The organism is Caulobacter sp. 1776, assembly GCF_040545685.1.
In the GTDB taxonomy this organism is placed as follows: domain Bacteria; phylum Pseudomonadota; class Alphaproteobacteria; order Caulobacterales; family Caulobacteraceae; genus Caulobacter.
In genome coordinates this window covers 1-57,671 of sequence record NZ_JBEPMI010000001.1, presented here as the reverse complement: position 1 = coordinate 57,671, position 57,671 = coordinate 1, and the positions used below count along the sequence as shown (strand labels likewise).

Annotated in this window: 39 protein-coding genes, 1 tRNA gene and 2 pseudogenes (1 of these 42 running past the window's edge); 23 read left to right on the top strand and 19 right to left on the bottom strand. The window is 68.8% G+C overall.

Going from position 1 to position 57,671, the window contains the following annotated elements; all coding sequences use genetic code 11:
• The 5 genes in view from ABIC66_RS00210 to ABIC66_RS00190 are tightly spaced (at most 47 nt apart) and all read left to right on the top strand, a layout consistent with a single transcriptional unit that may run on beyond the window.
• Positions 1-138: the 3' end of a YeeE/YedE thiosulfate transporter family protein gene (locus ABIC66_RS00210; protein WP_354067211.1), read on the top strand. 354 nt of this gene lie to the left of the window's left edge; 138 of the gene's 492 nt are visible here — the last part of the coding sequence; its start codon lies beyond the left edge, outside the window; it ends in the stop codon at positions 136-138.
• Complete coding sequence (locus ABIC66_RS00205) at positions 135-674, top strand: DUF6691 family protein (RefSeq protein WP_354067210.1); 540 nt, start codon at positions 135-137, stop codon at positions 672-674. The genes ABIC66_RS00210 and ABIC66_RS00205 overlap by 4 nt, the downstream gene beginning before the upstream one ends.
• Positions 671-1,237 carry a rhodanese-like domain-containing protein gene (locus ABIC66_RS00200; protein WP_354067209.1) on the top strand — a complete coding sequence of 189 codons (567 nt, stop codon included), beginning with the start codon at positions 671-673 and terminating at the stop codon, positions 1,235-1,237. The genes ABIC66_RS00205 and ABIC66_RS00200 overlap by 4 nt, the downstream gene beginning before the upstream one ends.
• A 2-nt stretch (positions 1,238-1,239) precedes the next feature.
• Complete coding sequence (locus ABIC66_RS00195; protein WP_354067208.1) at positions 1,240-2,598, top strand: aminotransferase class V-fold PLP-dependent enzyme; 1,359 nt, start codon at positions 1,240-1,242, stop codon at positions 2,596-2,598.
• A gap of 47 nt (positions 2,599-2,645) precedes the next feature.
• Positions 2,646-3,857, top strand: a complete 1,212-nt coding sequence (locus tag ABIC66_RS00190) for an MFS transporter (RefSeq protein ID WP_354067207.1) — start codon at positions 2,646-2,648, stop codon at positions 3,855-3,857.
• Positions 3,858-4,006: 149 nt separating this feature from the next.
• Here ABIC66_RS00190 and ccrA read toward each other — a convergent pair whose 3' ends face one another.
• Positions 4,007-5,281 (bottom strand): crotonyl-CoA carboxylase/reductase, encoded by a 1,275-nt coding sequence (ccrA, locus tag ABIC66_RS00185; protein ID WP_354067205.1) that lies wholly within the window; start codon positions 5,279-5,281, stop codon positions 4,007-4,009.
• Positions 5,282-5,546: 265 nt separating this feature from the next.
• On the opposite strand from ccrA, the gene ABIC66_RS00180 reads away from it, so the two are divergent.
• Together ABIC66_RS00180 and ABIC66_RS00175 are read left to right on the top strand one after the other, a co-directional pair.
• Positions 5,547-6,278 (top strand): enoyl-CoA hydratase/isomerase family protein, encoded by a 732-nt coding sequence (locus ABIC66_RS00180; protein WP_354068337.1) that lies wholly within the window; start codon positions 5,547-5,549, stop codon positions 6,276-6,278.
• A 150-nt stretch (positions 6,279-6,428) separates the two neighbouring features.
• A complete protein-coding gene (locus tag ABIC66_RS00175; protein WP_354067204.1) occupies positions 6,429-8,426 on the top strand; it encodes a methylmalonyl-CoA mutase family protein in 1,998 nt (665 codons plus the stop codon).
• A 128-nt stretch (positions 8,427-8,554) separates the two neighbouring features.
• Here ABIC66_RS00175 and ABIC66_RS00170 read toward each other — a convergent pair whose 3' ends face one another.
• Positions 8,555-9,934 carry an MFS transporter gene (locus ABIC66_RS00170; RefSeq protein ID WP_354067203.1) on the bottom strand — a complete coding sequence of 460 codons (1,380 nt, stop codon included), beginning with the start codon at positions 9,932-9,934 and terminating at the stop codon, positions 8,555-8,557.
• Between the two features lie 127 nt (positions 9,935-10,061).
• Here ABIC66_RS00170 and ABIC66_RS00165 point away from each other — a divergent pair, with 127 nt between their 5' ends.
• On the top strand, positions 10,062-10,814 hold the full coding sequence (locus tag ABIC66_RS00165; protein WP_354067202.1) for an extensin-like domain-containing protein: 753 nt from the start codon (positions 10,062-10,064) through the stop codon (positions 10,812-10,814).
• Between the two features lie 115 nt (positions 10,815-10,929).
• Here ABIC66_RS00165 and ABIC66_RS00160 read toward each other — a convergent pair whose 3' ends face one another.
• A complete protein-coding gene (locus tag ABIC66_RS00160; RefSeq protein WP_354067201.1) occupies positions 10,930-11,412 on the bottom strand; it encodes an SRPBCC family protein in 483 nt (160 codons plus the stop codon).
• Between the two features lie 176 nt (positions 11,413-11,588).
• Here ABIC66_RS00160 and ABIC66_RS00155 point away from each other — a divergent pair, with 176 nt between their 5' ends.
• Both ABIC66_RS00155 and ABIC66_RS00150 read left to right on the top strand, forming a co-directional pair.
• Positions 11,589-12,353, top strand: a complete 765-nt coding sequence (locus ABIC66_RS00155; RefSeq protein ID WP_354067200.1) for an SDR family oxidoreductase — start codon at positions 11,589-11,591, stop codon at positions 12,351-12,353.
• A gap of 78 nt (positions 12,354-12,431) precedes the next feature.
• Positions 12,432-15,002, top strand: coding sequence for a hybrid sensor histidine kinase/response regulator (locus ABIC66_RS00150; protein WP_354067199.1), 2,571 nt, complete (start codon positions 12,432-12,434; stop codon positions 15,000-15,002).
• 143 nt (positions 15,003-15,145) lie between these two features.
• Here ABIC66_RS00150 and ABIC66_RS00145 read toward each other — a convergent pair whose 3' ends face one another.
• Positions 15,146-16,306, bottom strand: coding sequence for an aminotransferase (locus ABIC66_RS00145; protein WP_354067198.1), 1,161 nt, complete (start codon positions 16,304-16,306; stop codon positions 15,146-15,148).
• Positions 16,307-16,395: 89 nt separating this feature from the next.
• Between ABIC66_RS00145 and ABIC66_RS00140 the strand changes: the two genes are divergently transcribed.
• Complete coding sequence (locus ABIC66_RS00140; protein WP_354067197.1) at positions 16,396-16,641, top strand: GlsB/YeaQ/YmgE family stress response membrane protein; 246 nt, start codon at positions 16,396-16,398, stop codon at positions 16,639-16,641.
• A 20-nt stretch (positions 16,642-16,661) separates the two neighbouring features.
• A pseudogene (locus tag ABIC66_RS00135) lies at positions 16,662-16,797 on the top strand (hypothetical protein); the annotation flags it as partial.
• Here ABIC66_RS00135 and ABIC66_RS00130 read toward each other — a convergent pair.
• On the bottom strand, positions 16,794-19,238 hold the full coding sequence (locus ABIC66_RS00130) for a putative bifunctional diguanylate cyclase/phosphodiesterase (RefSeq protein ID WP_354067196.1): 2,445 nt from the start codon (positions 19,236-19,238) through the stop codon (positions 16,794-16,796). The pseudogene ABIC66_RS00135 and the gene ABIC66_RS00130 overlap by 4 nt on opposite strands.
• A 383-nt stretch (positions 19,239-19,621) precedes the next feature.
• On the bottom strand, positions 19,622-21,457 hold the full coding sequence (gene typA / locus ABIC66_RS00125; protein WP_354067195.1) for a translational GTPase TypA: 1,836 nt from the start codon (positions 21,455-21,457) through the stop codon (positions 19,622-19,624).
• A gap of 607 nt (positions 21,458-22,064) precedes the next feature.
• On the opposite strand from typA, the gene ABIC66_RS00120 reads away from it, so the two are divergent.
• The gene (locus ABIC66_RS00120) at positions 22,065-22,421 is read left to right on the top strand and encodes an energy transducer TonB (protein ID WP_502910272.1); all 357 of its coding nucleotides are present in this window, start codon (positions 22,065-22,067) and stop codon (positions 22,419-22,421) included.
• Positions 22,422-22,482: 61 nt separating this feature from the next.
• Here ABIC66_RS00120 and ABIC66_RS00115 read toward each other — a convergent pair.
• Both ABIC66_RS00115 and ABIC66_RS00110 read right to left on the bottom strand, forming a co-directional pair.
• Positions 22,483-22,824, bottom strand: a pseudogene (locus ABIC66_RS00115) (endonuclease domain-containing protein).
• A 138-nt stretch (positions 22,825-22,962) separates the two neighbouring features.
• Entirely contained in the window at positions 22,963-23,901 is a 939-nt protein-coding gene (locus ABIC66_RS00110; RefSeq protein WP_354067194.1) for an N-formylglutamate amidohydrolase, read from the bottom strand.
• 168 nt (positions 23,902-24,069) lie between these two features.
• Here ABIC66_RS00110 and cpdR point away from each other — a divergent pair, with 168 nt between their 5' ends.
• Positions 24,070-24,426: a cell cycle two-component system response regulator CpdR gene (cpdR, locus tag ABIC66_RS00105; protein ID WP_004616083.1), complete on the top strand. Its 357-nt coding sequence runs from the start codon at positions 24,070-24,072 to the stop codon at positions 24,424-24,426.
• A gap of 100 nt (positions 24,427-24,526) precedes the next feature.
• Positions 24,527-24,601, top strand: a tRNA-Val gene (locus ABIC66_RS00100).
• A gap of 138 nt (positions 24,602-24,739) precedes the next feature.
• Here the strand turns inward: ABIC66_RS00100 and ABIC66_RS00095 are convergent.
• Together ABIC66_RS00095 and ABIC66_RS00090 are read right to left on the bottom strand one after the other, a co-directional pair.
• Positions 24,740-27,643 carry a TIM-barrel domain-containing protein gene (locus ABIC66_RS00095; RefSeq protein WP_354067193.1) on the bottom strand — a complete coding sequence of 968 codons (2,904 nt, stop codon included), beginning with the start codon at positions 27,641-27,643 and terminating at the stop codon, positions 24,740-24,742.
• Positions 27,644-27,671: 28 nt separating this feature from the next.
• Entirely contained in the window at positions 27,672-29,060 is a 1,389-nt protein-coding gene (locus ABIC66_RS00090; protein ID WP_354067191.1) for a glycoside hydrolase family 43 protein, read from the bottom strand.
• A gap of 237 nt (positions 29,061-29,297) precedes the next feature.
• On the opposite strand from ABIC66_RS00090, the gene ABIC66_RS00085 reads away from it, so the two are divergent.
• On the top strand, positions 29,298-30,293 hold the full coding sequence (locus tag ABIC66_RS00085) for a glycoside hydrolase family 43 protein (protein WP_354067190.1): 996 nt from the start codon (positions 29,298-29,300) through the stop codon (positions 30,291-30,293).
• A gap of 86 nt (positions 30,294-30,379) precedes the next feature.
• Positions 30,380-32,278, top strand: a complete 1,899-nt coding sequence (locus ABIC66_RS00080; protein WP_354067189.1) for an NPCBM/NEW2 domain-containing protein — start codon at positions 30,380-30,382, stop codon at positions 32,276-32,278.
• A 179-nt stretch (positions 32,279-32,457) separates the two neighbouring features.
• Here the strand turns inward: ABIC66_RS00080 and ABIC66_RS00075 are convergent, their stop codons facing one another.
• Positions 32,458-35,373, bottom strand: coding sequence for a TonB-dependent receptor domain-containing protein (locus ABIC66_RS00075; RefSeq protein ID WP_354067188.1), 2,916 nt, complete (start codon positions 35,371-35,373; stop codon positions 32,458-32,460).
• A gap of 329 nt (positions 35,374-35,702) precedes the next feature.
• On the opposite strand from ABIC66_RS00075, the gene ABIC66_RS00070 reads away from it, so the two are divergent.
• Positions 35,703-36,974, top strand: a complete 1,272-nt coding sequence (locus tag ABIC66_RS00070) for an MFS transporter (protein ID WP_354067187.1) — start codon at positions 35,703-35,705, stop codon at positions 36,972-36,974.
• Entirely contained in the window at positions 36,971-38,602 is a 1,632-nt protein-coding gene (locus ABIC66_RS00065; RefSeq protein WP_354067186.1) for a glycoside hydrolase family 43 protein, read from the top strand. Before ABIC66_RS00070 ends, ABIC66_RS00065 begins: the two co-directional genes overlap by 4 nt.
• Before the next feature lie 170 nt (positions 38,603-38,772).
• Here the strand turns inward: ABIC66_RS00065 and ABIC66_RS00060 are convergent, their stop codons facing one another.
• From ABIC66_RS00060 to ABIC66_RS00035, 6 genes are all read right to left on the bottom strand, one after another.
• Positions 38,773-39,765: a LacI family DNA-binding transcriptional regulator gene (locus ABIC66_RS00060; RefSeq protein ID WP_354068336.1), complete on the bottom strand. Its 993-nt coding sequence runs from the start codon at positions 39,763-39,765 to the stop codon at positions 38,773-38,775.
• A gap of 792 nt (positions 39,766-40,557) precedes the next feature.
• Positions 40,558-41,517 (bottom strand): alpha/beta hydrolase, encoded by a 960-nt coding sequence (locus tag ABIC66_RS00055; protein ID WP_354067185.1) that lies wholly within the window; start codon positions 41,515-41,517, stop codon positions 40,558-40,560.
• A gap of 41 nt (positions 41,518-41,558) precedes the next feature.
• Positions 41,559-44,225 carry a glycoside hydrolase family 3 C-terminal domain-containing protein gene (locus ABIC66_RS00050; protein WP_354067184.1) on the bottom strand — a complete coding sequence of 889 codons (2,667 nt, stop codon included), beginning with the start codon at positions 44,223-44,225 and terminating at the stop codon, positions 41,559-41,561.
• Positions 44,226-44,267: 42 nt separating this feature from the next.
• Positions 44,268-46,343 (bottom strand): right-handed parallel beta-helix repeat-containing protein, encoded by a 2,076-nt coding sequence (locus tag ABIC66_RS00045; RefSeq protein ID WP_354067182.1) that lies wholly within the window; start codon positions 46,341-46,343, stop codon positions 44,268-44,270.
• 26 nt (positions 46,344-46,369) lie between these two features.
• A complete protein-coding gene (locus ABIC66_RS00040) occupies positions 46,370-47,914 on the bottom strand; it encodes a tryptophan halogenase family protein (protein ID WP_354067181.1) in 1,545 nt (514 codons plus the stop codon).
• A 68-nt stretch (positions 47,915-47,982) separates the two neighbouring features.
• Positions 47,983-50,868, bottom strand: coding sequence for a TonB-dependent receptor (locus tag ABIC66_RS00035; protein ID WP_354067180.1), 2,886 nt, complete (start codon positions 50,866-50,868; stop codon positions 47,983-47,985).
• A gap of 374 nt (positions 50,869-51,242) precedes the next feature.
• Between ABIC66_RS00035 and ABIC66_RS00030 the strand changes: the two genes are divergently transcribed.
• Positions 51,243-51,929, top strand: coding sequence for a SapC family protein (locus tag ABIC66_RS00030; RefSeq protein WP_354067179.1), 687 nt, complete (start codon positions 51,243-51,245; stop codon positions 51,927-51,929).
• Positions 51,926-52,933, top strand: coding sequence for a cupin-like domain-containing protein (locus ABIC66_RS00025; RefSeq protein ID WP_354067178.1), 1,008 nt, complete (start codon positions 51,926-51,928; stop codon positions 52,931-52,933). Before ABIC66_RS00030 ends, ABIC66_RS00025 begins: the two co-directional genes overlap by 4 nt.
• Before the next feature lie 38 nt (positions 52,934-52,971).
• Here the strand turns inward: ABIC66_RS00025 and ABIC66_RS00020 are convergent, their stop codons facing one another.
• A complete protein-coding gene (locus ABIC66_RS00020) occupies positions 52,972-55,044 on the bottom strand; it encodes an alpha-L-arabinofuranosidase family protein (protein WP_354067177.1) in 2,073 nt (690 codons plus the stop codon).
• A gap of 207 nt (positions 55,045-55,251) precedes the next feature.
• Here ABIC66_RS00020 and ABIC66_RS00015 point away from each other — a divergent pair, with 207 nt between their 5' ends.
• Entirely contained in the window at positions 55,252-56,352 is a 1,101-nt protein-coding gene (locus tag ABIC66_RS00015) for an alpha/beta hydrolase (protein ID WP_354067176.1), read from the top strand.
• A gap of 11 nt (positions 56,353-56,363) precedes the next feature.
• Here ABIC66_RS00015 and ABIC66_RS00010 read toward each other — a convergent pair whose 3' ends face one another.
• Positions 56,364-57,152, bottom strand: a complete 789-nt coding sequence (locus tag ABIC66_RS00010; protein ID WP_354067175.1) for a FadR/GntR family transcriptional regulator — start codon at positions 57,150-57,152, stop codon at positions 56,364-56,366.
• 394 nt (positions 57,153-57,546) lie between these two features.
• Between ABIC66_RS00010 and ABIC66_RS00005 the strand changes: the two genes are divergently transcribed.
• On the top strand, positions 57,547-57,671 hold a 125-nt coding region (locus ABIC66_RS00005), incomplete at its 3' end, for a hypothetical protein (protein ID WP_354068335.1).

The following is a 57,671-nucleotide window of genomic DNA, read 5'->3' as shown; positions in this document are numbered from 1 at the left end:
GCGCTGGCGCGGGGCTGCACCAGCGGCCTGGCGCTCAGCGGCGGGGCCCTGCTCAGCGTCGGCGCCTGGCTGTTCATGGCCGCGCTGTTCATCGGCGGCTTCCTGGCCGCGCCGTTGGCCCGGAGGCTGTGGCCGTGAGCGGTCTCCTGCTCGCCGGCTTGGTCGGCCTGGCGTTCGGGGCGGCGCTGGAGCGCGCCGGCCTGGGCGATCCGCCGAAACTGGCCGGCCAGTTCTACCTGCGCGACTTCACGGTGCTGAAGGTGATGCTGAGCGCGGTGCTGACCGCCATGCTCGGGGCCTTCTGGCTGGGACGGCTGGGCGTCATCGACCTGGGGAGCCTCTACTTGCCCGAGACCTTCCTGCTGCCGCAGTGGGTCGGCGGGCTGGTGTTCGGCCTGGGCTTCGTGCTCAGCGGCCTGTGCCCCGGTACCGCGTGCGTGGCCTTGGCCAGCGGCCGCCTCGAGGGCGGGGCGACCATGCTGGGCCTGCTGGCGGGGATGCTGCTGACCGGCCTGGCCTTTCCGCTGCTGGCGCCGCTCTACGACGCCACGCCGAAGGGGCCCCTGACGCTGCCGGGCCTGACGGGCCTGCCATACGGCGTGGCGGTGGCGCTGGTCACCGTCGGCGGCCTGGCCGTGCTGGCCGCGATCGGCCGTCGGGAGGTGAGCCGATGAGCGCGACGCGTCGCTTGGGCCTCGGCGCCCTGGCCCTTGGCCTGGCCGCCCCGTTCGTCGGCAGCCCCTTTCGGCCCCACGCCAGCGGCCTGGACATCGACGGCCTCGTCAAGGCGATCGACGACGGCGCGGACCATGTCGGCGCGCGCGCGTTGGCCGGCTGGATCCGCGAGCGCCGGCCGGGCCTGCGGGTGATCGACGTGCGCCCGTCCGAGGCGTTCGGCGACGACGCCATCCCGACCGCCGAGAACCTGCCGCTGGACCGGCTGGTGCGCACGGCCTTCGCGCCGGACCAGACGGTGGTCCTCTACTCCCAGGAAGGCGCCCACGCCGGCCAGGCGTGGGTGCTGCTGCGGGCCCTGGGCGTGGCCCACGTGACGTTCGTCGCCGGCGGCCTCGCCGACTGGTGGGACGAGGTCATGGCCCCGGCGATCCCGGCGGACATGCCATCGGCCGAGCGCGAGACGCTGATCGAGCTCAGCCGCTTCTTCGGCGGCTCGCCCCGGTTCAGCGCGCACGGGGAAGCGCCGGCCCCAACGCCCCACAGGAGGCGTGGATGCTAGCCATGACCGACACCTTCGACTTCGACGCCCTGCGCGCCGAGGAGTTCGGCCGCCTGGACGCGGCGGGGATCGCCTATCTCGACTACACCGCCGCGGGTCTCCACGGCGCGTCGCAGGCGCGGGACCACGCCGACCGCCTGGCGCGGGGCGTGTTCGGCAATCCGCACTCCGAGCACCAGGCTTCGCGCGACAGCGCCACCGCCCAGGCCGCCGCCCGCGCCGCGACCCTGGCCTATTTCGACGCCGACCCGGCGGTCTACGACGTGATCTTCACGGCCAACGCCACGGCGGCCCTGAAGCTGGTCGCCGAGAGCTATCCGTTCGCGCTGCGGCGGGGGCTGGCGCTGACGGCCGACAACCACAACTCGGTCAATGGCGTGGGCGAATACGCCCGCCGCGCCGGGGCCCCGGTCGCGGTGTTGCCACTGGATCCCGAGCTGCGGCTGGACCGCGGCGGCGAGCGCCTGCGGGCGGCCGTGCTGGCCCATGGGCCGGGGCTGTTCGCGTTTCCTCAGCAGTCGAACTTCTCGGGCGTGCGCCATGATCTCGTATTGGTCGACATCGCCCAGGCCCTGGGCTGCGAGGTGATGATCGACGCGGCCTCGGCCGGACCGTACGGGGGGCTCAGCCTGCGCCGCCACCCGGCCGAGTTCGTGGCCTGCTCGTTCTACAAGCTGTTTGGCCTGCCGACGGGCGTGGGGGCGCTGATCGCCAAGCGGTCGGCCCTGGCGCGGCTGCGGCGGCCCTGGTTCGCGGGCGGCGCGGTCGACTTCGTCTCGATCGCCCATGGCCGCCACGCCCTAAAGGCCGGGCGCGAGGGGTTCGAGGACGGCACGCCGAACTTCCTCGCCCTGACGGCGGTGGACGGCGGCTTCGCGTTCCTGGAGCGCATTCCCCAGGCCGCGCTGAGGGCGCGGATCCAGGCGCTGACCGCTTATGTCTTGGAGCGCATGACGGCGACGCGCCACGCGGGCGGCGCCCCGCTGACGCGGCTGTACGGTCCGCGCGACCTGGAGGCGCGCGGCGGGACCGTGGCCTTCAACCTGCTACGCCCCGACGGCGGGGTGATCCCCTACGGCGAGGTCGAGCGGCGGGCCCGCGACCACGGCGTGGCCATCCGGGGCGGTTGCTTCTGCAATCCCGGCGCGGCCGAGGCGGCGTTCGGCCTGGACCGTCCCGAGGCGGCCCGCTGCCTCGACCAATTGGACGGCCGGTTCAGCGTGGAGGCGTTCCGGACCTGCCTGGACGGCTTAGGGGAGGGGGCGGCGGTCGGAGCCCTGCGGCTGTCGGTCGGCGCGCCGACCACCTTCGGCGATCTCGACCGGGCGCTGGCCCTGATCGAGACCTATGTCGAGGGATAGCTGGGAGGGCCCGTTCTGGCCTAGTCTCCCCGAAACGGGGAGCGGCCATGGATACGGGCAAGCGGGCGCCGGGCGGCGCGTGGGCGATCTGGGCGGTCTGCCTGCTGGCGGCGATGCTGGAGGGCTTCGACATTCAGTCGATGGGCGTGGCCGCGCCGCGCATGGTCCCGGCGCTAGGCCTGTCGCCCGGCCAGGCCGGCTGGGCGTTCAGCGCCAGCCTGATCGGCCTGATGATCGGCGCCTCGGTCGGCGGGACGATCGCCGACCGCATCGGCCGTCGGCCGGTGCTGGTGTTCTCGGCCGCCGCCTTCGGTCTGTTCTCGCTGGTCACGCCCCTGGCCCGGAGCTTCGAGCCGCTGCTGGCGGCGCGCTTTCTGACGGGCCTGGGCCTGGGCGGCGCCATGCCGATGCTGATCGCCCTGGCCTCCGAGCAGGCCGGCGCGGCGCGCAAGGCGACCATGGTGGCGCTGGTCACGGCGGGCATGCCGCTGGGCGGCGCGCTGGCGGGCCTGCTGGCGCGCTCGCCCTTGGCCGAGGACTGGCGGATGATCTTCGTGTTCGGCGGCCTGGCGCCGCTGCTGATCGCGCCGCTGCTGCACGGGGTCCTTCCGCTGGGGCGGCCCGAGGCCATCGCGCGGCAAGGGCGAGCGGCCCTGGCCGCGCTGTTCGCGCCCAGCCGACTGGCCATCAGCCTCAGCCTGTGGGTCGCCGTGGCCCTGACGGCGCTGATCCTGCACCTGCTGCTCAACTGGCTGCCGACGCTGCTGGTGGCGCGCGGCCTGCCCAAGAGCGCGGCGTTCACGGCGGCGGCGCTGTTCAACCTGGGCGGAGCCAGCGGCGGGATCCTGTTCGGCCTGCTGGCCGATCGGTTCGGGCCGCGCTGGCCGCTGATCGGCGGGTTCGCCGGCCTGGCCCTGGCCCTCCTGGGCCTGGCGGCAGCGGGCGCGGGCGGCGCGATCGCGGCCCTGGCCTTCGCGGCGGGCTTCCTGCTGATGGGCGGCCAGTTCACCCTCTACAGCCTGGCGCCGCGGCTCTACGCCGACGCCGTGCGCGGGACCGGGGTCGGCGCGGCCATCGCCGCCAGCCGCCTGGGCTCGATCTTCGGCCCCCTGGCCGCCGCCCAACTGATCGGCGGCGGCGCGACCGGCGTCGCGGTGGTGTCGGCGCTCGTGCCTGTGGCCCTGGCCACGGGCGTGGCGGCGGCGCTGCTGACAGTCTTCGGTCAGCGGTCGGCCATGGCGGACCGACATTCAGACTAGCCGTCCTTCAATTCCGCTCATCCCCGCGAAAGCGGGGACCCAAGCGGACTCTCAGCACGTGGCGCCGCTCGGAATCCATCCGCGGACTCGGCTTGGGTCCCCGCTTTCGCGGGGATGAGCGGTGTTAGGAGGGCGGCCGAGTGTTCGCCCTACAGCGTCCCGCTCAGCTCCTGCACCTCTTCGAACGTCCGCAGGCCCGGCCGTTGCGCGCAGACCAGCACGCCCATGTTGCCGGGCAGGTGCTGGTTGGCCAGCATCTTCTCGTGGGCGGCCGGGATCTGGTCCCAGGGGAAGACTTCCGACAGGCACGGGTCGACGCGGCGGTCGATGACCAGCTGGTTGGCGGCGCTGGCCTGCATCAGATTGGCGAAGTGGCTGCCCTGGACGCGCTTCTGGCGCATCCACAGGAAGCGAGCGTCCATGGTCAGGTTGAAGCCGCTGGTGCCGGCGCAGATGGCGACCATGCCGCCGCGCTTGACCAGGAACACCGACACCGGGAAGGTCGACTCGCCAGGGTGCTCGAACACCAGGTCGACGTCGCGATTGCCGGTGATCTGCCAGATGGCTTTGCCGAACTTGCGGCTCTCCTTCATGTAGTCGTTGAACTCGGGGCCGTTGACCTTGGGCAGCTGGCCCCAGCAGTTGAACTCCTTGCGGTTCAGCACCGCCTTGGCGCCCATCGACAGCACGAACTCGCGCTTGTCGTCGTCGCTGACCACGCCGATCGCATTGGCCCCGGCCACCGCGGCCAGCTGCACGGCGAAGACGCCCAGCCCGCCCGACGCGCCCCAGACCAGCACGTTCTGGCCGGGCTTGAGTTCGTGCGGCTTGTGGCCGAACAGCATGCGATAGGCGGTGGCCAAGGTCAGGGTGTAGCAGGCGGCCTCTTCCCAGGTCAGGTGCTTGGGGCGCGGCAGCAACTGGCGCGACTGCACCCGGCAGAACTGGGCGAAGCTGCCGTCCGGCGTCTCGTAGCCCCAGATCCGCTGGCTGGACGAGAACATCGGGTCGCCGCCGTTGCACTCCTCGTCGTCGCCGTCGTCCTGATTGCAGTGGATGACGACCTCGTCGCCCAGCTTCCAGCGCTTCACCTTGGAGCCGACCTTCCAGACGATGCCCGAGGCGTCGCTGCCGGCGATGTGATAGGGCTGCTTGTGGCCGTCCAGCGGGCTGATCGGTTCGCCCAGGGCGGCCCAGACGCCGTTGTAATTGACCCCGGCGGCCATCACGAGAACCAGCACCTCGTCCTCGCCGATCTCCCAGGTGGGGACCACCTCGACCTGCATGGCGGTCGAAGGCTTGCCATGACGCTCCTTGCGGATGCTCCAGGCGTACATGGACTTGGGCACGTGGAAGGGCGGCGGGATCTCGCCGATCTCGTAGAGGTCCTTCAGCTCGGTCTTCTCAAGCGTCTCGGTCGTCATCTCACTCCCCGTTCCCTGGTCATCCTTCTGCGCTGCAACAACGCGCGAAGGTCAAACTCGGCTGCGCGTCCGGCGGTCGAAACGGTGAAAACGTCTCGCCTTCGGATCGTTTTTGGCTTCCGAGCGCAAAAAATCGCCCGGAAGATCGCTAGGCTGAGACAGTTGTTTGAAACTGGCAAGCGGAATCTTGTGCGTCGCAGCATGAAGCCCGGGCTGTCGCGACGGAAGGTTGCGGGCGGGCGCGGCGCGGGCCACCGTGCCGGCCATGATCCACCTGACCCGCCCCGACCCCGCGATCGCCCTCGTCGAGCTGGACACCGCCCCGGCCAATGTCCTGGCCATGGCCGAGCGGGCGCGGCTGCTCGACGCCTTCGCGGCGATCGAGGCCGACCGAGCGGTGCGGGTCGTGGTGCTGACCGGCCGCAACGGGGCGTTCTGCACCGGCGACGACCTGGCCGAGTCCCTGTCGCGCGACGCCCCGACCCAGAGCGCGGCGATCCTGCATTTCCTCGACATGTGCGATCGCGTGGCCGCCTGCCGCGTCCCGGTGATCGCGGCGGTCAACGGCTGGTGCATCGGCGGCGGGCTGGAGCTGGCCCTGGCCTGCGACATCCGCCTGGCCGGCGACCAGGCCAGCTTCGCCTGCTCGGCGGTGCGGATGGGCCTGACCGCCTCGGCAGGACGGCTGACGGCGCTGGTCGGCGAGAGCCGCGCCAAGCCCCACCTGCTGACCGGCGCGCCGTTCGACGCCCGGCGGGCCCTGGCCGACGGGATCGTGGCCGAGGTCAATCCGGCCGACGAACTGCTGGGCGCGGCGATCGCCATGGCCCGGACGATCGCCTCCCGCGCGCCGCTGGCCGTGGAGGCGACCAAGCGGGTGGCCTCGGGGGTATCGACGACGGAGGCCGAGACGCCGGGCCTAGCGGCGACGGCCGATCACGCCGAGGCGCGGGCGGCGTTCATGGCCAAGCGGGCGGCGGTGTTTACGGGGCGGTGAAGCCTCCCGCGACCCCTCTCTCTTAGAGAGAGAGGGGGCTTGGCGTGCGACCCACTTCCCAATTCGCATCCGCGAACGACATATTGCATCGCAACAAAACCCGGATCATGATCGCTGATAATCAAGAACGAAAAGACCCCGGGAGCGACCATGACCAAGCCGTACCAGCACGCGCCGGATCCGCCGTGGATCTTCCGCACCTATGCCGGGCACTCGACGGCCGAGAAGTCGAACGCGCTCTATCGGGCCAATCTCGCCAGGGGCCAGACGGGCCTGTCGGTGGCCTTCGACCTGCCGACCCAGACCGGCTACGATCCCGACCACATCCTGGCGCGCGGCGAGGTCGGCAAGGTCGGGGTGCCGATCAGCCATCTGGGCGACATGCGCCAGCTGTTCAGCGAGATCCCGCTGGACCGGATGAACACCTCGATGACCATCAACGCCCCGGCCGCCTGGCTGCTGGCGATGTACGTGGCCCTGGCCGACGAGCAGGGGGCCGATCGGGCGCTGCTGCAGGGCACGACGCAGAATGATCTGATCAAGGAGTATCTGTCGCGCGGCACCTACATCTTTCCGCCGGGCCCCAGCCTGCGGCTGATCGGCGACATGATCGCCTGGTGCTATCGCGAGGTTCCGAAGTGGAATCCGATGAACGTCTGCAGCTACCACCTGCAGGAGGCCGGGGCGACGCCGGAGCAGGAGCTGGCCTTCGCCCTGGCCACCGCCATCTCGGTGCTGGACACCGTCAAGGCCGGCGGCCAAGTGCCCGACGAGGACTTCGAGATCGTCGCCTCGCGGATCAGCTTCTTCGTCAACGCCGGCGTGCGGTTCGTGACCGAGCTGTGCAAGATGCGGTCGTTCACCAAGCTGTGGGACCAGATCCTGCTGGAGCGCTACGGCGTCCAGGACCCGAAGGCGCGGCGCTTCCGCTACGGGGTGCAGGTCAATTCGCTGGGCCTGACCGAGCCGCAGCCCGAGAACAACGTCTACCGCATCCTGATCGAGGCCCTGGCCGTGACGCTCAGCAAGGACGCCCGCTGCCGGGCCCTGCAGCTGCCGGCTTGGAACGAGGCCCTGGGCCTGCCGCGCCCGTGGGACCAGCAGTGGTCGCTGCGGCTGCAACAGGTGCTGGCGTACGAGACCGACCTGCTGGAATACGAGGATCTGTTCGACGGCTCCCACGTGGTCGAGGCCAAGGTCGCCGAGCTGTCGAAGGGGGCGCTGGAGCAGCTGGCCCTGATCGACGCGATGGGCGGGGCGTCGAGCGCCATCGACTACATGAAGACCGAGCTGGTCGCTTCCAACGCCAAGCGGGTGCGCTCGGTCGAGACCGGCGAGATGACCGTGGTCGGGGTCAATCGCTGGACCGACAGCGAAGCCTCTCCGCTCACGGCGACTGGGGCGGCCGGCGAAAGCTCGATCGAGACGGTCGACCCGCGCCTCGAGGCCGACGTCATCGCCCGCATCAAGGCTTGGCGCGCGGGGCGCGACGCCGGAGCGGTCGAGGCCGCCCTGGCCGACCTCAAGGCCGCCGCCCGCGACGGCCGCAACGTGATGGAGCCCTCGATCGTCGCGGCCAAGGCCGGGGTCACGACCGGCGAATGGGCCGGGGCGCTGCGCGAGGTGTTCGGCGAATATCGCGGCCCGACCGGCGTGGCGGTGGTCGTCTCCACGGGCGAGGCCGAGGATGTCGAGGCGGTGAAGCGCGAGGTCGAGCGGGTCTCGCGCGTGCTGGGCCGCACGCTCACCTACCTGGTCGGCAAGCCGGGCCTGGACGGCCACTCCAACGGCGCCGAGCAGATCGCCACCCGCGCCCGCGCCTGCGGCATGGAGGTGGTCTATGACGGCATCCGCTCGACGCCGGACGAGATCGTCCGCCGCGCCAAGGAAAGCCGCGCCCACGTGGTCGGTCTGTCGATCCTGTCGGGCTCGCACCTGGACCTGGTGCAGGAGGTGATCCGGGTGATGCGCGCCGAGGGGCTCGAGCACATCCCCGTGGTGGCCGGCGGCATCATCCCGCCCGAGGACGCCCTGATCCTGAAACAGATGGGCGTGGCGCGGATCTACACGCCCAAGGACTTCAAGATCACGGAGATCATGGGCGACGTCGTCAAGCTGGTCGAGGCGACGGCGCTGGAGCGGGCTTGAGCCGGCGAAGACCTGTCATCCCGGCCAAGCGCGAAGCGCGCCGAGCCGGGACCGCCGGAAGCTCGGAGCCTGCGGCGGTCCCGGGTCTTCCCCCGGCTTTCGCCGGGGTTCGCCCGGGATGACAGCCTCTAGGCATTCCGCCCCAGCCGCCACGCCGCCCAGAAGCCCACCACCGCCAGCGGCGTGAAGGCCGCGAACAGGATCAGGCCGTTGGTCGGCGCCAGGCTCAGGTCGATCCCGTGGCTGAAGCCGAGGACATTGGCCATCGCCCCCGCCCCGGCCGAGCCCGCCGCGCCGCCAATCAGCTGGGCGGTCGGCACGGCCGAGGAGGCCATGGCCTGCTCGTCGCTGGGCGCGCCGGCGATCGTGCGGCGGGCGATGAAGGCGTGGGCCAGGCCGAAGCCGCAGCCCAGCACGGCGAAGGCCAGGGCGATCTCGATCAAGCTCCCGCGCGCCACGGCCCAGGCGCTGGCCAGGGCGCCCAGCAGGATCACGCCCGCCCCAAGGCGCACCAGGCGGCCGTCCTTCTCGGCCGGGGTGTGGCCGAACACCATGGCGCACAAGGTCCAGCCGGCCGCGATCGCGCCGGTGACATAGCCGGCCGTCAACGGCGAGGCGTGGTGGCGGGCCTGGATGAAGGCGGGGCCATAGACCGTGAAGCCGATCACCGCCGCCTCGCAGGCGAAGATCGTCAACAGGCCCAGGCCCGTGGCGGTGCGCAGGTCGGCGGCGGACTTGGGCAGCAGCCGGTCGTGGGTGCGGGTGTTGGCGGCCAGCATGGCGGCCATGCCGGCGATCCCGCCGACCGCCAGGGCCATGGCCCAGAGCGGCGAGGCCACGACCCCGGCCCCGCCGATCAGGCTGACGCCGACGACCAGCAGGACCAGCTGCAAGGTCGGGATGCGGCCCTTGCCCGCGTCCCGCTGGCTGGCCGGCAGCATGACCAGCACCGCGCCGACGAAGATCACCGCCTGGATCACGAACATCCAGAACGCCCCGCGCCAGAAGCCGGCGGCGGCGAACAGGCCGCCCAGCAGCGGGCCCAGCAGGGTCGCCGCGCCCCACACGCCCGCCACCGCGCCATAGACGCGCGGCCATAGGCTCTCGGGGAACAGGGCGGTGATGGCCACGTAGCAGAGGGCGACCACGGCCCCGGCCCCCAGGCCCTGGATCAGCCGGCCCAGGATGAAGGTGACGAACTCCGGCGCCAGGGCGCTCATCGCGCAGCCGATCGCGTAGACGAGGCCGGTCAGGGCGGTGGCGGTGCGCAGGCCCAGGGCCAGGGACAGCTTGCCCGAACAGGCGCCGGCGACGATCGAGCCGGTCAGATAGGCCGCGACCGACCAGCCGAAATACTGATAGCCGCCGATCTCGCGGGCGACGCTGGGCATGATGGTGGCCGTCACCAGGGTGTCGGCGGCGTTCAGCCAGATGCCCAGGCACAGCAGGGCGAAGCGGGGCGCCAGGGCCTTGTCGACGAGGCGCGTGGGGGTGGCGGGCGAGGTCATGCGGGGCACATGGCGCTTTTCGACGCCATAGCCAAGCCTTCAGGCGCGGCGACGGTTGAACCCGTCGCCATGGTCGTGCTTGGGTGCGGCGTTAACCTTTGCTTCCGTAAGGCGCTTCCCCGCTCTCATGCGCTACCGCGTTCCGCACAATCCGCGCATCGAGCACGAGGTCCGTCATCGGGCCCGGCTGGCCCGCTATGCGGGTCTGGTGATCCTGTGGCTGATCGTGCTGCTGATGGCCTTCGTGGCCGAGCGCAAGATCCCCGATCAGCACCTGCCGTGGAAGCCGCTCAGCGTCGTCGATCCGGTGGGCCTGGCGACAAGGGTCAAGGCGGCGCGGGCGGGGGCGGACCCCAAGCTGTGTCGCGGGATCATGAGCCGCGCCGGCGTGGTCTATGCCGAGGTCCCGGACCGCACCGAGGGCGAGCTCTGCAAGATGCGGGACGCCGTGCGGCTGGAGACCGGTCTCGCCCGGTTCGAGCCGGCCGACGCGCCCCTGGCCTGCAAGGAGGCCCTGGCCCTGACGATCTGGGAGCGCCAGGTGGTGCAGCCGGCCGCCGACGAACTGCTGGGCCAGGGCGTCGTGGCCTTCCAGCACTACGGCAGCTACGCCTGCCGGCGGATGTACGGCCTGCAGGAAGGGCCGATCAGCCAGCACGCCAGCGCCGACGCCATCGACATCGCCGCCTTCAAGCTGACCGACGGCCAGGTGATCAGCGTGGCGGCGGACTGGACCGATCCGGGCCCGCGCGGCCAGTTCCTGCGGCGGGTGCGCGACGGCGCCTGCCGGGTGTTCCTGACCACGCTGAGCCCGGACTACAACGCCGAGCACCACGACCACTTCCACCTCGACATGAGCGGGTGGAACAAGTGCGGGTAGCCGGAAAAACCTGTCATCCCGGCCGAAGCGCAGCGAAGAGCCGGGACCGCGACAAGCTCGGAGCTCCCGGCGGTCCCGGCTCGGCGCGCTTCGCGCTTGGCCGGGATGACAGTTTTTAGAGCGTCGCCGCCAGCTCGGCCAGCTGGTCGGCCACGATGCCCCAGCCGACGTGGAAGCCCATCTGCTCGTGGGCCTCGCGATCGGCGACGGTCCAGTGACGGGCCACGGCCTTGTAGCGGGTCTTGCCGCCGCCCAGGTCCTCGAACGTGACGATGGCGACCATGAAGGGTTTTTCCGAAGGCTGCCAGGTCTCGGTGAAGGCGTCGGTGAAGACGAGCTTCTGGTTCTGCACGACTTCCAGATAGACGCCCCGCTGCGGCATGCGCTCGCCGTTCGGGCCGTTCATGACCATGTAGCTGTTGCCGCCGGCGCGGATGTCCATGCGCACGTCCGAGACGGTCCACGGCTTGGGGCAGAACCACTGCGGCATCAGTTCCGGCGTGGTCCAGCACTTGTAGAGCTTGTCGGCGGGCACATCGATGATGCGCTCCAGGACCAGTTCGCGATCAGCCGGGAAGTTGGCGGTGTCGAGGGGCATGGGATTTTCTCCTGTTGGATTGAACCTTCGCCCCAAGGACGGAGGTGATCCAGCGCTCCCGACACGGCCCGCGAAAATTTTTCGAACAGCGGTTCGCGACACCCTCGGGCGCTTGACCCAATCCTTTCCCCGCCGCACTGTGGCGGCAATTCAAACAAACGTTTGGGGCGCCCGCCATGAACCTCTTCGACCTGTCCGGCAAGGTGGCCATCATCACCGGGTCCTCGCGCGGCATCGGCAAGGCGATCGCCGAGCGGATGGCCGAGCACGGGGCCAAGGTGGTGATCTCGTCGCGCAAGCTGGAGCCCTGCGAAGAGGTCGCCTCGGCCCTGAACGCCAGGCACGGCGCGGGGACGGCCATCGCGGTCGCGGCCAACATCGCCTCCAAGGATGACCTCCAGGCCCTGGTCGACGAGACCCGCAAGGCCTTCGGCCGGGTCGACGTCTGCGTCTGCAACGCCGCCAGCAATCCCTATTACGGCCCGCTGGCCGGGATCAGCGACGACCAGTTCCGCAAGATCCTGGACAACAACATCATCAGCAATCACTGGCTGATCTCGATGGTCGCGCCCGAGATGCAGGCCCGCAAGGACGGGTCGATCATCATCGTCAGCTCGATCGGCGGCCTGCGCGGCAACGCCGTGATCGGGGCCTACAACATCTCCAAGGCCGCCGACTTCCAGCTGGCGCGCAACCTCGCGCACGAGTTCGGACCCGACAATGTGCGGGTCAACTGCATCGCGCCCGGCCTGATCAAGACCGACTTCGCCAAGGCCCTGTGGGACAATCCCGAGACCCTGAAGCGCTCGACCGTCGGCGTGCCGCTGCGCCGGATCGGCGAGCCGGACGAAATCGCCGGCGCGGCCGTCTATCTGGCCTCGAAGGCCGGCAGCTTCATGACGGGACAAGCCCTGGTGGTGGACGGGGGCGCGACGATCTGAACCGCAACCGCGGCGGTAGGCTTAACCCGTCCTACATCTGTCGTCGCGAAGGCTGGCCGCAGTTTGCAGGGAACCCAGTTGCGGCGGCTTTTCACCTTTTTCGTGCTGATCGGGTTCCTGACGGCCAGCGCCGCCTGGGCCCAATCCGGCATGCCGCTCGGCAAGCGGCTTGAGCAGTTGAGCCAGGAGATCGGCGCCCACGAGCTGCGCAATCCGCCGCGCGACAATGTCGACATCGAGCGGGCCGGCAAGCGGGCGCTGCGCGAGCGGGGCCAGTCGCGGCTCTATGGCCTGTGGCGGGTGCTGTACGCCTATAAGAGCAACCAGATCCCTGGACGGTTCGAGGCCTGGGCGACCCAGGCCCGCGAGGCGGCCCGGCGCGACCACGACCCGGCGCTGGCGGCCCTGGCGGACCTTGAGGCGACGGCCTACCGCCACGAAACCCATGGCTATCGCGCCTTCACCGACGCTGACTGGCGCCGCTTCATGGAGCAGTCCGGCCCCGACATCCGGCGGATGGCCGGCATAGAGCGCGTGCGGCACCTGGGCCAGGTCGGGCGCTGGGCGCAGGCCGCGCGCCTGGCCGCCGACCTGACCACCGATCTGGAGAAGCGCGGGCGCATCGCCCAGCCGCTGCTGGCCGAGCTGCACCAGGTGCACAGCTACACCCTGTCCGACATCGGCGACAAGGAAGGCGCCCTGGACCACATGGCGCAGGCCGCGCGCCTCGACGAGCGCGACGCCTTCTATGTCCGCAAGATCGAGCGGATCTACGACATCGCCTACACGGCCGCCGAGTTGGGCGAGCTGGACGCCGCCGAGCGCTTCGCGGCCCTGCACCACCACATGACCACGACCGACGGCGACAAGGATCTGCGGACCTGGGACCGCTTCCTGTGCGCCCGCATCGCGGCCCGTCGCGAGACGCCGGCCCGCGTGCTGGCCTGCCTGGAGCCCGCCGCCGCCGATCTGGCCCATCCCGTCGGCCGCTTGCAGGTGCTGATGCTGGCCCAACGGGCCCTGGCGCACGCTCAGTTGGGGCAGGCGGCCGCGGCCCGCGCCGACCTGGAGCGGCTGAAGGCTGTTCCCGAGGCCCTGGCCCCGCGCGATCCGCACGCCGAGGCCCTGATCGACGCCTATATCGACCAGGCCGAGGGCCGCGGCGCCGAGGCCTTCCGCAAGCTGGACGCCTGGCGCAAGACCGACAGCGTCGAGGCCGAGCGCGCCCACCAGCGCAGCGTGGCCGAGATGTCCTCGGCCCTCGACAGCGAACTGCGGGCCAAACGCGACGAAAGCCGCCGCCTGACCGAGGAGGTGCGGCTGTCGCGCAGCCTGGCGCGGGCCTCGGTGGTCATCGCCGTGCTGCTGGGCATACTGGTCGCCGGCGGCGTCGCCTGGGCCGTCCATCAGCGCCGCGCCTCCCGCCGCCTGAAGAAGGCCCAGCAGCGCGCCGAGGCCGCCAGCCAGGCCAAGTCCTCGTTCCTGGCGGTGATGAGCCACGAGCTGCGCACGCCGCTGAACGGCATGCTGGGCCTGGCCCAGGCCCTCCGCGCCGGTCCGGTCACGCCCGAGCAGCGCGAGCAGGTCGACCTGATCATGGACAGCGGCGACACCCTGCTGGTGCTGCTGAACGACATCCTGGACCTGTCCAAGATCGAGGCCGGCAAGCTGGAGATAGCCCCGACGGTCGGCGACATCGTCCAGACCTGCGCCCGCCTGGTCGGCGGCTACCAGCCCACGGCCCGCGAGAAGGGCGTGGATCTGGCGTTCAAGCTGGAAAGCTCGCCGCCGGGCCTGCTGATGTTCGACGGCGTGCGCGTGCGCCAATGTCTGACCAACCTCGTCTCCAACGCCCTGAAGTTCACGACCCACGGCAAGGTCCAGGTGAGCCTGGCCTGCTATCCGATGGACGCCAGTCCTCAAGATGGGGGCAAAATGCGCGTGCGGCTGCGCGTGTCCGACACCGGCATCGGCATGAACGACGCCACGGTCGCCAAGCTGTTCAGCCCGTTCACCCAGGCCGACGCCTCGACCACCCGCAACTTCGGCGGCACGGGCCTGGGCCTCAACATCACCCGCCGCCTGGTCGAGATGATGCGCGGCGAGATCTCGGTCGAGAGCGAAGAGGGGCGCGGCTCGATCTTCACCATCGAGATGATGGTCGATCCGGCCGAGCCGTCGGACATCCCGGTCTGGGAGGACGACGCGAACGAGGACGAGGGCGGCGGCTTCGTCGCCCTGCAGGGCCGCCGCGTGCTGGTGGTCGACGACCATCCGGTCAATCGCCGGGTCATCCGCCTGTTCCTCGAGCCGTTCGCCTGCGAGCTGGTCGAGGCCGAGAACGGCCAGCAGGCCCTGGACGCCCTGGCGGCCCAGCCGATGGACATCGTGCTGATGGACGTCAACATGCCGGTGATGGACGGGCTGGAGGCCACCCGCCGCCTGCGCCGCGACCCGCGTTTCGCCCGCCTGCCGGTCATCGCCCTGACCGCCGACGTGATGTCGGCCCAGATCAAGACCTGCCTGGAAGCCGGCTGCGACGCCCACGTCGCCAAGCCGATCGACCTGCGCAACCTGCTCTCGGCCATGGACCGCTGCCTGGCCCGCGGCGCGGCGCGTGAACTGGCGGCGGGGTTCGGGGCGCTGTAGGGGCGGCCTGACGCCCCTCCGTCTCGTCGCGTATTCGCGCCGATCCACCTCCCCCGTTTCTCGGGGGAGGATAAGCGGCTTCCTCCTCACCCGCTTGCGGGGGAGGTGGCGCGCTGCGGATACGCAGCGTGACGGAGGGGGCGCTAGGCCATCGCCACCCGCGCCGCCGCCAGCCTCTCCACCGCCTCGTCCAACGTCGCGTCGGCCTTGGCGAAGCACAGCCTGACCACGGTCCGCACCGGATCCTCGGCGAAGAACGCCGAGACCGGGATCGCCGCGACGCCGAACTCGGCGACGCAGCGCTCACAGAACGTGACGTCGTCGACGCCGATCCCGGACGCCGCCAGGTCGACGTTCAGAAAGTAGGTCCCCTGGCTCTCCAGCACGACATAGCCCGCCGCCCGCAGGCCGGCGGTCAGCCGGTCGCGGGAGCGCTGGAGCTCGGTCGGCATCTCGTCGAACCAGGCGCGGTGGTTTTCCAGCCCCCAGGCCACGCCGGCTTGCAGGTTGGGCGGGGTGGTGAAGGTCAGGAACTGGTGGGCCGCCGCCAGCGCCTTGGTCAGGGGCGGGGCGGCGATCAGGAACCCGACCTTCCAGCCGGTCATGCCGAACAGCTTGCCGGCCGAGCCGATCTTGACGGTCCGCTCGCGCATGCCGGGGACGCCGATCAGCGGCCGATGGCGGCGGCCGTCGAAGACCACGGCCTCCCAGACCTCGTCGCAGACGGCGATCGCGTCGTGCCGGACGCAGAACTCGGCCAGCAGGGCCAGATCCTCCTCCGGCGTGACGACGGCGGCCGGGTTCAGGGGGCTGTTCAGCACCACCATCCGGGTCCTGTCGCTGAACGCCGCCGCCAGCATCGCCCGGTCGAAGCGCCAATGCGGCGGGGTGAGCCGGACCAGTTTGGGGATCCCGCCCGCGCGGCGCACCAGCGGTAGGTAGGCGTCGTACAGCGGCTGGAACAGCACCACTTCGTCGCCCGGCGAGATCAGCGACAGGAAGGCCGCCGCCAGGGCCTCGGTGGCGCCGGAGGTGATGGTGACCTCGGTGTCGGGGTCCAGCGCCAGGCCTTGTGTCCGGCCATAGTGACCCGCCACGGCGGCGCGCAGCTCGGGTAGGCCGCGCATCGGCGGATATTGGTTGGAGCCCTCGATCAGCGCCCGCGCGGCGGCTTCGCGCACCGGCAGGGGTCCCTGGTCGTCGGGAAAGCCTTGGCCGAGGTTGATCGCGCCGTGCTGACGGGCCAGGCCGCTCATGCGCTCGAAGATCGTGGTCGGCAGGTTGTCGAAGACGGGATGGACCATGGGCTCGGCGTAGCACGGCGTGGGCGGTCTAGGCAGGGCCGGCGCATTTTCATAGCCTGGCTTCAACGCGCTATCGGGAGACGAATCGCATGCACGGCGTCGGCTTTATCGGAGCCATCATCATCGGGATCTTCGCCGGCTGGATCGCCGAGAAGGTCATGAACCGCGATCACGGGTTCTGGATGAACCTGATCGTCGGCCTGGTCGGCTCGCTGCTGGGCGCGTTCCTGGCCGGGATGCTGGGCATCCACTTCTGGGGCTGGATCGGCAGCCTGGTCATCTCCAGCCTGGGGGCGATCCTGCTGCTGTGGCTGCTGGGGCTGTTGAAGAAGTAGGAAAGCTCAGTTCAAAAAGGTGTCATCCCGGCCGTAGCGCGCAGCGCGAAGAGCCGGGACCCAGGGGCGGCGCGCGCGGCGTTCCTTCACCCCCTGGGTCCCGGATCGGCCCTTCGGGCCGTCCGGGATGACACGTATTTTTGCGTTAGGACCTAGTACCCGACCGCTTCTTCCGCCCCATCATCCTCGACCCCGCGCCGCATCCGCCGCGCCAGGTTGGAGACCAGGAAGCTCGGAATATCGCCCACCGGCATCGGGCGGCCGTACAGGAAGCCCTGGAAGGTGTCGCAGCGCATGTCGGCCAGCAGGCGGGCCTGGGCGGCGGTCTCGACGCCCTCGGCCGTGACCTCCAGGTTCAGGGTCTGGCCCAAGAGGGCGATGGTGCGCAGGATGTCGGCGATCGCCGAATTGTCCTGCATCTCGGCCACGAACGAGCGGTCGATCTTGATCTTGTCGAACGGGAACCGCCACAGATAGGCCAGGCTGGAATAGCCGGTGCCGAAGTCGTCCATGGCGATCTTGACGCCCAGGGCCTTCAGGGCGGCCAGCTGCTCCAGGGTCTTGACGCTGTCGTGCAGCAGGAGACCCTCGGTGATCTCCAGTTCCAGGCGTTCCGGCGCCAGGCCCGAGGCGTTCAGCGCGGCCTTGACCTGGGCCACCAGCTCGCCCGAGGCGAACTGGTTGGGCGACAGGTTCACGGCGACGGTCAGGTGCGAGGGCCAGGTCGCCGCCGTGCGGCAGGCCTCGTACAGCACCCACTCGCCGATGGCGCCGATCAGGCCCCATTGCTCGGCGCACTCGATGAAGTCGGACGGCGGCACCAGGCCGCGACGCGGATGCTGCCAGCGCAGCAGGGCCTCGAAGCCGGTGGTTTCGTTCTCGTGGGCGCCGATCAGCGGCTGGAAGAACAGTTTCAGTTCCGCCTTGGCCAGGGCGTCGCGCAGATCGAGCTCCAGCTCGCGGCGCTCCTGGGCCCAGACGTCCATGGCGGTCTCGAAGAACCGATAGGCTCCGCGCCCGTCGCCCTTGGCGCGGTAGAGGGCCAGGTCCGCGTGCTTGAGCAGGCCGTCGGGATCGTCGGCGTCCATCGGCGCCACGGCGATGCCGATGCTGGCGCCGATCAGCACGTTGTGGCCGCGCACGTCATAGGGCCTCGACAGGGCCGCGACGATCGCCTGGGCCAGGGCGCCCAGGGCCTCGTGACCGGGCGACGGCGCGATCACCACGGCGAACTCGTCGCCGCCGAGGCGGGCCACGAAGCCCCCATGGCCCATGTGCTCGGCCACGCAGTCGCGCAGGCGGGCCGAGGCCTGGATCAAGAGGTCGTCGCCGATCGGGTGGCCCAGGCTGTCGTTGACGCCCTTGAAGTGGTCGAGGTCCAGGCACAGCACCGCGCAGCCGGCGCCGGTTCCGCTGTGGCTCTTGGGCCGGCCGTGCTCGGTCCACGCCTTGCCCAGGGCCTGCAGGAACGACAGACGGTTGGGCAGCTGGGTCAGGACGTCGTAGTGGGCCAGGCGCGAGATGCGGGCCTGGTCCTCGCGGGCCTGGGTGATGTCGGCGCCGACGCCGCGGAAACCGATGAAGTCGCCGTCCAGGTCGTGCACCGGCTTGGCCGACAGCGACCACCAGTGGGTTTCTTGGCAGTGGACGGTCTCGCCGACGCCGATCGAGACGACGACGTCGCGGAACGCGCGCTGCTCGGCGAACAGGGCGGAGAGGGCGGCGACCGGGCCGGCGGGCGCCTCGGCCGCGCCGCACAGGTCCGACATCGGCCGGCCGATCAGGGCCTCCTTGTCGGCGCCGGCCGCGGCGGCCATGCGGTCGGAGACGTAGGTCATGCGGCCGGCGGCGTCGACTTCCCACAGCCAGTCGCTGGCGCCTTCCTCGAAGTCGCTGAGCAGCAGGCTGACGACCTGCTTCTGCTTTTCCAGCTCCTCGGCGGCGACCAGGCGGTCGGCGAAGATCTTGGCGTGCGACAGGCACGAGACGCTGACCACCATGTGGCAGAAGATCAGAAGCCCTCCCAGGGCGTAGAGGATCGGATCGTTGCTGGTGGCCAGCACGTAGAGCGAGCCCAGGACCATCGGGGTCGAATAGGCGATGGCGGCGGCCGGCAGGGTCAGCATGGCGAAGCCGCCGCAGCCGATCATGCCGGCGATCACCGAGGCGACCAGCATCGGCATGGCGCCGGCGAAACCCTGCGCCTTGGGCATGGTCAGGATGGGCAGCGCGCCCCACAGCACGCCCAGCAGGCCCGCCTGCCAGGTCATGCGGCGCACGCCGCGCGCCGAGACGGTGCTCTTGCCGCTCTTGCGGCGCTGGGCGGCGACCCAGCCGCGCAGGCCCAGCAGGCCATAGCTGACGACGAGGGCGGCCCAGATCGTCAGGGCGACGGTGTGCGGGCTGTTCAGGCCGGCCAGGCCGACCAGCAGGGCGATGACGATGTTGGCGCCCATCATCACCGGCGTCATGCGCAGGATGCTCTGCACCTGCTCGAACCGCACCCGGCCGGCCATGGCCTCGGGCAGGTCCGGCAGCACGCGGTCGAGCAGGGCGGTCAAGCCGCGTTGGATCAACGTGCTGGCGACGATGCGCACGGCGGCCCTTTACTCTTCCGGAGCGAAATCCCCCGGCGCGACCATCGTCCGCCCGGGTAAATTCACGGTTAAGTCGTGTGGTCGACGAAGAAAGTCGATGTGAAACAGGGGTATTCGCGCGGCGGCTTTCAGTTTTCCCGGCGAAGATTTGCCGCTCCCAACCTGCCTTCCTAGGCCTTGTGCCTAGGGTCCAGCGTTCAGGCGCTTCTGCATTGACGAGGGATCGCGCACGCCGGCCGAGATCTCTTTTCAATGCCGAGCTCGGCCGAACCATGGATCCTCGCCACGAGAGCGAGGAAGACGACCCCTTGCTAGCGGGACCCCCAACGAAAAAGGCCGCCGTCCTTGCGAACGGCGGCCCGATTTTCGACGGTCCGAAAACCCTATTCTTCCTTGACGCGACGCTTGCGGAACGACGGGTTCAGGATCTGCTTGCGCAGGCGGATGTTCTTCGGGGTCACCTCGACCAGCTCGTCTTCCTCGATATAGGCGATGGCCTGTTCGAGGGTCATGCGGCGCGGCGGGGTCAGGCGGATCGACTCGTCCTTGCCCGAGGCGCGGACGTTGGTCAGCTGCTTGGCCTTCATCGGGTTGACGTCGAGGTCGTCCGAACGGGCGTTCTCGCCGATGATCATGCCCAGATAGGTCTTCTCGCCGGCGCCGACGAACATGACGCCACGCTCTTCCAGGTTCCACAGCGCGTAGGCCGCGGTCTCGCCGTCCGAGTTCGAGATCAGCACGCCCTTGCGCTGCTGCTCGATGGGGCCCTTGTAGGGCTCGTAGTGGCTGAACACGCGGTTCAGCACGCCCGAACCGCGCGTGTCGGTCAGGAACTCGCCCTGATAGCCGATCAGCGAGCGCGAGGGGGCGACCAGCTGGAGGCGGGTCTTGCCCGCGCCCGACGGGCCCATGTCCTTCAGCTCGGCCTTCCGCAGCGACAGCTTCTCGATGACGATGCCCGAGAACTCGTCGTCGACGTCGATCATGACGTCTTCCATCGGCTCCAGGCGCTTGCCGGTTTCCGGATCGGTCTGGAACACGACGCGCGGACGGCTGATCGAAACCTCGAAGCCCTCGCGGCGCATGTTCTCGATCAGCACGCCCAGCTGCAGTTCGCCGCGGCCCGACACTTCATAGGCGTCGCCCTCGCTGGTCTCGGTGACCTTGATGGCCACGTTCGATTCGGCTTCCTTCAGCAGGCGGTCGCGGATCACGCGGCTCTGGACCTTGTCGCCTTCGCGGCCGGCCAGCGGGCTGTCGTTGACCGAGACGGTCATCGAGATGGTCGGCGGATCGATCGGCTGGGCCGGCAGGGCCTCGGTCACGTCCAGCGCGCAGAGCGTGTCGGCGACGGTGGCCTTTGACATGCCGGCGATGGCGACGATGTCACCGGCCTCGGCGCCTTCGTCGACCGGTGAGCGCTTCAAGCCGCGGAAGGCCAGCACCTTGGTGATGCGGCCGCGTTCGATTTCCTTGCCGTTGCGGTCCAGGGCCTTGATGGCCATGCCCGGGACGGCCTTGCCGCTCTCGATGCGGCCGGTCAGCAGGCGGCCCAGGAACGGATCGCTTTCGATCAGCACGTTCAGGATCTGGAACGGCTCGTCCTTCTTGGCGATCTGCTTGGGTTCCGGCACGTGGCGGACGATCAGGTCGAACAGCGGGGCCAGGTTGTCGTTGGGGACATTCATGTCCAGCGTCGCCCAGCCGGCGCGGCCCGAGGCGTAGATGTGCGGGAAGTCCAGCTGCTCGTCCGTGGCGCCGATGGCGGCGAACAGGTCGAAGGCGGCGTTGTGGACGCGGTCCGGATCGGCGTGGGCGCGGTCGACCTTGTTGATGCAGAGGATCGGGCGCAGGCCCATCTTCAGCGCCTTGGTCAGCACGAACTTGGTCTGCGGCATGACGCCTTCCTCGGCGTCGACCAGCAGGACGCAGCCGTCCACCATGCCCAGGATGCGCTCGACTTCACCGCCGAAGTCGGCGTGGCCGGGGGTGTCGATGATGTTGATGCGGGTCTCGCCCGCTTCGCCGTTCCACAGCACGCTGGTGCACTTGGCCAGGATGGTGATGCCGCGCTCACGCTCCTGGTCGTTGGAGTCCATCGCCCGTTCGGTCGTGGCTTCGTTGGCGCGGAAGACGCCCGACTGGGCCAGCAGCTGGTCGACGAGGGTGGTCTTGCCATGATCGACGTGCGCGATGATGGCGATATTTCGCATGGACATGGGAACGGACGGACTTTCGGGAGGAATAGGAGATGACGCCACGCGTCAGGCGCGCGGCTTTTACGCGACTGCGCTCGATTTATCCACCCCCACCGCTATGAAACACTTGTCGCAGGAAACCGGTGTCAACGCGAAAGCCTTATCCAGCTTGGGTTTGCGCGATGTTCTCGCCAGAGACCGTTTCAAACGCAACAAATTGTGCATCGCAGCATGCACAAATTTAAGGCAATTTCAAAGAGCGCCGTTCCGTGATCCTTACGCTGTAACGGGTTGCGTAAATCCCCTGTCGAAAAATCGACATTGAAGTTCAACTTTTCACTTGCCTGATTTTGCGCCGCACCCTATAAACAATCCTGTGAGGCGGCGCTGCCGCTTCTGCCCTTCCTGGGCGTTTCCTCCCTAATGAACTGGCCCGGCGGTTTCGCCGGGCTTTTTTTTGGCCGAAGCGGCCGAAAAGCCTCGGAACCGTCTGGCAGGCGAGCCGAACTCGGCTCGGGTAGCGTCACAGGCGACGGCGTTTGACAGCGCCCGGACGATCGGTCCCTCTTCCCGCGCGACGAAAAGCTGACCGGGGGGGCGGGCTTTGAGGCGGGGACGATTGCTATCGATGGCCTTTGTGGCCGTTCTGGGCCTGGCCGGCGCCGAGACGCGGGCGCAAACGCCGCTGCCGCCGCTGCGGATCCTGAAATCACCGTCGGACGACGTGCTGGCCCGGCTGTTTCCCGCCACCGCCCGCCGCGCCGGCGTCGAGGGCGCGGCGACCCTGTCCTGCGTGATCCGCCGCGACGGCACGCTGGGCGACTGCGTCGTGACCGGCGAGAATCCTCAAGGCCTGGGCTTCGGCGGCGCGGCCTTGACGGCCATGACCTACTATCAAGTCAATGTGGACGGCCCCAACGCGGTCCAAGTCTCGCGACGCCTGCCGGGAATCACGATCCGGTTCGCGCTGCCGAGGGGGCAGTAGAATCCCCCTCTCTCTGAGAGAGAGGGAGGGGCCCGTCGCGCAGCGATGGGAGGGTGAGAGGTTACAATCTCGCCGAACGAAGCACGGCCAGGATCTCGTCCGCCGTCCCACCGGGATCGGCCAGCACCCGCTCGTTGCGAAACCTCACGACCTGATATCCGAACAGCTCCAGCACCTCGGTTCGCCGCGCATCACGGTCTTCGCGGCCTTCATGAACTGGTCCGTCCAGCTCCACGATCACCTTCACCGCTTCGCAGACGAAGTCCGCGAAATAGCGATCGATCGGCTCCTGACGCAGGAACCTGAACCCGCCGAGGCGACGGCTGCGGACGAGGTTTCACAGCACCTTCTCCGCCAAGGTCTGATTCTGGCGTAGGCGACGGGCGTTGGCGATCGGATCCATGGTAGGAGCTTGAGCTTCGCCGCCGAGGATGTTCAACCGAAGGAATCGGAATTTTCCGGCCGGTGGTGAAACCTCTCACCCTCCCGCGCCTTCGGCGCGGGCCCCTCCCTCTCTCTCAGAGAGAGGGATTTCGTCTCCCTACCGCAACTCCCCCACATCCAGCCCCGCCAGCGCCCGGGTCAGCGTCTCGGCGTCGGCCGTCAGGCGCGCCAGGCCTTCGGTCGGTTCGCGCGTCGTCTCGTTCATGTAGAGCGCGCGGTTGATCTCGATCTGCAGGGCGTGGGTGCGCTTGGCCGGGCGGCCGTAGTGCTCGGTGGTGTAGCCGCCGGCATAGGGGGCGTTGCGGGTGACGCGGTAGCCCAGGGCTTCCAGCTCGCGCTCGACCAGGCCGGTCAGCTTGGGCGAGCAGGCCGCGCCGAAGCGGTCGCCCAGCACGATGTCGCACGGCCCGCCGCCCTTGGCCCGCTGGCCGCGCGCGGCGGCGGCCGGCATCGAGTGCCAGTCGATCAGGATCGCGACCCCGTGCGCGGCCCGCGCCGCGGCCAGCTGGCGGTCCAGGGCGTCGTGATAGGGGCGGTGGGCCAGCTCGACCCGGTCCCTGGCCTCGGCGAAGGTCAGCTTGCGGGCGTAGATCGGCCGGCCTTCGCCGGCGATGCGGGGGATCGTCCCCAGCCCGGCCGCCACCCGAGCCGTGCGGCCGCGGGCGTATTCGGGCAGGTCGCCGTCGAACATCGAAGGATCCAGCTCCCACGGCTCGCGGTTGAGATCGAGGTAGGCGCGAGCGAAGCGGGCCCGGATCACCCCGGCCCCCAGCGCCGGCGCGCCGGCCACGATTCGGTCGACGAAGGCGTCCTCCGAGGCGCGCAGGGTCTCGACCGGCAGGCGGGCCGCCGCGATCATCTCCTCGGGATAGACGCCGCCGGAATGGGGCGAGGCGAACACCAGGGCCGTCGGCGGCGGGGCTCCGGCCGGGGCGGCGCGCAGCACCTCGAACGCCGGACCGCTGAGCGTCTCCAGCGGCGCGGTGGGCCCGTCATGGGCCAGGGGGTCGGTCGGAAAAGGCCGCCAAGCGCTCATGCGTCATCATCGAAGCCCGCCGCCGCCGGGTCAAACGGCAATGCGTGGCGGCGAACCCACGGATCCTATTCGTCCACAGGACGCGACATTTAGGTTCATCCCCGATTTACGGACAACGCGCTAAGGTGGCTCCTCGATCGAAGACTTTCCTTCCGGACACGTGACCTCATGGCCCGCATCCTCCTCGCCGAAGACGATGATTCCCTCCGCGGCTTCCTGGCCCGGGCGCTGGAACGCGCCGGCTTCGAAGTTCAGGCCTGCGCGGATGGCGAGGAAGCCGTCCAGCACCTCGAACATCCCTGGGATCTGCTGCTGACCGACATCGTCATGCCGGGTATGGACGGCATCGAGGTGGCCCGCCAGGCCGCCGCCCGCGATCCGTCCCTGCGCATCATGTTCATCACCGGTTTCGCCGCCGTCGCCCTCTCGGCCCAGGACCGCGCGCCGGCCGGCGCCAAGGTGCTGTCCAAGCCCGTCCACCTGCGCGACCTGGTCGCCGAGGTGGAAAAAATGATGGCCGCCTAAAAAGATTTTGCAGGCGGCTTGCGCACCGGCCAAGCCGCCGCTATACCCCCACACCTTCCCGGCCGGGACGCCTTACCAAGGCGCTTCGGACCGCCTCGGCGGACGCGTAGCTCAGCGGGAGAGCACTACGTTGACATCGTAGGGGTCACAGGTTCAATCCCTGTCGCGTCCACCATTTCCCCATAAGCTTATAGCTAGCCGCCACATCGGCGCGCTCGTCGATTCTGGCCTGCGGACGCGGGACAACCAGCCGACCGCTGGGCTCCCAGCAGCCGGCCTATCGCCTTTCTCTAAACGAATCTCCGCGAGCTGGTTAGAACCGCACGCTCTGGGCCCGTCCGTCGTACTGGACGGTCCGATCGCTTGCCTTGGCTCCGCCCATCACCATGATCTTCAGCGTCCGCTGCTTGATCATGCCGGGGAAGGTCCCGCGCCGGGCGCCGATCGTCAGGGTGCGCCGCGCGTCGTTCCAGATGAGGTCGTAGCGCGTCGACTGGCCCTTCTCGTAGGCGTAGGTCTCGTTGTCGTCCTCATAGAGCGTGAACTTGCCGTCCGCGCCCGGATAGACGCGGACCTCGTAGGGCGCGTCGGGGTGTTCGGTCGCGTACTGCAGGGCCGGGCCCATCGGCAGGATCGCCCCGGCCCGGACATACAGCGGCACGATGTCGAGCGGCGTCTGGCGCGCGACGGTCTGGCCGCCGGCGTGGCGCTGGTTGTTCCAAAAGTCGTACCAGTCCGCGCCCTTGGGCAGGTAGGTGCGCATCGTCAGGTCGCGCGGCGCGCTCAGCGCGGCGGCGTCGCGTTTCAGCTCGGCGGGCGTGCGCCAGACGAAGCGGAACACCCGGCCGCCTTCCGGATGGGAGAATTCCAGCCGGACCGGCAGCTTTTCGCCGGCCTTCAGCGTGCGTCGCACCACGCGCGTGCGGGTCGCCGCGCGGCGCCACTCGTCGATCACCGTCTCGCCGCCCAGCGCCAGGCGCATGCCGTCGTTGGCCGTCAGCCCGATCTCGTATTCGCCGTCCTCCGGCGCGACCAGGTCGCCCTCCCAGCGCACGGAGAAGTGGCTGAGCGACGTCAGGCCGGGCGGAAGCTCCGCCAACGGAGGATCGGGCCAGGTGTGGTCGATCCTGGTGTCGACGGCCTGACCGCGCGGCGTCTCGAAATTCTCGCCGGCGAAATACTGGGCGGTCAGGCCGGGCTTGCCGTCCGCGGTCCGCAGGTGCTGGCCGGGCACCGTCGTCGCCGAGGACGGGAGGATGTTGTACATCGCGTGGGTCACGGGATGGACCAGCAGCGACGAGCCGAACATGAAGCTGTCGTTGATGTTGTAGGTCGCCGGATCCTTGGGGAAGTCCATCGGCAGGGCGCGCATCAGGGTGTAGCGGTCGGCCGTGACCTTGGCGCTGAGGCTGTAGGTGTAGGGCAGCAGCCGGTACCGCAGCTTGGTGGCGTCCAGCATCGTCTTGTAGACCGGCGGATCCAGGGTCTTGAACAGATAGGGCTCGCGCTCGACGCTAGTGCCGTGGACGCGCATGATCGGGTTGAAGGCCGCGTACTGGAACCAGCGGGCGTAGAGCTCGCGCCAGGCCGGGTTCTTCTCGCCGCCCGGGAAGTCGGAGACGAAGAAGCCGCCGGTGTCCTGGGTCCAGTAGGGATTGCCGGTGATCGTGACGTTGACGCCGCCGGCCACCTGCTGGGCGAAGGTCTTCCAGCTGGCGTAGATGTCGCCCGACCACGACGCGGCCGCCGTGCGCTGGGCGCCGGCCCAGGCCGAGCGCGTCAGGGTGAAGACCCGCTTGTCGCTGGTCGCGCGCTGGCCCTTGTAGGTCCCCTCGGTCGTCAGCAGGGAGTAGGGGTTCAGGTAGCGGGTGAAGTCGCCCATGGCGTTGGCGCCCAGCGCCTTGGTGTCGCGGATGTTGTCGGCCGCGTTCCACATCGCCGAGTTGACCTCGACCTCGGTGCCGTCCATCCACAGCGCGTCCACGCCCTTGTCGAGCAGGCCGGACTTGATGTGCTTGAAATAGATCTCGCGGCCCAAGGGGCTGTAGGCGTCGTAGACGCGCGCGTGCTTGGAGATCCAATGCACGGGCTTGAAGCGCAGATTGTGCTGATCCAGCTCGTGGGCCAGCGCGGTGTCGTCGCCGATCGAGGGCCAGATCGAGACCATCAGCTTCATGTGCAGGTCGTGGATCGCGCGGGTCATGCCGACCGGGTCGGGGAACCGCTCGGGATCCCAGGTCATGCCCGACCACGAGCCGTCCTTGTCGCTGCCCCAGTACTGCCAGTCCTGGACGATGTAATCGAGCGGGAAGCCGTCCTGGCGGAAGGTCCTGGCGACCTCTAGCAACCGCTCCTGGGTCTTGTAGCGCTCCTTGCTCATGAACAGGCCGAAGGCCTGCTTGGGATACATCGGCGCGTCGCCGGTCAGCCAGCGATAGGCGCCGACGACGCCGTCCATGGTGTCGCCGGCCATGAAGTAGTAGTCGACGCCGCCCGGCGCGCTTTCGGCCCAGAGCCGCGCGCCCTGCGCGTCGTCCTTGAAGCGCATCTGCGAATAGGTGTCCCAGAGCACGCCGTAACGCTCGGTCGAGACCATCACCGGAATGATGATGCCGACATTGGTCTGGACCAGCAGCAGATCCTTGCCCCGGCGGTTGACCTCGTCGTCGCCGGTGAAGCCGAAGCCGTAGAGGCCTTCGTCGGGCTTGAGCGTGAAGCGGTTCTCCACCTCGTAGGTCGGCGCGTCGGAAATGACGCGCTTGTCGATCGACTGGGGCGCGTCGGCCTTCTCGCGCGTCAGCAGCCGACCCGTCGCGTCATAATAGGCTAGGGCGCCGGTATGCTTGTCGATGACGACGCGCAGCTTCTGGCCGACCAGCTCGACCGCGTCCGGGGTTTCCCGCAGCGTGAAGGGGACGGCCTGCGGCTGGCGGATCACGACCAGGCTGGCCTGCGTCCAATAGGACTCGCCGAGATTGGCGTTCACCCGCACCACCGTGGGGGAATAGAACAGCACCGACTTGGTCACGCCGTTCAGCTGGAACTGCACGCCGCTCTGCAGCCGCTGGACATGGAACGCGGCGTCGGGCGCCGGCGCCAGGGCGGACAGCTGGCCCAGCGGGTCCAGGCCCGTGGGCGGCGAGGCCTGCCCGGCGAACGCGGGGGCGCCAGCGAAGAGGGCGATCGCCGCCGCCGTGACCATCCAGCCTGTCTTCATGCCGCACCCGTCCTGCAAGTCGTTGTCGTTAGTGTTCGAAGCGCCAGTAGTCGAAATCGAACATCGCGGCGTCGCCCGAGCCCTTGAACACCAGGAACAGGTCATGCACGCCCGTCGCCGCCGAGACGGCGGTCGTCCGCTCGCGCCATTGCCCCGCCGCGCCGGTCTCGCCGACCGGCAGCGCGCCGATCACCGGGCCGTCGACCCTGTCGAGTCGTAGTTCGATGGCGCCGCCCGGCCGGCCGTTGGCCACGCTGGCGACGAAGGTCCTGGCGCCGGCCTGGCCGAAGTCGACGCCGGCGACCTTGATGTAGCCGCGGTCCTGGATCCGGGTGACGTAGACGCCCGTCCGGTCGTCCTGCGCCGTCGTCACGCCCAGCGCCCAGGCGTAGGGCCGGTCGCGCTCGCGCTTGAGGCGGGAGGTCCAGGCGATCGTCTCGGCCTCCACCCGCCTGTAGGGGTCCAGCGTCCCGATCTGAGGCGCGCTGGCCTTGTCCCACCAGCCAAGGTTCGGAAGGGTCCCGTCGGCGTTGTAGTCGAACTTGGCCACCGACACCGATCGGCGCTCGTGATGGATCGGTGTCAGCGCGAAATTGTGCTCGTAGCTGAAGCCGAAGACGTAGGAACCGCCCTTGTAGTCGATAATTCCGGGATGATTGCCGGTCGCGCGGGGATCGTGGTCCATGATCGGACCCTTGTAGGTCCAAGGGCCCGTCGGCTTGTCGCTCATCGCGTAGCCGATGCCCTCTGGGCAGCAGGTCGAGGCGAACGCCATGTAGTAGCGGCCCGCGCGCTTATAGAACCAAGGCCCTTCCTGATAGTCGCGGATGCCCGGCTCGATCTTGGTCGGGGCGCCGGAATAGGACACCATGTCCTTGTTCAGCTTGACGTACCAAAGGTTCGGATTGCCCCAGTAGAGATAGGCCTGGCCGTCGTCGTCGATCCAGACCGTGGGGTCGATATTGTCCCGCCCGGCTCCGATCAGCGGCTTGCCCAGCGCGTCCTTGAACGGTCCGGCGGGATTGTCGGCCACCGCCACGGCGATGACGTTCTTGGGCGAGCCTTCGACGCTGATCGGGACGTAGAGATAGAACTTGCCGTCGCGGGCCACGACCTGCGGGGCCCAGGCGTCGTTGGTCTGCACCGCCCAGGGAAAGGTCTTCAGCGAGGCCACGACGCCCCGGTCGGTCCAGTTGACCATGTCGGTCGAGCTGTAGAGCCGCCAGTCCAGCATCTTGAAGCCCGTGGCGTCGTCCTCGTCATGGCTGGTGTAGAGATAGACGACGCCGTCATGGACCAGCGGCGCCGGATCGGCGGTGAAGCGGGTCTGGATGATCGGATTTTCGGCCCGCGCTGTGGCGGCGGACAGGCCGAGCGCCAGCGCGGCGAAAGCGGTCAGGAAGGGTCTCAGGAACATCGATGGCGATCCGGACGGGCGTCGGGACGGGCCTTGATGCTCGTTTCTCCCCGCGCGACATGCTTCGTTCTTTTGTCTGAGTAGTGGTAGCGCGACCCGCGCCGAATGCAAAGCGCGTTCGCGGCGACGATGTCCAACGAGATCGTGGTCGATGAATACGCCGGGCAAGGGTTGTCAGGCCCGCGCTGGCGGGTTTATTTGTCGGAGTAAATTCAAGCGTTAGGGACGGAGCGACAGATGGGGCGGAGATGGGTGGCGCTGGCGTTGGCGGCGGCGATGACCATGGGCGGCGCGGCCGCGGCGAACGAGGCGCCCGCCCCCGGCTCCAATCCGATCATCCGCGACAAGTTCACGGCCGATCCGGCCCCCCTCGTGGTCGGCGATAAGCTGTTCCTCTATGTCGGCCACGACGAGGCCCAGCGCGACGAGATGTTCAACATGCGCGAGTGGCTGGTCTACTCGACGACCGACATGAAGACCTGGACGGCCCATCCGCCGATCATGAAGGTCACCGACTTCAAATGGGCCAAGAAGGACGCCTGGGCGTCGCAGGCCATCCAAAAGAACGGCAAGTTCTACTTCTACGCCGCGGTCGAGCACGACAGCACCCATCCGGGCAAGGCGATCGGCGTGGCGGTGTCGGACAAGCCCACCGGTCCGTTCGTCGACGCGCGCGGCTCGGCCCTGATCACCAACGAGATGACCCCCAAGGGAACCCATAGCTGGGAGGACATCGATCCCACGGTGTTCACCGACGACGACGGAACCACCTGGATCGCCTGGGGCAACCGCCAAGCCTATATCGCCAAGCTGAAGCCCAACATGATCGAGATCGATGGTCCGATCACGGAGATCACGCCGCCGCACTTCGAGGAAGGCCCCTGGCTGCACAAGCGCGGCGGGCTCTACTACCTGACCTATGCCTCGCTGGACCGTTCGACCCAGCGCGACGAGCACGTGTCGTATGCGACCGCGCCCTCAATCCAGGGACCGTGGACCTATCGCGGGCTGCTGACCGGCTCGGGCAAGTACAGCTTCACGATCCATCCCGGCATCGTCGCGTTCAAGGGCGACTGGTACATCTTCCTGCACAACGCGGACCTGGCGATCGGCGATCAGAGCGGCGCGATCGGGCGCCGGGCCGTGACGGTCGAGCGCCTCCGCTACAATCCGGACGGCACGATGCAGCCGGTCGTGCAGACCAAGGCGGGCGTGTCGGCGCCGGCCAACTGATCGCGACACGGCGCGAGCGCTTCGCGCCGCCGCCAAGAACAGAAACCATCAGCGCCGATCGGCGCCAACGAACGCACGGGGAAACCATGAGGAAGCTGCTGACCGCGGGGCTGATCGCCACGCTCCTGGGAGCGTCCGTCGCCGCCGCCCAGGGCGACCCTCTGGCGCCGACCGGGCGCTGGACGGCCTATACCGCCGGCCGGGCGGCGACGCCGCCGATGGGGTGGAGCACCTGGAACGCCTTCGCCACCGACATCGACGAGGACAAGATCCTCGGATCGGCCCGGCAGATCGTCGACAGCGGACTGGCGGCCAAGGGCTATCGCTACATCAATATCGACGACGGCTGGGCCTTGAAGCGCCGCATGCCCGACGGCCGCATGATCCTCCGCGCGGACAAGTTCCCGTCCTCGCGCACCGGCGGCGACGCCCCCAGCTTCAAGCCGTTCACCGACAAGCTGCACGCGATGGGGCTGAAGGCCGGCATCTATTCGGACCTGGGCCGCAACACCTGTTCGGAGGCCTATTCGCCGACCGACGACGACCTGCCCAAGGGCACGGTCCTGGAGCGCGAGGTGGGGCTGTACGGGCGCATCGACCAGGACATCGCGCTCTATTTCAAGGACTGGGGCTTCGACTTCATCAAGGTCGACAGCTGCGGCCTGCGCGACTACGGGCCGAAGAGCGAGCGGGTGCGTTCCGGCAAGTTCCGGGCGCTGGGGCCGCTGCTGGATTCGAGCGAGGTGACGCGCACCGACATCGCGGCGATCCAGGACATGTTCCGGCAGATCAACGGCGCGCTGGCCCGGGAAAATCCCGACGGCGACTATCTGCTGTCGCTCTGTGTCTGGGGCGCGGCCAATGTCAGGGCCTGGGGCAAGGACTACGGCGGCATCTCGCGCACCAGCGACGACATCTCGCCGGCCTGGGGTCGGCTGCTGGTCAATTACGACACCACCGTCACCCGGTCGCTGTACGCCCATCCGGGCTCCTGGAACGACCCGGACATGCTGCACATCGGCGCGGGCGACTTCGACGCCGACCACCTGACCGAGGCGCGCTCGCACTTCGCGCTGTGGGCGATGCTGAACGCGCCGCTGATGATCGGGACCGACCTGCGCAAGACGCCCAAGGCGCTGCTCGACGTGTTCGGCAACGCCGACATCATCGCGCTGGACCAGGATCCGGCCGGCAACCAGGCGACCCTGGCCCACGACTCCAGCGACCTGCAGATCCTGGTCAAGACCCTGGCGTCGGGCGACAAGGCCGTGGCGATCTTCAATCGCGGCTCGGGCGACTACGACGTCGACCTGAACGCGACGCATCTGAAGTTCCGCGACGACACGCCCATCGAGCTCGTCGACCTGTGGACCAAGGCGGCGACCACCTTCACCAAGCGGACCAAGCTGCGCGTCAAGCCGCGCGAGACGCTGGTCTTCCGGGCCCACGGCACGCGCGCCCTGCAAGGCGGCTATTATCTCTCCGAGCAACCCGGAAGCGTGAACCCGGCGGTCGACGGCGTCGTGCATCCCACGCCCGATCCGTCGATCTTCCGGACCGCGGCGGGCTGGGGCGGCACCGGCGGCGCGGGCGACCGGCCATCCTATGCCGGCTGGGGCGGCGCGCGGGCCGACAGCGCGCCCTACGGCCAACTGCTTCAGGTCGCGGGCAAGCGGTACACGGCCGGCATCGGCATCCTGGCCAATTCGCGGCTGGAAGTGCGCAACCGTGGCGCGGCGCGCCTGACCGCCCAGGTCGGCGTCGACGACAGCGCCAGCGACAAGACCAGCGACGTGACGTTCCTGGTTTATGGCGACGGCAAGCTTCTGGCGACCAGCAAGCCGGCCAAGTGGGGCGCCGCGCCCCAGGCGCTCTCGGTCCCGGTCGCCGGCGTCAAGCTGATCGAACTGGTGGCGCGCAGCCCGCGCGGCGACAACCAGCGCCTGCCGGTGACCTGGGGCGAGGCGGCGCTGCTGGAGCGCTAGGACGGATCGACATTCAACATTGGCCGTCCTTTACATCCGCTCATCCCCGCTTTTGCGGGGATGAGCGGTATTGGGGGCTGATATCGATTGGCCCTAAGCTTCCCTCAAAATGAAATCGCCGCCGACATCGCCTTTCAGGCAACCTCGGCGGCGACCATGTCTCTAGAGACTGGACGGGGTTAGAAGCGGAAGCGCACCCCCGCGCGGTACATCCGGCCGACGATGTCGTAGAGGGCCGGGTTGGCGTAGTTCGGCGACTTGGCCGGGTCGCGGTCGAACAGGTTGTCGACCTTGAAATAGGCCGTCACGTCCTTGCGGATGTTATAGGTCCCGCCGACGTCCATGTAAAACGCGCCCGGCATGAAGTTCTTGTCGATCGTCGGGGCGTTGGGCGTCGAGACCGGGCAGGTCCCCGGGGCGCAGACGACATACTGGTTGCCGTAGTTGCCGTCGGTGAACCAGCGCTCCTGCAGCGTCAGGGTGAAGCGGTCGGTCTCGTAGCTCTGGATCGCCAGCCACTTCCAGTTGGGCGTATTGCCCTGGTTCACGCCGGCCGAGTCGACCGGCACCGTGCCGGGCAGGCCCGTGTCGGTCCAGAAGTCGCGGATATGGGTGGCCAGGGCGCGCAGGGTGAAGTTGCCCGACAGGCCCAGCGGCTGCCGCCAGCGATAGCTGGCCTCGATGTCGAAGCCGCTGGTCTTGATCGACGCCAGGTTGAAGGACTGGACGTTGATGTAGTTCGGGCCGTTGGTGTTGTTGAGGTTATAGGTCCCGCAGGTCTGCGGCAGGATGTTGCGATAGCAGTAGTCGACGATCTGGGCCGCGCCCAGGCTGGAGACCACGTCGTCGACCTTGATCTTGTAGTAGTCGAACGAGGCGCTGAAGCCCGGCAGCCAGGACGGGTTGGCCAGGACCACGCCGATCTGCGAGTTGCGGGCGATTTCCGGCGTCAGGTTCGGATTGCCGACCGCGTTCTGGATCGCGACGACGTTGCGGTTGTTCACCGGGTCGAAGAAGTTCGGCAAGGTCGTGGTGACCGGCGCGGCGAACAGTTCCGACAGGTTGGGCGCGCGGACGTCGCGCGAGGTGACGCCCCGCACGCGCAGGCCATCGATCGGCGTGTCCCAGGTGCCGCCCGCCTTCCAGGTCCAGATCGTGCCGGAGGTGCTGTAGTCGGTGACCCGCGCGGCGGCGTTGAAGTTGGCGCGACCGACGGTGTCGTTGTTGAACAGCGGCAGGTCGATTTCCAGGAAGGTTTCCTTGACGTTGTAGACGCCGTTGCCGTTCTTGTAGTTGCCCGCGTGCCAGTTGTTGCCGAGCGTGTTCAGCAGCGGATCGGCCGGATAGGCGCCGCCGTAGGGGCTGCGATCGGCGACGCCGGCGCCGTACGGGTCCGCGCGAACGGTGTAGAACTCGCGGCGATACTCGGCGCCGAACGCCACCGACAGCGGGCCCGCCCACAGGTCGATCGGCGCGCCCGAGAAGTTCAGGCTGGCCACGTCCTGGGTCATGCGCAGGCGCTGGAACGGACCCTCGGCGGGCTGGACATATTCCAGGGTCGCGGCCGAGGGCGGCTTGCCGCCGAAGATGTTGAGCGGCTGGCAGCCGCTGGCGCGGGCCACCGGATCGGCGCAGACGATGGCGCCGTTCAGCGTGATGGCCTGGATGGCCTGGTTGAACCGCGGCGTCAGCAGGATGTGGTCGACGTCGACGGCGGTCTTGTTGACGCCGTGCTCGTAGTAGGCGTCGTAGCTCCAGTCCTTGCTGAACAGGTCGAACTTGCCCTTCAGGCCGGCGACGACACGGTATTGACGGCGATCGGTGTGGACCACGGTGTTGGGCAGGACCGCGTTGCTGACGCCGTATTGGAAGCTGGTGATCCCCGCCGTCGCGCAGGCCGCTTGCACCGAGGCCGGCACATACGGGTTGGCGCATTGCAGCGTCAGGCCCGTCTTGTTCATGCCGTTGACCGGCTGGTTGTGGGTCTTGACCTGGCCCAGGTTGAACGAGACGTAGGCCTCGTTGTTGTCGGTGAAATTGTAGCCGACGCGGCCGTAGCCCACCTTGCGCTCGATCGCCGACTGCAGCGTGCGGCCGCTGTCGACATTGCCGGACAGGTCGCCGCCGATGCAGGCGCCCGGGAAGCAGCCGATAACGGCGCCGTTGGCGGCCTTGGACGGCACGCCGCCCGAGCCGTACTGGAACTGGAACGGCTGGCCGCTCTGGTCGAAGGCGATGCCCTGCAGCGGACCGGCCGTTATCAGGCCGTACTTGGTGTAGGCGTAGTTCTGGACGTTGTCGCGCATCAGGTACTGCGGCGAGCCGTCGTTGGTGACGTTGCGGTTGATCATCGTCGTCTGGGTGAACCAGTCGCGATCACCCGCCAGGTCCAGGCCGAAGTCGCCCGGACCGACGCCGTTTTCCTTGGCCCACTCCACGCTGCCGACCAGGTGGACGCGGTCGTTGGCGAAGCTGCGGCCGCCGGCCAGCTGCACCAGGCCCTGCTCGTTGTCGCCGTAGGTCGAGACGCCCGCCTGGACATTGCCCTTCAGGCCCTCGAAGCGGGTGTCGGTGATGAAGTTGACCACGCCGCCCACGGCGTCCGAGCCGTACGAGGCCGACGCGCCGCCGTTCACGACGTCGACGCGTTGGATCAGCAGCTGCGGGAACAGGCTGACGTCGGTGACGCCGGTATAGTAGGCGCCGACCACGCGCTGGCCGTCCAGCAGCGTCAGGGTGCGGATCGTGCCCAGGCCGCGCAGCGAGAAGGAGCTCAGGCCCTGCTGGCCGCTGGACGTGCTGAAGGTGTTGGTCGCCGAGCCGCTCGAGCCCTGCAGCGACGGCAGCTGAACGATGGTCGCGAACACGTTCGGCTGAGCGTTGTTCTGGATCTGGGCCTCGCCGATCACCGAGGTCGGCGTGGGGGCGGTGAAGCCCGTGGTCTGGATCCGCGTGCCGGTGACGACGATCTCGCTGACCGTGGCCGTGTCGGGCGTGGCGGCGGCCGGCGCGGCGGTCTGGGCCAGGGCCGGGCCGGCGATCAGGGTCGCCAGCAAGGCGGCGACGCCGGCCGAGCCGAGCGCGTCGCGTTTCATTTGTCTGTGCAAGCCGCCCCGCGCGGTGCGCGGCTTCGGAGACTCGGCGCCATAAGTGAACATTTCCATCCCTCCCTATGCGCCGTTGATCGGCGCGATTTGACGCTTGCCCCCGGCGGTCACCGCTCGATGGTAGCGTTATCGTAATTTTCGTATGACCACTGTTACGACAAGTCAATACTCCGACATAATAACGTTGAAACGATCGCCCACCTTCGCTACCCAGGGCGTGAAGCGTGGCCAGCGCGCGCCATTCCGGCCAAAAACAGGGCTGGGGCGGACGATGCAGACCCACGCCGCCAATGATAACGTTATCCACGCGGGGGGAGATGGACGGCCTTAAACCTGACGATACGGCCGGACCTCGGTTCCCGTACGTGCGCTGGACCATCATCGGGCTGTTCGTGCTGGCCATGGTGCTGAACTACCTGGCGCGCTCGGTGCTCGGGGTGTCCGCGCCGATGATCCTGAGCGAGCAGTCGATCTCCAGCGAGCAATACTCGTGGATCACCAGCGCGTTTCAGCTCGGGGTGATGTTCCAGCCGCTGGTCGGCTACTTCCTCGACGGCGTCGGACTGCGGCTGGGCTTCACGGTCTGCGTGGCGCTGTGGTCGCTGATCACCATCGCCCACGTCGCCGCCCAGGGCTGGGCCCCGTTCGCCGGGCTGCGCTTCACCCTGGGGCTGGTGGAGGGCTCGGCCCAGCCCGCCGGTCAGAAGCTGACGGCCGAATGGTTCCCGGCCCGCGAGCGCGGCCTGGCCAGCGGGATCTACAATATCGGCGCCTCGTTCGGCGCGGTCTTCGCGCCGCTGCTGGTGGCCTGGGCCGTGGCCGCCCATAGCTGGCGTCTGGCCTTCGTGGTCGCCGGCGTCATGGGGCTGGTCTGGACCCTGGCCTGGCTGGCCTGGTACCGCTCGCCCGACCGCCATCGGCGCCTGAGCGCCGGCGAGCGCGCCCATATCGAAGGCGGGCAGGAGCAGCGCCTGGCCGCGCGCGGCGCGCGTCCGGCGTTCCTCGGCCTGGTCAAGCGCCGCGCGGTATGGGGCATCGCCCTGCCGCGCATGCTGGCCGACCCCGTCTGGGGCATGCTGTCGTTCTGGATGCCGCTGTATCTGGCGCGCGAGCGCGGCTTCGACCTGGCCCATATCGCCATGTTCGCCTGGCTGCCGTTTCTGGCGGCCGACCTGGGCTGCCTGTTCGGGCCGTCGTTCGTCAGCTTCCTGCAGCGCCGCGGCGTGGACCTGATCGACGCGCGGCGCTGGGCCTTCACGCTGGGCGCGGCGCTGATGACCGGCATGACCCTGGTGGGCTTGGCGGCCAATCCCTACGTCGCCATCGCCTTGCTCTGCCTGGGCGGGTTCGCGCACCAGACGCTGTCGGTGACCGTGATCACCATGGCTTCCGACCTGTTCGCCCGCAACGAGGTCGCCACCGTCGCCGGCATAGCGGGGTTCGCCGGCAATCTCGGCGTCCTGGTCTTCACCCTGGCGCTGGGCCGGCTGGTCGACCAGATCGGCTATGGCCCCTTCTTCATCGGACTTGGCCTGCTCGACCTGGTCGGCGCGGCCCTGCTCTGGACCCTGGTTCGCAAACCCGCATGACCTTCATCCGCAATCCCGTTCTCCGGGGCTTCAATCCCGACCCCTCGATCGTGCGCGTGGGCGACGACGTCTACATCGCCACCTCGACCTTCGAGTGGTATCCGGGCGTCCAGATCCACCACAGCCGCGACCTGACCCACTGGCGCCTGGCGGCGCGGCCCCTGAACCGGCCCACGCAGCTGGACATGCGCGGCGACCCCGATTCCTGCGGCGTCTGGGCGCCGGATCTCAGCCACGCCGACGGCCGCTTCTGGCTGGTTTATACGGACGTCAAGCGGTTCGGCCAGTCGACGCTGGACGGCGCCAAGGGCGTGACCCTGCGCGACTTCCACAACTACCTGGTGACCTGCGAGACCATCGACGGCGCCTGGTCCGATCCCGTCTATCTCAACAGCAGCGGGTTCGACCCGGCCCTGTTCCACGACGACGACGGGCGCAGCTGGCTGCTGAACATGCTGTGGGACCACCGGCCCGACCGGCCGCGCTTCGCCGGCATCGTCATCCAGGAGCTGGACCGGGCCACGGGCGCGCTGGTCGGCGAGCGACGGACGATCTTCCAGGGCACGGAACGCGGCTTCACCGAGGGGCCGCACCTCTACAAGCGCGACGGCTGGTACCATCTGCTGGTCGCCGAGGGCGGGACCGGCTGGGGGCACGCGGTGGTCATGGCCCGCTCGCGCGAGCTGATGGGGCCCTACGAACTCCATCCGGACGAGGTGGTCCTGTCCGCCGGCGGGCGTCGCGACGGTCCGCTGGCGCGCGCGGGCCATGGCGACCTGGTCGATCTGGCCGACGGCTCGACCTGGATGGCCTATCTTTGCGGCCGTCCGCTGCCGGACCGCCAGCGCTGCGTGCTGGGCCGCGAAACGGCCTTGCAGCCCATGCGCTGGGGCGAGGACGGCTGGCTCAGAACCCTGACGGCGGACGCGACCCCGGACCCGCGGCCGCCCGCCCCGAGCCTCCCGCCCGCCCCGTGGCCGGACGAGGCCTGGGACGGCGAGTTCCGCGACGGCGCGCTGCCCGCGCCGCTGCAATGGCTGCGCACGCCCTATCCCGACGAGCTATTCAGCCTGACCGCCCGGCCGGGACACCTGCGCCTCTACGGTCGCGAGACCGTCGGCAGCCCGTTCCGCCAGGCCCTCGTCGCCCAGCGCCAGGCGCATTTCCGCTACACGGCCACGACGCGGCTCGAGTTCGAACCGGCCGACTTCCAGCAGGCGGCGGGACTGATCTGCTACTACAACAGCACCAAGTTCCACTATCTCCACGTCACGCGCGAGGACGGCGAGCGGCGGCTGCAGATCATGACGGCCTGTCCCGACACCGGCGGCTGCACGCTCGAGGTTGTGGTCGGGTCGCTTCCCGAAGGGCCGATCGACCTGCGGGCGGATGTCGATTTCGACCAGCTCCGGTTCGCCTGGCGCGGCGCGGGCGAGGGCGGCTGGAGGTCGCTGAACAGCACGTTCGACGCCAGCATCCTCTCGGACGAGGCCTCGCTGCCGGGGCTGCCCAACTTCACCGGCGCTTTCGTCGGCATGGCGTGCCAGGACATGTCGGGCCGCGCCACGCCCGCCGACTTCGCCTTCTGGCGCTACGAGGGCCGTGAGGAGATTGGCGACGAGGGGTAGGGCGGATCGATATTCAATGTTTGCCGCTCTTTAAATTCGCTCATCCCCGCGAAAGCGGGGACCCAAGCGGACTTTCGGCTTTTCGCGCCGTTCAGGATTGATCGTCCGACTCGGCTTGGGTCCCCGCTTTCGCGGGGATGAGCGGTGTTTGGAGTTGATGTCGATTGTCCCTAGGCGCGGGCGGTCGAAAGGCGCGTGACGATCTCGTGGTCCAGCACGCGGTCGGACCGGTCGCCCAGCGGCTCGCCGCTGGCGATCTGCGCGGCCAGCAGGCCCAGGGCCTCGGCGGCCAGCCGGCGAACGGGCTGGTGGACGGTGGTCAGCGGCGGCCAGACCGTGACCGCCGGCGAGGTGTCGTCGAAGCCGACCACGGTCAGCTCGCCCGGCACGTCGAGATGGCGCCGGTGAGCGACCGACACGACCGCGGCGGCCATGTCGTCATTGCTGGCGAAGATCGCCGTCGGTGGGGTTGGCGCGTCCAGCAACTGTTCGGCGGCGGCCAGGCCCGAGGTGAAGCTGAAGTCGCCTTGCGCGATCGTCGTCACGACGTCGACGGCCTCGCGCACGGCCGCATAGAACCCCGTCAGGCGCTCGGCGCTGGCCGCCTGGTCCGGATTGCCGAGGATGAAGCCCAGGCGCCGGTGGCCGAGGGCGATCAGGTCACGGGTCATCTCGTAGGCGGCCCGGCGATCGTCGATCCGCACGCAGATCGCGCCCTCGACATCGTAGGCGCCGACCGCGGCCAGCGGCAGGCGCGCCTTGCGCAGGGCTTGGAGCACGGCGGGGGCTTCGCCCAGCGGCGGCGCCAGGATCGCGCCGCGCACGCCCGACTCGATCAGGCCTTTCAGCGCCGCGGGGCTGGGCGGGCGGCCGTTTTCGTCGCCCTTCAACAGGATCAGCCGCGCGCCGCGCGTCGAGGCTTCCTCGAACACGCCGGTCAGGAAGTCGCTCATGAAGGCGGCGCTGGGATTGGAGTAGATCACCCCGATCTTCAGCTCGATCGAGGTCACCAGGCTGCGGGCGGCGACATTGGGGGTGTAGCCGAGGGCCTGGATCGCGGCGTCGACCGTGGCGCGGGTGTCGGGGCCGACGCCGGGGCGACCATTGATCACGCGTGAGACGGTCATCGGCGAAACGCCAGCCTTGACCGCGACATCGACGATCGTCGGGCCGCGACCGTCTTCTGACCTTCTCGCCAAACCGTCCCCCGTCGCCTTTTCCGGCGCTGCTAGCTGACCGGCCGCGCCAGGACGCAATCGGCGATTTCACTGTCCCAGACCTCGGCGTCCGACGGGATGGCGTCAACGCATCCTTGCCGGGCGGAATCGATCTTTAGTCGGAGCGTGCGTTGCGTCCAAGCCCATTGTTCACGCTACCGCGCCGTCCTTGGCCAGTTTTGGCTCCAATAGGCTCGGCGGGTAAGACGCCGGTTGGCCTTGAGCACGGGCGGCGATTGTTCAGCGGTGACATGCGAGCACTGGCCATGTCTGAAATGGACAGATTTTAATGACCGAGAACACTCTATTCGTTGGACAAAATGGGACCACTTTGCCAATGTTAACGCAACCATAGCGCCTGCGACGTGGTCGTCCGTTGGATCTGTTCTGCGGATGTCTTCATCCGAAGGCGCGCCTTGGTGTGATGGTCGCCCGCCCACCTCCCCCTGGGCGACCTCGCCCGGATCCAGGCGCGGCTTTGAGGCCGGCCCTGGGTCCGGGCGCCTCTTTTTTGAAGAGACCGCTGAAGCGAGATCGCGCGGTCGGACCCGCGCCGCGCGGACGGGCTAAGGCGTCAACGTTCAACCCCAACAACGCTCATCCCCGCGAAAGCGGGGACCCAAGCCGACTCTCGGGGATTGGCGCGATCGAACCATGATCAGCCGACTTGGCTTGGGTCCCCGCTTTCGCAGGGATGAGCGGATTTAAAGGATGGCCAACATTGAATGGCGGACAGGCTTAGGACTTGGGTTTCAGCATCCCATGCATGCCCAGCCAGCGCGCATAGGCGTCAAACCAGCCGGTGCTGGTCGTGGTCTTGGGGTACATGCCGAACCCGTGCCCGCCTTGCTCATAGAGGTGGAACTCGACCGGCCGCTTGGCCGCCCGCCAGCTGTCGACCAGCCCGAAGCCGCCATTGGCGAACAGCGGATCGTCGGCGGCGATCGCCACGAACGCCGGGGGCGCGTCGGCCGGCACGGCCAGGGGCGACAGCGGGCCGTAGATCAGACCGATGAAGGCGGGCTTGGCGTCCTCGCCGGCCAGGGTCGTGGCCAAGGTGAGCATGGCGCCGGCCGAGAAGCCGACCATGCCGATGCGATCGGGATCGACATGCCACTCGCCCGCGCGCTGGCGGACCAGGGCGAAGGCGGCGCGCGAGTCGGCGAGCTGCGGTCCAAGGCCCGCGATGGAGGTCTTCACATCAGGCCGTGGCTGCCGCGCGGCGGCCGCGAACATCTCGCCCATCGAGCGATCGAAGGCCGCCATGTCGGCCGGCGTCTGGTGCAGCCGGTACTTCAGCACGAAGGCGGCCACGCCCTTGTCGGCGAGCGCCTTCGCCACGTCCCAGCCTTCGTTTTCCATCGACAGGGTGCGGAACCCGCCGCCCGGGGCGACGATCACCGCCGCGCCGGTCGCCTTGGCCGGGTCCGGCAGGAACGGGGTCAGGGTCGCGACCGTGACGTTGCGGGCGAAGACGCTTCCGTACTGGCTGTGCCAGGACTCCGGCGTCGTCGCGCCCGGCAGGGGGCCGGTGTTCAAGGTGATGGCATTCGGCTGCGCGGGGATCGCGATCGGCGTCTTCTTGTCGTCCCGCGCCTGGGCGCTGGTCGCCAGGGCCAGCGCCAGGCCGATCCCGGCCAGCCGGGCCAGGACCGAGATCGCGGGTGGTTTGGGTTTCTCTAAGCCATTGATATTCATAGTGCCTCTCCCTTGTTTTCTTGTTGTGGCTGTTGCGTCGTCTACTTGGCCACGGCGACGACCTCGTCGACCGCGAAGTCCGCCGACTGGCTTGGAACGCCGGTCCCGGGCTGGCCCGAACCGACGCTGACCTGGTAGCGCCCGGCGCTCACGCGCCGCGCCCCGTCCAGATCGACGGAGCTGAGGTCGCGCGGCGAGAGCGAGAAGGTGACCGCGCGGGACTCTCCGGGCTTCAGCGCGATCCGCTGGAAGCCGCGCAGGGCCAGGCGGGGCGCGCCGGGCGTGTCGGGGAAGTCCAGATAGAGCTGCGCGACCTCCTCGCCGGGCTTGGCGCCGGTGTTGCGGATGGTGGTGGTCACGCGCAGGCCCTGGCCCGCGCCCCGGGCCGCCGGCTCCAGCTTCAGGGGGCTGTAGTCGAACCGCGTGTAGCTGAGGCCGAAGCCGAACGGATAGACGGGCTTGCCCTCGAAATAGCGATAGGTGCGGCCCTTCATCGAATAGTCGTCGAAGGACGGCAGATCGTCCGTCGACCGATAGAAGGTCAGGGGCAGGCGCCCGGCCGGATTGGTCTTGCCGGTCAGCACATTGGCGATCGCCAGGCCGCCGGCCTGTCCCGGATACCAGGCCTCCAAGAGCGCCGAGGCGTTGTCCTTGGCCCAGGAGAAGTTCATCGGGCTGCCGTTCATGGCCACGACGACCAGCGGCTTGCCCAGGGCCTTGGCCTGCTCGAGCAGGGCCTGTTGGTCGGCGGGCAGGTCCAGCGTGGTCTTGTCGCCGCCCTTGAAGCCCGGGATCTCGACGGGGGACTCTTCGGCTTCCAGGTCGGAGGTCAGGCCGACGACGGCGACCAGGACGTCGGCCTTGGCCGCCGCGGCCTTCAGCTCGGCCGTCGGGTCGGCGGCGATGCGCTTCCAGACCAGGCTGATGCCGGACAGGGCGTGCGACTCCGACGCCACCTCGATCGGATACCGATGGCCCTTCTCGAGCCGCAGCGTCTTCATGGTCGGTAGGCTGGCCCAGCCCGCCTTGCGCAGGTCGGCGAACGGCTTGCCGTCGAACTTCATCTCGCCGTTGAAGCCGGACAGGCCCAGACGGTAGGTTCCCGTCTCGGGCGGGACCAGGAAGCCCGTCCAGACCACGCGGTGGTGGTCGGAGACATTGGCCAGGTCCAGGCTGCGGGCCGCGACGTCCGCCTCGACCCGCGTCACCACGGGCTTGTCGGCATAGGCCATTTTGGAAACGATCGCCCCGAAGGTCCCCGGCGCGAAGCGGGTCGGCGGGGTCTCCACCGGGTTGAAATAGCGGGCCAGCAGCCCGGCCTTGCCGTCGGGCGCGCGCAGGGCCGAGGTGGGCACGCGGTCGCCGTCGGTGAACGAGGCCCCGAACGGCGCGTAGGCGACCTGGGCGGCGGGCAGGGCGCGCCGCAGGCCGTCGACCACCGAGATCGGCGGCGCCGAGAGGGCCGAGGAATAGTTGCCGCGCAGCACGCGGGTGGCGTCGCCCAGCGGGCCGATCACCGCGATCCGCAAGCCCGGCTTCAGCGGCAGGACGCCGTCGTTCTTCAGCAGGACGAGGCTCTTCTCGCTGGCGGTCAGGGCCAGCGCCTCGTGCTCGGGCGTGATCACCGCCGTCGGGGCCGTCGGCCGCGCGTCGGCCGGCAGGTCGCCGTTGCGGATACGGGCCGAGAACAGGCGCACCAGCGCGGTGTCGATCTCGCCGGTCGTGATCAGGCCGCGATCCAGGGCCTGGCGGTAGCGGCCGGCCAGGCCGTCGGTGTCGGTCAGGGTGGCGCCGTTGCACTCGTTGTCGACGCCGGCCCGCAGCGCCGCGGCCACGGCGGCGGCGGCGTCGGGCGCGTATTTGTGGTGGTCGGCGATGTCCTTGACCGCGTCGCAGTCCGAGACGACGTAGCCGTCGAACTTCCAGGCGCCGCGCAGATGCTCCTTCAGGAGCAGGTCGCTGGCGCAGGCCGGCTGCCCGTCGATGCGGTTGTAGGCGCACATGATCGAGCCGGCCTTGCCCTCGACGATCGCGGCGCGGAAGGCGGGGAGGTAGGTGTCTTCCAGGTCGTGGCGCGAGACGAAGACATTGGCGCTGTGACGGGTCGATTCCGGTCCGCTGTGCACGGCGTAGTGCTTGGGGGTGGCGATGACGCGCGGGCGGTCGGGATCGTCGCCCTGCATGCCCTGGACGAACGCCACGCCCATCCGCGCCGTCAGATAGGGATCCTCGCCGTAGGTCTCCTGCCCGCGGCCCCAGCGCGGATCGCGGAAGATGTTGATGTTGGGCGACCAGGTGTCGAGCCCCGTGCCGATCCGCCCCATCCGGCCGGTCGCGCGCGCCAGGGTGTGCAGGTCGCGCACCTCCGTCCCGATCGCGCCGGCGACGTCATGGACCAGGGCGGGATCGAAGGTGGCGGCCAGGCCCACCGGCTCGGGATAGTTGGTGGTCGGCAGCGCGCCCAGGGCGCCGTGCAGCGACTCGGTCCACCAGTTGTAGGCGGGGACGCCCAGCCGGGGGATGGCCGGCGCCGTGTTGAGCAGCTGCTCGAGCTTCTCGTCCAGCGTCAGCTTGCCGACCAGATCCTCGGCCTGGCGCTCGGCCTTGTCGTGATCCGCCATGCTGGGCGGCGCGGCGACGGCGGGCATGGCCAGCGCGGCGCAGAGCGCGGTCGCCAGGGCGCATCGGCGCCAATTTGTCCTGAACATGGGTCGCAACCTCTGGAACTGACGGTTTCGTATCGGAAGACGCTAACGAGGCGGGGACGGTCCGGCGCGCGCGATCACGCCGCGCGCGCCTTCGGGCCAGGCTTGGCCCTCGACCGCCACATTGTCGACGAGGCGGTTGTCGCCGTAGTCGGACCACGTACCGTTGGCCTTGCCCGCGTTATGCCAATTGCCCCGCGCGACGTTGTCGAGCGCGCTGCGGCGGAGAAACGACCCGTCGAGAGCGTTCAGATTGACCCACAGCCCCAGGCCGTCGAACACGTTGTCGCGGACGGTGACGTAGCGCGAGCCCTCGTCGAGATAGACGCCGATGCCGCCGGGCACGTCGTAGACGTGGTTCTCGGCGATCAGGGCGCCGGGGTCGGCGGACAGGTGATAGATCGCGCCGCCGTCGGGGAACCAGCGTTTGACGCCGTGCACCCGATTGCGGAACACCACCGTGTCGCGAAGGGTGGTGGGGGTGTCGTAGACGCGGTTGCCGGGCTGGTCGTAGTAGCCGCGCGCCAGCGACATGTAGGCGGTGTTGCCGCCCGGATCGTTGAGGCCCCAGCCCCAGCCGACGTCGATCCCGTCATAGGGCGTCTCGGAGACGTCGTTGCGCAGGATCAGGCTGGCGCTGGCATAGGTGACCAGGATGGCCGCCTGCTCGCGATAGACCTGGGACACCTTGGTGATGGTGTTGTCGCGGATGACGATGTCGCGGACGGCCTGTTCGGGCCGCGAAGGATGATGAGCGTCCGGCGTGACGCCGCCGACCATGATCGCGCCGCCGGCCAGATCGACGAACCGGCTGCCGATCACCTCGACCGAACGGGTTTCCAGGCCCGCGCCGCTGAGATTGGCGCTGACGTCATTGCCGACGCCGAGCGCGATCTGCCCCAGATGGGCGAACTCGGCGTTCTCGAAGACGACGCGCGTGGCCGCGGCCACCTGCACCGCGGCCGGCTGCTGACGCCAGTGGTTTCGCCGCGCCTCGAACGCCCAGCAGCCCCAGCTGCAGTCGCGGATCGGATCGGCCGGGTAGTTCTGGACCTCGCCGGACAGGAACGAGCCGCTCTGCTGGCTGGCGTAGCCTTCGGCGCTGGATGGGCCCAGCCAGCCGGTATGCTGGAAGCCGATGCCGGAAAATTGCAGATCCTGGATCGGCTGTCCGGGCGCGCCGGCGATTGACACCAGGGCCTCGAGCCTCGGCATGATCACCTGGCTGGCGCTCAAGGGCGCGCCGGCCCGCGGCTTGTAGTAGAGCTTGCCGCGCGCCGGATCGGCCCACCAGTCGCCCTCATCCTGGATGAAGGCCAGGGCGTTGGCGATGAAGAAATGGGCCCGCTCGCCCGAGACCGGCCGGGCGAAGGTGTCGTAGCCGATCAGGTTGTTCCGCCAGCCGGGCTGGGCCAGCACGATGCGGTCGCCGCGGATGCTTTCCACGCGGGCGCGGCGGTCGGTGAAGAATCCGGTGTTCTCGACCTCCAGCCGCGTCTGGTCGGGCAGGTCGGCCAGGAAGCGCCAGGCCGGATCCTGGATCTGGATCCCCCAGTCGCGAAAGGCGAACGCGCGTCGGGGCGCCTCGACCGCGGCGCGATGGGCCAGGCGGTCGTCGACCCACAGCTGGCGAGGATCGGCGCCGCGCGGAATGTCGGCCACCCAGATGTCGCGGCGGGCGTCCGCGCGGCGCCAGCCCTCGACCCGGGTCCCGCCCGACAGGATCGGCCGCGCGCCCTTGGCCGCCTCCCAGCGCACGACGAAGCCGTTCTGGCCGCCATCGGCCTGGGTGAAGCGCAGGGGCGCGTCGAGGCGATAGACGCCGTCGGCCAGCCGCACCGTCACCGCGTGCGCCGCGTTGACAGAACGCACGGCCGCTTGCGCGCGCTGGAGCGTCGCGAACGGCCGGGCCGAGGATCCGTCGCCGGCGTCGGATCCGCGCGGCGAGACCTCGAAGACGATCGGGACGGGCGCCGGCCGCTCGTGGATCTCCACGGCGGCGAAGGCGTGCTCGGAATTGGGGCGTTCGCTCTCGGCGACCTTGGGAATCGTGACGCTGGGCAGCGACTGGGCCGCGACCGGACCAGCGCCGACTAGGCACAGCGCCGCGGCGCGGGCCATCCGTGTCCAGCTTGCGGACGTCGCCCTCATACGGGCTGCAGGCCGTGCTCGACGATCTTGCGGATCAGGTCGCGGTGACGCGGCAGGCCGGCGCGCAGCCGCTCGGTCTGGATGGCGCTTTCGCGCAAGGCCCGCTCGGCGATCGCCCGCTCGTCGGCCAGGGCCTCGACCTCGACCTCGGTGCGAAAGCCCATGCCGTAGAGCACGTACTGGTAGCTGGCCGCCGGGAAGACCTCGTCGGCGCGGTCGAACTCGTCATGCAGCCAAGGCGCCTGATGGCGCCACAGCAGCAGCAGGTCGGCCAGCCGATCGGGGATGGTCTCGCGCGCGCGGTTGTCGCGCCAGAAGGCGGTGTCGGACCGCTGGCTGAGCACGTAGTGCAGCTTGAGGAAGTCGATGATGCGGCCCCAGCGATAGTGGGTGGTCGCATTGAAGCGCGCGGCGATGACGTCCATCACCTCGCGGCAGGCCGGCATCTGCTCGGAGATCAGCTTGGCCGAAAGCTCGATCAGCACGATGGCCGAGGCCTCGAGCGGTTCCAGGAAGCCGGCGGCCAGGCCCACCGCGACGCAGTTGCGCTTCCAGAACGTCTCGCGATGCCCCGAGCGGATCGGGATCTTGCGCGCCGTGAGGTCGCGGGCGGCCGGGCCGATATAGGCGCGCAGCTCGCGCTCGGCGTCCTCGTCGCTGATGTGGGCGCTGGAATAGACGTGCCCCGTGCCTCGGCGGGTGGGCAGGCCGATGTCCCAGATCCACCCGGCCGACTGGGCCGTGGAGATGGTGTGGCTGGCGATCGGGCTATTCTCGCTTTCGTAGGGAACCTGGATGGCCAGGGCCGTGTCGCAGAACAGGACGTCGCCGCAGTCGCGGAACGGAACGCCCAGGGCGTCGCCCAGCAGCAGGGCGCGAAAGCCCGTGCAGTCCACGAACAGGTCGCCTTCGATCTCGCCGTGCTGCGCGGTCACGACCGCGCGAATGTCGCCATCCTCGGCCATGGCCACGCCGCGCACGTCGGCCAGGACATGGCGCACGCCCAGCTTCTCGCAGCAGTGGCGTTGCAGGAACGGCGCGAACTTGCCGGCGTCGAGATGGTAGGCGTAGTTGGCCGCGCCCTGATACGGCGCGGCGGTGATGGTCTTGGGGGCCAGCCCGTCGTCGCAGATCCGGCCCTGCGGGGTCACCGCGTCGCAGAAGCTGAGGTCGCCGCCGGCGGCCAGCCAGTGCGGCGCCAGGTTCACCTGCGAGAAGCCCTGGGGCAGCATCAGGGGGTGATAGTAGGCGTCGTCGTCGGCGCCGGTCGTCCAGCGCGCGAACTTGGCGCCCTGCTTGAACGCCGCGTCGCACTCCCGGAAGAAATCGGTCTCCGAGACGCCGATCTTGGCCAAGCTGGTGCGCAGCGTCGGCCAGGTGCCTTCGCCGACGCCGATGATCGGGGTGTTGGGCGACTCCACAAGGGTGACGGTGAAGCCCGTCGCCTGGCGGGCCTTGTGCTTGGCCGCGATCAGGCCGGCGGTCAGCCAGCCGGCCGTGCCGCCGCCGACGATGACGATGTTCTTGACGGGGCGGACCATGATCAAACTTCGAAAAAGGCGGCCGGGGACGTCGGGAAGGCGAGTCCCCGGCCAGGGGTAGGAGGTTACTAGAAGCGGAAACGCGCCCCGGCCGTATAGCGGCGGCCATAGGCGAACACGTCGAGCAGCTGGTTGTCGAACCGCCCGTGCGTGCTCTGGACCTCGTTGGTGAGGTTCAGCGCTTCGAAGAACAGATTGATCTGCTTGGTCAGAGCATAGCTCGTGCTGAAGTCGATCTGCAGGTTCGGATTTTCGAACGTCGGCTCGGACCCGAAGGCGCCGGTGTTCTGGTTCTGGCCGAAGCCGCGCAGATACTCCTTGCGGTAGTTGACCGCGACCCGCGCTTCGAGACCGTTCTTGTCATAGAAGGCCACGAGGTTGGCGGAGTCGGCCAGGCCGGTGATCGCGAAGCCGCTCTGGGAGATGTCCTTGCGATCGTAGGGCTTGTTGGTGCTGACCAGGGTGGCGTTGGCGTTGAAGCCGAAGCCGCTGTCGCCGAACACGTGCTGCCAGGCCAGTTCGACGCCGCGGACGGTCGCCTCGGGGCCGTTCACCTGCTGGGTGACGCTGAAGATCGCCGGCTGGTTCGTCGTCGGATCGATCACGCCGTTGATCGTCTGCCGCTGGGTGCCGCCGACGATGAAGTTGCTGACGTCCTTGATGAAGAAGTTCACCGCCGCGTACGAGTTCGGCTTGTAGTACCACTCCACCGCCGCGTCGAAGTTGTCGGCCAGGTACGGCTTCAGCGAAGGGCTGCCGCCGCTGGCCGTCAGGGCGCCGACGCGCTGGCCGGTGCCCACGCTGGCCACCGGCGTCAGCAGGTTCAGGCTGGGCCGGGTCAGGGTGCGCGAGGCGTCCAGACGCAGGTGGATGCTCTCGGTCAGCTCCAGCTTCATGTCGACGCTGGGGAGCAGGTAGGAATAGTTGCTCTTGGTCGACACCGCCTGCGGCGGGCTCAGCGTCACCGTCAGCAGGGTGGGGTCACCGGTGCTGCGGGTGATCGCGGTCGGCACCTGGCCGAAGCCGGCCGAGGTGACGTGGGTGTTCTCCTCGCGAACCCCGGCGTTGAAGTGGAACGGCATGCCGGCCACGTCGACGTCGAAATTGGCGCGGACGAACAGCGCCCAGGTCTTTTCGGTGATGTCGCGGATGCTGCCGTTGTCCAGCGCCAGGTCGAACGCCCCGGTGAACTGGGTGCCGACCGTGCCGCCGCCGTAGTTGAAGCCCGGGATGTTCTTGGTCTGGGGATTGCCCAGGCTGGTCAGGAACTGCTGATAGGCGTGGGCGTCATACTTCAGCAGGTACGGCGGCAGGGCGCCGTCGAAGCCCGGGATGAAGTTCTTGGTGCTGACCTTCTCGGTGAACAGGCTGGCCGGGACCACCACGCCGCCGTTGGGACCCGAGGCGGGGCCGTAGCCGGGATAGGCCTGCCAGTAGTTGTTCACGAAGGTGTTGCGCTGCTGGAACTTGTAGTGGTCTTCCAGATAGCTGCCGCCAGCCTTGATCTTGAAGCCTTCCTGCTCCCACGACCCGGCGAACCGCAGTTGCTTGACGACGTCGGTGTTCTGCTGGGCCTGACGCACGGTGACGTGCGAGCCCATCACCGAGGTGTCGGCCCAGCGCGCGGCGTCGCCGTTCGGGCCGTAGCTGTGCAGCACGGGCAGGGTGTTCTTGCTGTCGCCGGTGATGCTGATGCCCAGCGAAGGACCGATGCCGAAGCCGTAGCCGACGTCGGCGCCGTCGCTGCTGATCTCGCCGCCCGGGTTCAGCCAGCTCTTCGCATAGCTGCCGTCGGCCTCGAACTTCAGATTGTCCGACGCGTCCCACTGGACGTTCAGGCCCGTCTGGTTGGTCCGCAGGATCGAACGATCGGTGCCGGCCGTGAAGTCGGTCTGCGAGCCGGCCTGAGTGAAGTCGACGGTCGTGCCGTTCTGGTCAAGCTTGACGTTCCGCAGGCCGTCCTGGTTGAACCAGATGCCGTAGCCGAAGTTGTCCGACCGGACGTTCTGGCGCGAATAGTTGTCGTCCAGGGTGACCGTCACCCCATCGACCGGCGCCCATTGCAGGGCGATGCGGCCGTCCAGTCGTTCGTCCTTGGTGTAGATCTGGGTGGCGCCGGCCTGTTGCTCGAACCAGCCGAGAACCGTCTTGCCCTCGGTCAGCTGGGCGGGCGAGCAGGACGCCGTCAGCTGGCAGGGCCTGTAATAGCCGCCCGGCCAGCCGCTGACATAGACGCGGTTGGTCTGGGTGTCGTGACGCGTATACATCGCGTCGACCAGCACCCCGAACTTGTTGTCGGCGAAGGTGTCGCTGAACAGCGCGCCGACGGTCGGCACGAACTTGCCGGCGTCGTCCTGCACCGAGCCCGAGGCGCTGAGCGCCATGCGACGGCCCGGATGGTCGAACGGCTTGGGGAAGGCGACGTTGACGGTCGCCCCGATCGAGCTGCTCGACAGGGTGACGTCGGGCGTCTTGAGCACGGACAGGCCGCCGACGAAATCGGCGCCGACGGTGCTGAAGTCGACCGAGCGTCCGCCCGTGGCCGTCGAGATCCGGCGGCCGTCATAGAGGGTCTCGTTGAAGTCGCCGGCGAAGCCGCGGACCGTGATCCCCTGGGGCTCGCCCCGGGCGCCGGAGCGCTGGATCGAGACGCCCGGCAGGCGCTGCAGCGACGCGGCGACGTTGGAGTCGGGGAACTTGCCGATGTCCTCGGCCGAGATCGCGTCGACGACGCCGGCCGCGTTGCGCTTGATGTCGAGATTGCGCTGCAACGAGCCCCGCAGGCCCGTGACGACGACTTCCTCGACGACGCTGCTGTCGCTCGACTGGGGCGCGGCCTGTTCGGCCATCGGCGCGGCCAGGACCGCGGCCGTCGCGATCGCCGCGTCGTCGCGTTCGGCGGCGGTGGCGGCGCCGCCCAGCGTCAACGCCAGGAGGCTCGAGGCCCCGATCAAAACCGCCTTGGAAGTAGGTCGAAACCCGCTTCGATTACTCTGATAATTTATAGTGGACATTTTCACTCCCCCTCTGGGTTGCCATGGGTTTGCCAATAGCCCGACACGAACGGCCGGTTTCACGCGCGAACGCCGTAACGTCGCGAGTTTAAAGGGCAAAGAGGGGTGTGCAGTCGCCGTTGCGTTGTCGGCCCATCATGTTCCTCCCTGCGCATTTTTATTATTATTGGCCGACGCTAACGCCAAAAGGTACCGGTATCAATATCTATTTGTCGGTGTAATTATGCTGGCGTTGGACGGATGGGTGGATCAAGGCTATCGATCTGTCCAAAAGCGCAGGCCATGCGATCCGCCGACGCCTTGGGGAGGAAACGATGGCGATGGATTTGGAACTGTTGAGCGCCGCGCGGCACGGCGGCCTGCGACTCGGCGAACCGCCGCGCAGCGGGCCGCACTTCGTCCAGGTTGTGGCGAGCGAGTTCGTCGCCGCGGCGGCGGTCTGTCCGATCTTCCTAACCAAGAACGCCGAGACCGGGCGGTTCTATGCCGGCGCCATGTTCGGGTTCGAGCCGGGCGAGAACCTGCTGCGAGGCGACGAGGCCAGTCGCCAGATGTTCACGCCGCTGGACCTGGAACGCGCCGGCTTCTACGTCGCGGACGACAACGCCATCGCCGTGGATCCGGCCCATCCCAGGTTCGCCTCGGCGCAGGGCGCGGCGCTGTTCGACTCGGACGGCCAGCCCAGCCAGCCGCTTCGCCGCGTCCAGCACGCCCTGGCGCAGCTGGGCGCCGGCGTCCCGGCCACCGACGCCTTCATCCAGGCCCTGGTCGAGGCGCGACTCGTCGAGCAGGTCGATGTCGACCTGTCCTTCGACGACGGCCGGACGCTGAACCTGGCCGGCCTCTACACGGTCAGTCTCGATGCGCTGGGCGCGCTGGAGGACGCGGTCGCCCTGGACTTCTTCCGCCGGGGCTATCTGCAGCTGATCTACGCCATGAGCGGCTCGCTCAAGCAGGTCTCCCGCCTGGCGAAGCTGCGCAACGACAAGATCGCCGCGTGATCGACGCGCCGTCAGGCTTGCGGATCGACGATCCGGCCGGCTTCGCCGCGACGGTGAGCGGGCCCTGCAAGCCGGTCGTGTTGCGCGGTCTGTGCCGGCGGTGGCCGGTCGTCGAGGCCGGCGCGGGCGGCTGGGCGGCGCTGTCGGACTACCTGGCCAGGCTGGACGCCGGGCGCGCGGGGCAGGCCTTCGTCGGCGCGCCGGCGATCGCGGGCCGCTACGACTATGGCGACGGGCCGGACGGCTTCAATTTCGAGCGCGCCTCCCTGACCCTGGCCCAGGTCCTGGACCGCATCGGGCAGGCCGCCGCCGATCCGAGCCTGCCGAGCGTCTATATGGGCTCGCTGCCGGCCGACGACTTCGCGCCCCGGTTCGCGGACGAAAATCCGATCGACATCCTGCCGCCCCTGGCGCGACCGCGCCTGTGGGTGGGCAACGCCAGCCGCATCGCCTGCCACTACGACAGCTTCGACAACCTGGCCTGCGTGGTCGCCGGCCGCCGAAGGTTCACGCTGTATCCGCCCGACGCCATCGGCGACCTCTATGTCGGACCGATCGATCACACGCTGGCGGGCCAGCCGATCAGCCTGGCCGCGGGCGCCGCGCCCGACGATCCGCGCTACCCGCGCTTCGCCGCCGCCGCCGACCGGGCGATCGTCGTCGAGCTGGAACCCGGCGACGCGCTCTATCTGCCCAAGCTCTGGTGGCATCAGGTCGAAGCCCTGGATCCGGCCAACCTGCTGGTCAACTACTGGTGGGACGCCTTCGCCGCCGGGCCGGACGCGCCCTATGTGACCATGATGCTGGCGATGATCGCGATCGCCGAACGGCCCGCGGCCGAGCGCGAGGCCTGGCGCGCCTTCTTCGACCACTACGTCTTCCGTCCGGGCGGCCATCCGCTGGCCCACATGCCGGCCGAGCGTCATGGCCTGCTGGGGCCGCTGGCCGACGGCAACTACGGCCGCATCCGCGCGATCGCCATGAAGATGCTGCGCGGGGGCTGAGGAACGCCGGCCCCTCGCGGAGCCGGCGTCCAGCGCCTCTATTTCGCGGCGGCGAGCGGGAACTCGAACACCGTCGCCGAGATCGGCGAGACGACCAGGCCCGCGCCGGGGCGCGGCGCGAGGCCTTGCGTGATCGTGACCCCGGCCGGGGCGCCGACCTTGTTCTCGGCCTTCAACGACGCGCCGCTCAGCACCCACTTGCGACCGGCGCTCTTCGGCGTCAGGGCCTTCAGGTCAAGCTTGACGGTCTGCGGGGTGAGCGTCGGATTGACCACCCCGATCCGCAGCGACTTGCCATCCGGGCTCAGGCCCGCGATGACGTCGAGCGGATAGGTCGGGCTGCCGGCGCGCACCTTGGGATGGTTGAAGCCGACCGGATATTGGGGCTCGGGCTGGGGCGAGTCGCCCTGCACGGCCACCGGCGTGACGCCGGCCCCGAAATGCTCGCCATAGAGCTTGAACACCTGACCGGTCGAGTTCAGCACCGCGTCGGTCGGGGTGATGTCCATGGTCGAGGCCCCCGTGGTGAAGGCGCTCATGGTCAGGAAGTCGGTGTGGCGCAGCATTTCCTGCAGCACCATGGCGTAGGCCAGGGCCGACTTCAGGTTCACCTGTCCGAAATAGGCGTACTCGTCGATCGACAGGAAGATCGCCTTGTCCTTCATCGCCGGGAAGCGCTGCTGGTAGATCTTCCACTGTTCGGCCTTCATCTTGACCTGGTTGGACGGCGAGCGGGCGTATTCCATCAGCTCGGCGTCGGCCGGGGCGTTCGGCCGCGTTTCCGGCTGGTCGTACCAGTGCTCGGAAATGCCGTCGAAATTGCCCCACGACTTGGCCAGCAGCCCGCCAGTCCAGTCCCATTCGCCGCCGAACTTGGGCGCGACGCTTTCCAGCGAGGCGTTCTCCTTGGTCCCCTTGGGGTGGCCCTGGTCGGGCATGGCGCCCGAACCGATCAGGGTGATCGACGGGTCGACCGCCCGCATGGCCTTGGCGAAGGCATTGTGCTTGATCATGAAATAGTCGAGCGACGTCTTGCCGATCTGCCACCAGCCATAGGGCTCGTTGCCGATGTTCCAGAACTTGACGCCATAGGGCTCGGGATGGCCGTTGGCGGCGCGCCGCGAGCCCCAGACGCTGGTCGCCGGGCCGTTCAGATATTCCACCTCCTCGGCGGCCGAATTGGCGTCGCCGAGACCCGCATTGACCGTGACATACGGATCGACGCCGAGGATCTTGGTCAGATCCATCCACTCGTCCATGCCGATGTCGTCGGGCTGCATCGCGCTCCAGGCGTAGTCGAACATCGGCGGGCGCTTGTCGCGCGGGCCGATGGCGCTGTGCCAATCCCAGTCCGACAGGAAGTTGCCGCCGGGCAGGCGCCACATGCCCGAGTTGAGCGATCGCGCGATCGCGGTGGTGTCGGCGCGCCAGCCGCGGATATTGTCGGAAGGCATCAGCGAGACGACGCCGACGCGGAACGATCCCGAGCCCAAGCCGGTGATTTCCAGCCGCGCGTCGGCCGCGTCGACCGGAGCGGTGAAGCTGATCTCGGCCTTGCGCCAGTCGGCGCCGGGCGCGGGCAGGGCGACGGCTTGCCGGTCGTCGGGGCCGGGACCCCAGACCAGCGCCGCCTCGACGCGCGCGCCGGGATCGCCGGCCAAGACCACGTAGCCGTCGTAGCGCTTGCCCTTGGCCAGGGCGACGCCCGCCTGCGAGAGGCCCTTGCGGACCGAGGCGTCGACCGCGATCCGGGGGCTCTGTTCGCCGACATAGGGCGCCTTGGCGTCCATCGTCACCGCGTCGTCGCCGCCGACCGGACGCCATTTGCGATAGCTGACGCCCGGGCGACCTTCGGCGTTTAGGGGCGCGGGCTTGTCGAACGCCGGCGCCACGACGGGATAGTAGAACTTCCGGTCGTCCAGCATCTCGGCCCACAGGGTCCGGGCCACCAGCCCGCCAATGGGCTCGATGAACATGCCGTATTCGTATTTCGTCACCGGCGCGGCGCGGCTGGCGCCGTCGATCGTCACCTTGACCGGCGTCGCCGCCAGGGCCGCCGAGGCGGGCATAGCCAGACCGATACAAGCGGCCAGCATCAATCCATGTCGCATTTTAAGCCTCCCTATTACTCTGTGTTTTTGTCGTTAGGCGCGCGTGCAGTTGCGCGTCCGGCGCCGCCGGTCGTCTCGCCCGATTGGCGTCGGAAACGCCGATCAGGCTCGCGAGCGCGATTGACACGCGGAGTATTTGCCGGACAAATGGTAGCGCTAACAGATCGCGCGATGCAAGAGCCTCAACGCGCGGCAGGGGAGAAGACGATGACCATCAGACACACGAACAGCCTAGGCGCGCGCGCCTTCCGGAGCTTCGCCGGCGCCCTGACGGCCGTGGCGCTCGTCGCCGCCGCGCCGGCCGTGGCCGTCGCCCAGGTGAAGACCCCGGCGCCGCCGCCCGTCGCGGGCGCCAAGCCGGCCGTGGTCCAGAGGATCAAGGTCCATTCGACTGCCGTGGAAGGCAATCTGGAGGGCGAAAGCGCCGACCGGGACGTCTTCGTGGTGCTGCCGCCCAGCTATGCCGCCAATCCCAAGCGACGGTATCCGGTGGTCTACGCCCTGCACGGCTATTTCATCGGGGCCGAACAGTGGATCGGCGAGATCCACGTTCCCCAGACGATCGAGGGGGCCTTCGCCAAGGGCGCGCAGGAGATGATCGTCGTGCTGCCGGACAGCAAGACCATCCACAACGGCTCGATGTATTCGAGCTCGCGCACCACGGGCGACTTCGAGACCTTCATCGCCAAGGATCTGGTCGCCTATATCGACAAGCACTATCGCACCTTGCCCGTGCGAGAGAGCCGGGGGCTGGTGGGCCACTCGATGGGCGGCTACGGGGCCAGCCGGATCGGCATGCGCCACGCGGACGTGTTCGGCGCGCTCTACATGATGAGCCCCTGCTGCCTGTCGCCGCGCGACGCGGGGCCCTCGAACGCCGAAGCCGCCGAGGCCCTGGCCCAGGTCAAGACCTTGGAGGACACCAAGAAGCTGCCCTGGGGGCTGCGCGCGCAGCTGGCGACCGCCGCGGCCTGGTCGCCCAATCCCACCAAGCCGCCGCTGTTCCTGGACCTGCCGGTCGAGAACGGCGTGGCGCGGCCCGACGTGCTGGCCAAGTGGGCCGCCAACGCGCCGCTGGCCTTCGTCGATCAGTACGTATCGGCGCTGAGCCGGTACAAGGCGATCGCCATCGACGTCGGCGACCGCGACGGCCTGAAGGAGGACGCGGGCAAGCTGCACGCGGCGCTGGATCGCTACGGCATCCGCAACAGCTTCGAGATCTATCCGGGCGACCACACCAGCGGCGTGCCGTTCCGGCTGCAGGATCACGTCCTGCCGTTCTTCAGCCAGAACCTGAAGGGGCAGTAGGGGCGCCTCGGCTAGGCCTCGTCCAGGCGTGAGCGATCGGCCGTCCGGCGGTTCCAGCGCCGGCGACGCTCCGCGCCTTCCAGATGCAACCGCGTGAGACGGTCCTCATGTTCGAATTCCAGGGCGGCGGCCAGGTAGCCGTCGAACAGGGCGCGGACGGCCTCGCGGGTCGCCACGGGCGAGCGCCGGGCCAGCGCCTGGACCACGTTCGCCTGCAGGGTCCGCATCGCGCGCCCCGCGCGGGCCAGCGCGCCGTTAAACGGGTCGCGAAGGGCGGGGCGCGCCGCGGCGAGGTTCCAGAGATGCTCGATCGAAGCCTGGATGGCCGCGTTGCCCGTCGCCTGGGCCAACGAAACGTGGAAGAGGCGACAGGTTTCGACGGTCAGCGGGCCGGAGAGGCTCAGGCCCGCGAGCGGGGTCGAGGGCGCGCCCTCTTCGTCCAGGCTCGCGGCCAGGCCGGCGGCCTCGACCTCGAAGGACTGGCAGGCTTCCAGCAGCGTCGTGAGGTCGAAGGCGGATGGCGCGTTCGCGTCGCTCCGGGGGCGACCGCCGATCACCCGGCTGCCCACGCCGTGGTGCGACTCGATCAGGCCCAGGCATTCCAGGACGATCATGGCTTCGCGCAGCACCGTTCGGCTGACCGGAAACTCGGCCAGGAGCGCCTGCTCGGTCGGCAGCCAGTCGCCTTGTCGGAAGACGCCTCCCTTGATGCGGGTCAGAAGCTCATAGGCCAACCGATGTGGGGCGCGTTGCCCCAGAGGATTGACTTGGGCGGGCCGCAAGGAAGCGAACGACGGCATCGCGGTCTCTATTTTACTCTGACAAAATATTAATGATCGAGGCGCGGGCGAGTCGAGCTTTTTCGTTTCATACCAATAATATTATATTCGAAAAATCGCGCTCAATACCCGGATAGGGCATCGGGAAATGCGTCTCCAAGATATCGCGAAAACGACTTTCAGGTCTTGTCGCGCCTCGCGACTTGGCTCTGGCGACGTGTCGCCGCGCGATCGCGCTGCCGACGAGGATGGATCGGAGTCAAAAGGCGTCAGGACTATCCACCATCTTGCCGCGACATCGACTAAAGGACGGCTTGACCCCCGGAATTCTCAAATATAGTCAGACAAAATAAGAAGGGTGCGCCTCGCCGGCGCGCCGTGTTCCGCCTCATCGTATCGCGCTCACAGGGTTTCCATGGTTTCGTCCGCAGACAGCGCTGTCAGGCTTCGTTCGCGCGCCTGGTTCGACAATCCGGACAACATCGACATGACGGCGCTTTATCTGGAGCGCTATCTGAACTTCGGGCTGTCGCTGGAGGA

Coding starts and splice junctions, on each gene's coding strand:
- ABIC66_RS00045 (WP_354067182.1), bottom strand. CDS start 46,343: ATGGCCCGCGCCGCGGCGCTGTGCCTAGTCGGCGCTGGTCCGGTCGCG.
- ABIC66_RS00070 (WP_354067187.1), top strand. CDS start 35,703: ATGGACGGCCTTAAACCTGACGATACGGCCGGACCTCGGTTCCCGTAC.
- ABIC66_RS00190 (WP_354067207.1), top strand. CDS start 2,646: ATGGATACGGGCAAGCGGGCGCCGGGCGGCGCGTGGGCGATCTGGGCG.
- ABIC66_RS00020 (WP_354067177.1), bottom strand. CDS start 55,044: ATGCGACATGGATTGATGCTGGCCGCTTGTATCGGTCTGGCTATGCCC.
- ABIC66_RS00165 (WP_354067202.1), top strand. CDS start 10,062: ATGCGCTACCGCGTTCCGCACAATCCGCGCATCGAGCACGAGGTCCGT.
- ABIC66_RS00200 (WP_354067209.1), top strand. CDS start 671: ATGAGCGCGACGCGTCGCTTGGGCCTCGGCGCCCTGGCCCTTGGCCTG.
- ABIC66_RS00090 (WP_354067191.1), bottom strand. CDS start 29,060: ATGTTCCTGAGACCCTTCCTGACCGCTTTCGCCGCGCTGGCGCTCGGC.
- ABIC66_RS00195 (WP_354067208.1), top strand. CDS start 1,240: ATGACCGACACCTTCGACTTCGACGCCCTGCGCGCCGAGGAGTTCGGC.
- ABIC66_RS00095 (WP_354067193.1), bottom strand. CDS start 27,643: ATGAAGACAGGCTGGATGGTCACGGCGGCGGCGATCGCCCTCTTCGCT.
- ABIC66_RS00050 (WP_354067184.1), bottom strand. CDS start 44,225: ATGTTCAGGACAAATTGGCGCCGATGCGCCCTGGCGACCGCGCTCTGC.
- ABIC66_RS00065 (WP_354067186.1), top strand. CDS start 36,971: ATGACCTTCATCCGCAATCCCGTTCTCCGGGGCTTCAATCCCGACCCC.
- ABIC66_RS00180 (WP_354068337.1), top strand. CDS start 5,547: ATGATCCACCTGACCCGCCCCGACCCCGCGATCGCCCTCGTCGAGCTG.
- ABIC66_RS00145 (WP_354067198.1), bottom strand. CDS start 16,306: ATGGTCCATCCCGTCTTCGACAACCTGCCGACCACGATCTTCGAGCGC.
- ABIC66_RS00080 (WP_354067189.1), top strand. CDS start 30,380: ATGAGGAAGCTGCTGACCGCGGGGCTGATCGCCACGCTCCTGGGAGCG.
- ABIC66_RS00015 (WP_354067176.1), top strand. CDS start 55,252: ATGACCATCAGACACACGAACAGCCTAGGCGCGCGCGCCTTCCGGAGC.
- ABIC66_RS00175 (WP_354067204.1), top strand. CDS start 6,429: ATGACCAAGCCGTACCAGCACGCGCCGGATCCGCCGTGGATCTTCCGC.
- ABIC66_RS00155 (WP_354067200.1), top strand. CDS start 11,589: ATGAACCTCTTCGACCTGTCCGGCAAGGTGGCCATCATCACCGGGTCC.
- ABIC66_RS00170 (WP_354067203.1), bottom strand. CDS start 9,934: ATGACCTCGCCCGCCACCCCCACGCGCCTCGTCGACAAGGCCCTGGCG.
- ABIC66_RS00085 (WP_354067190.1), top strand. CDS start 29,298: ATGGGGCGGAGATGGGTGGCGCTGGCGTTGGCGGCGGCGATGACCATG.
- ABIC66_RS00160 (WP_354067201.1), bottom strand. CDS start 11,412: ATGCCCCTCGACACCGCCAACTTCCCGGCTGATCGCGAACTGGTCCTG.
- cpdR (WP_004616083.1), top strand. CDS start 24,070: ATGGCCCGCATCCTCCTCGCCGAAGACGATGATTCCCTCCGCGGCTTC.
- ABIC66_RS00120 (WP_502910272.1), top strand. CDS start 22,065: ATGGCCTTTGTGGCCGTTCTGGGCCTGGCCGGCGCCGAGACGCGGGCG.
- ABIC66_RS00030 (WP_354067179.1), top strand. CDS start 51,243: ATGGCGATGGATTTGGAACTGTTGAGCGCCGCGCGGCACGGCGGCCTG.
- ABIC66_RS00010 (WP_354067175.1), bottom strand. CDS start 57,152: ATGCCGTCGTTCGCTTCCTTGCGGCCCGCCCAAGTCAATCCTCTGGGG.
- ABIC66_RS00040 (WP_354067181.1), bottom strand. CDS start 47,914: ATGGTCCGCCCCGTCAAGAACATCGTCATCGTCGGCGGCGGCACGGCC.
- ABIC66_RS00140 (WP_354067197.1), top strand. CDS start 16,396: ATGCACGGCGTCGGCTTTATCGGAGCCATCATCATCGGGATCTTCGCC.
- ABIC66_RS00110 (WP_354067194.1), bottom strand. CDS start 23,901: ATGAGCGCTTGGCGGCCTTTTCCGACCGACCCCCTGGCCCATGACGGG.
- ABIC66_RS00075 (WP_354067188.1), bottom strand. CDS start 35,373: ATGAAACGCGACGCGCTCGGCTCGGCCGGCGTCGCCGCCTTGCTGGCG.
- ABIC66_RS00055 (WP_354067185.1), bottom strand. CDS start 41,517: ATGAATATCAATGGCTTAGAGAAACCCAAACCACCCGCGATCTCGGTC.
- ccrA (WP_354067205.1), bottom strand. CDS start 5,281: ATGACGACCGAGACGCTTGAGAAGACCGAGCTGAAGGACCTCTACGAG.
- typA (WP_354067195.1), bottom strand. CDS start 21,457: ATGTCCATGCGAAATATCGCCATCATCGCGCACGTCGATCATGGCAAG.